The organism is Lewinella sp. IMCC34191 (assembly GCF_003390935.1).
Lineage (GTDB): Bacteria > Bacteroidota > Bacteroidia > Chitinophagales > Saprospiraceae > Neolewinella.
In genome coordinates this window covers 634,385-692,055 of sequence record NZ_QNQZ01000001.1, presented here as the reverse complement: position 1 = coordinate 692,055, position 57,671 = coordinate 634,385, and the positions used below count along the sequence as shown (strand labels likewise).

The 57,671-nt window shown below is 56.3% G+C and carries 55 protein-coding genes and 2 tRNA genes (2 of these 57 running past the window's edge); 25 read left to right on the top strand and 32 right to left on the bottom strand.

Going from position 1 to position 57,671, the window contains the following annotated elements; all coding sequences use genetic code 11:
• The 4 genes in view from DRW39_RS02760 to DRW39_RS02745 are tightly spaced (at most 27 nt apart) and all read left to right on the top strand, a layout consistent with a single transcriptional unit that may run on beyond the window.
• A protein-coding gene (locus tag DRW39_RS02760) for an AAA family ATPase (RefSeq protein WP_116105447.1) crosses the window boundary here: on the top strand, positions 1–647 show its 3' portion. The gene continues 550 nt to the left of window position 1, outside the view; 647 of the gene's 1,197 nt are visible here — the last part of the coding sequence; its start codon lies beyond the left edge, outside the window; the stop codon is at positions 645–647.
• Entirely contained in the window at positions 634–1,863 is a 1,230-nt protein-coding gene (locus DRW39_RS02755) for a VWA-like domain-containing protein (protein WP_198664766.1), read from the top strand. The genes DRW39_RS02760 and DRW39_RS02755 overlap by 14 nt, the downstream gene beginning before the upstream one ends.
• A 27-nt stretch (positions 1,864–1,890) precedes the next feature.
• The gene (locus DRW39_RS02750) at positions 1,891–3,411 is read left to right on the top strand and encodes a hypothetical protein (RefSeq protein ID WP_116105445.1); all 1,521 of its coding nucleotides are present in this window, start codon (positions 1,891–1,893) and stop codon (positions 3,409–3,411) included.
• Positions 3,412–3,417: 6 nt separating this feature from the next.
• Positions 3,418–4,980, top strand: coding sequence for a phytoene desaturase family protein (locus tag DRW39_RS02745; RefSeq protein WP_116105444.1), 1,563 nt, complete (start codon positions 3,418–3,420; stop codon positions 4,978–4,980).
• A 55-nt stretch (positions 4,981–5,035) separates the two neighbouring features.
• On the opposite strand, the gene smc is transcribed toward DRW39_RS02745, so the two are convergent.
• Together smc and DRW39_RS02735 are read right to left on the bottom strand one after the other, a co-directional pair.
• Positions 5,036–8,590 carry a chromosome segregation protein SMC gene (smc, locus tag DRW39_RS02740; protein ID WP_116105443.1) on the bottom strand — a complete coding sequence of 1,185 codons (3,555 nt, stop codon included), beginning with the start codon at positions 8,588–8,590 and terminating at the stop codon, positions 5,036–5,038.
• Positions 8,591–8,631: 41 nt separating this feature from the next.
• Complete coding sequence (locus DRW39_RS02735; protein WP_157975892.1) at positions 8,632–9,495, bottom strand: LysM peptidoglycan-binding domain-containing protein; 864 nt, start codon at positions 9,493–9,495, stop codon at positions 8,632–8,634.
• Positions 9,496–9,867: 372 nt separating this feature from the next.
• On the opposite strand from DRW39_RS02735, the gene DRW39_RS02730 reads away from it, so the two are divergent.
• The 4 genes from DRW39_RS02730 to DRW39_RS02715 all read left to right on the top strand — a co-directional run bounded on the left by DRW39_RS02730 (position 9,868) and on the right by DRW39_RS02715 (position 15,728).
• The gene (locus DRW39_RS02730) at positions 9,868–12,432 is read left to right on the top strand and encodes an ATP-dependent Clp protease ATP-binding subunit (protein ID WP_116105441.1); all 2,565 of its coding nucleotides are present in this window, start codon (positions 9,868–9,870) and stop codon (positions 12,430–12,432) included.
• Between the two features lie 144 nt (positions 12,433–12,576).
• Entirely contained in the window at positions 12,577–13,230 is a 654-nt protein-coding gene (infC, locus tag DRW39_RS02725; RefSeq protein WP_198664765.1) for a translation initiation factor IF-3, read from the top strand.
• 82 nt (positions 13,231–13,312) lie between these two features.
• Positions 13,313–13,936, top strand: coding sequence for a ribosome biogenesis GTP-binding protein YihA/YsxC (gene yihA / locus DRW39_RS02720; protein ID WP_198664764.1), 624 nt, complete (start codon positions 13,313–13,315; stop codon positions 13,934–13,936).
• Positions 13,937–13,970: 34 nt separating this feature from the next.
• Positions 13,971–15,728, top strand: coding sequence for a 1-acyl-sn-glycerol-3-phosphate acyltransferase (locus DRW39_RS02715; protein ID WP_116105439.1), 1,758 nt, complete (start codon positions 13,971–13,973; stop codon positions 15,726–15,728).
• On the opposite strand, the gene DRW39_RS02710 is transcribed toward DRW39_RS02715, so the two are convergent.
• Entirely contained in the window at positions 15,695–16,360 is a 666-nt protein-coding gene (locus DRW39_RS02710; RefSeq protein ID WP_116105438.1) for a deoxynucleoside kinase, read from the bottom strand. The two genes, DRW39_RS02715 and DRW39_RS02710, sit on opposite strands and share 34 nt — an antisense overlap.
• A 14-nt stretch (positions 16,361–16,374) precedes the next feature.
• Between DRW39_RS02710 and folK the strand changes: the two genes are divergently transcribed.
• Positions 16,375–16,830 carry a 2-amino-4-hydroxy-6-hydroxymethyldihydropteridine diphosphokinase gene (gene folK / locus DRW39_RS02705; protein ID WP_157975891.1) on the top strand — a complete coding sequence of 152 codons (456 nt, stop codon included), beginning with the start codon at positions 16,375–16,377 and terminating at the stop codon, positions 16,828–16,830.
• Here folK and DRW39_RS02700 read toward each other — a convergent pair.
• Positions 16,792–17,601 (bottom strand): DUF6503 family protein, encoded by an 810-nt coding sequence (locus DRW39_RS02700; protein WP_157975890.1) that lies wholly within the window; start codon positions 17,599–17,601, stop codon positions 16,792–16,794. The genes folK and DRW39_RS02700 overlap by 39 nt on opposite strands.
• On the opposite strand from DRW39_RS02700, the gene DRW39_RS02695 reads away from it, so the two are divergent.
• Positions 17,594–18,034 carry a nuclear transport factor 2 family protein gene (locus tag DRW39_RS02695; RefSeq protein ID WP_157975889.1) on the top strand — a complete coding sequence of 147 codons (441 nt, stop codon included), beginning with the start codon at positions 17,594–17,596 and terminating at the stop codon, positions 18,032–18,034. The genes DRW39_RS02700 and DRW39_RS02695 overlap by 8 nt on opposite strands.
• Positions 18,035–18,037: 3 nt before the next feature.
• Entirely contained in the window at positions 18,038–18,514 is a 477-nt protein-coding gene (locus DRW39_RS02690) for a GNAT family N-acetyltransferase (protein WP_116105434.1), read from the top strand.
• Here DRW39_RS02690 and DRW39_RS02685 read toward each other — a convergent pair.
• Complete coding sequence (locus DRW39_RS02685; protein ID WP_198664763.1) at positions 18,503–20,845, bottom strand: PKD domain-containing protein; 2,343 nt, start codon at positions 20,843–20,845, stop codon at positions 18,503–18,505. The two genes, DRW39_RS02690 and DRW39_RS02685, sit on opposite strands and share 12 nt — an antisense overlap.
• Positions 20,846–21,063: 218 nt before the next feature.
• On the opposite strand from DRW39_RS02685, the gene DRW39_RS02680 reads away from it, so the two are divergent.
• Genes DRW39_RS02680 through DRW39_RS02665 form a run of 4 tightly spaced genes read left to right on the top strand, consistent with a single transcriptional unit; the run spans position 21,064 to position 24,429 of the window.
• Positions 21,064–21,663: a Sua5/YciO/YrdC/YwlC family protein gene (locus DRW39_RS02680; protein ID WP_116105432.1), complete on the top strand. Its 600-nt coding sequence runs from the start codon at positions 21,064–21,066 to the stop codon at positions 21,661–21,663.
• 42 nt (positions 21,664–21,705) lie between these two features.
• Positions 21,706–22,770 (top strand): peptide chain release factor 1, encoded by a 1,065-nt coding sequence (gene prfA / locus DRW39_RS02675; RefSeq protein ID WP_116105431.1) that lies wholly within the window; start codon positions 21,706–21,708, stop codon positions 22,768–22,770.
• 1 nt (position 22,771) lies between these two features.
• A complete protein-coding gene (locus DRW39_RS02670) occupies positions 22,772–23,290 on the top strand; it encodes a SixA phosphatase family protein (protein WP_116105430.1) in 519 nt (172 codons plus the stop codon).
• Between the two features lie 32 nt (positions 23,291–23,322).
• The gene (locus DRW39_RS02665; RefSeq protein WP_157975886.1) at positions 23,323–24,429 is read left to right on the top strand and encodes a DUF819 family protein; all 1,107 of its coding nucleotides are present in this window, start codon (positions 23,323–23,325) and stop codon (positions 24,427–24,429) included.
• On the opposite strand, the gene DRW39_RS02660 is transcribed toward DRW39_RS02665, so the two are convergent.
• The 9 genes from DRW39_RS02660 to DRW39_RS02620 form a co-directional block, all read right to left on the bottom strand.
• Positions 24,355–25,563, bottom strand: a complete 1,209-nt coding sequence (locus DRW39_RS02660) for an AI-2E family transporter (RefSeq protein ID WP_232830062.1) — start codon at positions 25,561–25,563, stop codon at positions 24,355–24,357. The genes DRW39_RS02665 and DRW39_RS02660 overlap by 75 nt on opposite strands.
• Positions 25,564–25,607: 44 nt before the next feature.
• Positions 25,608–26,117, bottom strand: a complete 510-nt coding sequence (locus tag DRW39_RS02655; RefSeq protein ID WP_116105427.1) for a DUF4199 domain-containing protein — start codon at positions 26,115–26,117, stop codon at positions 25,608–25,610.
• Between the two features lie 35 nt (positions 26,118–26,152).
• Positions 26,153–26,887: a hypothetical protein gene (locus DRW39_RS02650; RefSeq protein WP_157975884.1), complete on the bottom strand. Its 735-nt coding sequence runs from the start codon at positions 26,885–26,887 to the stop codon at positions 26,153–26,155.
• Positions 26,871–27,374, bottom strand: a complete 504-nt coding sequence (locus tag DRW39_RS02645) for a hypothetical protein (protein ID WP_157975883.1) — start codon at positions 27,372–27,374, stop codon at positions 26,871–26,873. Before DRW39_RS02645 ends, DRW39_RS02650 begins: the two co-directional genes overlap by 17 nt.
• A 19-nt stretch (positions 27,375–27,393) precedes the next feature.
• Positions 27,394–27,606: a DUF2945 domain-containing protein gene (locus tag DRW39_RS02640; protein WP_116105424.1), complete on the bottom strand. Its 213-nt coding sequence runs from the start codon at positions 27,604–27,606 to the stop codon at positions 27,394–27,396.
• A gap of 92 nt (positions 27,607–27,698) precedes the next feature.
• Positions 27,699–28,163, bottom strand: coding sequence for a hypothetical protein (locus DRW39_RS02635; protein WP_157975882.1), 465 nt, complete (start codon positions 28,161–28,163; stop codon positions 27,699–27,701).
• Positions 28,164–28,247: 84 nt separating this feature from the next.
• Positions 28,248–29,252, bottom strand: a complete 1,005-nt coding sequence (locus DRW39_RS02630; protein ID WP_232830045.1) for a mechanosensitive ion channel family protein — start codon at positions 29,250–29,252, stop codon at positions 28,248–28,250.
• 11 nt (positions 29,253–29,263) lie between these two features.
• Positions 29,264–30,229: a bifunctional heptose 7-phosphate kinase/heptose 1-phosphate adenyltransferase gene (locus DRW39_RS02625; RefSeq protein ID WP_116105421.1), complete on the bottom strand. Its 966-nt coding sequence runs from the start codon at positions 30,227–30,229 to the stop codon at positions 29,264–29,266.
• Between the two features lie 7 nt (positions 30,230–30,236).
• Complete coding sequence (locus DRW39_RS02620; protein WP_116105420.1) at positions 30,237–30,659, bottom strand: nucleoside-diphosphate kinase; 423 nt, start codon at positions 30,657–30,659, stop codon at positions 30,237–30,239.
• 94 nt (positions 30,660–30,753) lie between these two features.
• Between DRW39_RS02620 and DRW39_RS02615 the strand changes: the two genes are divergently transcribed.
• A complete protein-coding gene (locus DRW39_RS02615; RefSeq protein WP_116105419.1) occupies positions 30,754–31,788 on the top strand; it encodes a DHH family phosphoesterase in 1,035 nt (344 codons plus the stop codon).
• 3 nt (positions 31,789–31,791) lie between these two features.
• Positions 31,792–32,706 carry an FKBP-type peptidyl-prolyl cis-trans isomerase gene (locus DRW39_RS02610; RefSeq protein ID WP_116105418.1) on the top strand — a complete coding sequence of 305 codons (915 nt, stop codon included), beginning with the start codon at positions 31,792–31,794 and terminating at the stop codon, positions 32,704–32,706.
• A gap of 82 nt (positions 32,707–32,788) precedes the next feature.
• Here the strand turns inward: DRW39_RS02610 and DRW39_RS02605 are convergent, their stop codons facing one another.
• The 5 genes from DRW39_RS02605 to DRW39_RS02585 form a co-directional block, all read right to left on the bottom strand.
• Positions 32,789–33,571, bottom strand: coding sequence for an enoyl-CoA hydratase/isomerase family protein (locus DRW39_RS02605; RefSeq protein WP_116105417.1), 783 nt, complete (start codon positions 33,569–33,571; stop codon positions 32,789–32,791).
• Positions 33,572–33,591: 20 nt separating this feature from the next.
• Positions 33,592–34,125: an acetolactate synthase small subunit gene (gene ilvN / locus DRW39_RS02600; RefSeq protein WP_116105416.1), complete on the bottom strand. Its 534-nt coding sequence runs from the start codon at positions 34,123–34,125 to the stop codon at positions 33,592–33,594.
• Positions 34,126–34,143: 18 nt separating this feature from the next.
• Complete coding sequence (gene ilvB / locus DRW39_RS02595) at positions 34,144–35,901, bottom strand: biosynthetic-type acetolactate synthase large subunit (protein WP_116105415.1); 1,758 nt, start codon at positions 35,899–35,901, stop codon at positions 34,144–34,146.
• 26 nt (positions 35,902–35,927) lie between these two features.
• The gene (gene ilvD / locus DRW39_RS02590; protein WP_116105414.1) at positions 35,928–37,610 is read right to left on the bottom strand and encodes a dihydroxy-acid dehydratase; all 1,683 of its coding nucleotides are present in this window, start codon (positions 37,608–37,610) and stop codon (positions 35,928–35,930) included.
• Positions 37,611–37,706: 96 nt separating this feature from the next.
• Complete coding sequence (locus DRW39_RS02585) at positions 37,707–38,351, bottom strand: hypothetical protein (RefSeq protein ID WP_116105413.1); 645 nt, start codon at positions 38,349–38,351, stop codon at positions 37,707–37,709.
• Between the two features lie 157 nt (positions 38,352–38,508).
• Here DRW39_RS02585 and DRW39_RS02580 point away from each other — a divergent pair, with 157 nt between their 5' ends.
• Entirely contained in the window at positions 38,509–39,585 is a 1,077-nt protein-coding gene (locus DRW39_RS02580) for a metallophosphoesterase (RefSeq protein WP_116105412.1), read from the top strand.
• A 1-nt stretch (position 39,586) separates the two neighbouring features.
• Positions 39,587–40,549 carry a hypothetical protein gene (locus DRW39_RS02575; protein ID WP_116105411.1) on the top strand — a complete coding sequence of 321 codons (963 nt, stop codon included), beginning with the start codon at positions 39,587–39,589 and terminating at the stop codon, positions 40,547–40,549.
• 9 nt (positions 40,550–40,558) lie between these two features.
• Here the strand turns inward: DRW39_RS02575 and DRW39_RS02570 are convergent, their stop codons facing one another.
• From DRW39_RS02570 to DRW39_RS02550, 5 genes are read right to left on the bottom strand one after another with little or no spacing between them, the layout of a single operon-like run.
• Positions 40,559–41,215 (bottom strand): DUF4159 domain-containing protein, encoded by a 657-nt coding sequence (locus DRW39_RS02570; protein WP_116105815.1) that lies wholly within the window; start codon positions 41,213–41,215, stop codon positions 40,559–40,561.
• 35 nt (positions 41,216–41,250) lie between these two features.
• A complete protein-coding gene (locus tag DRW39_RS02565; RefSeq protein ID WP_116105410.1) occupies positions 41,251–41,952 on the bottom strand; it encodes an RsmE family RNA methyltransferase in 702 nt (233 codons plus the stop codon).
• A gap of 6 nt (positions 41,953–41,958) precedes the next feature.
• Positions 41,959–42,207 (bottom strand): NifU family protein, encoded by a 249-nt coding sequence (locus DRW39_RS02560; protein ID WP_116105409.1) that lies wholly within the window; start codon positions 42,205–42,207, stop codon positions 41,959–41,961.
• Between the two features lie 37 nt (positions 42,208–42,244).
• A complete protein-coding gene (locus DRW39_RS02555; RefSeq protein WP_116105408.1) occupies positions 42,245–42,964 on the bottom strand; it encodes a response regulator transcription factor in 720 nt (239 codons plus the stop codon).
• Positions 42,961–44,313, bottom strand: a complete 1,353-nt coding sequence (locus tag DRW39_RS02550) for a sensor histidine kinase (RefSeq protein WP_116105407.1) — start codon at positions 44,311–44,313, stop codon at positions 42,961–42,963. The genes DRW39_RS02555 and DRW39_RS02550 overlap by 4 nt, the downstream gene beginning before the upstream one ends.
• Before the next feature lie 126 nt (positions 44,314–44,439).
• On the opposite strand from DRW39_RS02550, the gene DRW39_RS02545 reads away from it, so the two are divergent.
• From DRW39_RS02545 to DRW39_RS02525, 5 genes are all read left to right on the top strand, one after another.
• The gene (locus DRW39_RS02545; RefSeq protein ID WP_116105406.1) at positions 44,440–45,225 is read left to right on the top strand and encodes a GLPGLI family protein; all 786 of its coding nucleotides are present in this window, start codon (positions 44,440–44,442) and stop codon (positions 45,223–45,225) included.
• Between the two features lie 203 nt (positions 45,226–45,428).
• On the top strand, positions 45,429–46,175 hold the full coding sequence (locus DRW39_RS02540) for a GLPGLI family protein (RefSeq protein WP_116105405.1): 747 nt from the start codon (positions 45,429–45,431) through the stop codon (positions 46,173–46,175).
• Between the two features lie 32 nt (positions 46,176–46,207).
• Complete coding sequence (locus DRW39_RS02535; protein ID WP_198664762.1) at positions 46,208–48,907, top strand: outer membrane beta-barrel protein; 2,700 nt, start codon at positions 46,208–46,210, stop codon at positions 48,905–48,907.
• Between the two features lie 191 nt (positions 48,908–49,098).
• A tRNA-Gly gene (locus DRW39_RS02530) sits at positions 49,099–49,171 on the top strand.
• A gap of 63 nt (positions 49,172–49,234) precedes the next feature.
• Positions 49,235–50,635 carry a hypothetical protein gene (locus tag DRW39_RS02525; RefSeq protein ID WP_116105403.1) on the top strand — a complete coding sequence of 467 codons (1,401 nt, stop codon included), beginning with the start codon at positions 49,235–49,237 and terminating at the stop codon, positions 50,633–50,635.
• Here DRW39_RS02525 and DRW39_RS02520 read toward each other — a convergent pair.
• Positions 50,604–50,987, bottom strand: coding sequence for a hypothetical protein (locus DRW39_RS02520; protein WP_116105814.1), 384 nt, complete (start codon positions 50,985–50,987; stop codon positions 50,604–50,606). The genes DRW39_RS02525 and DRW39_RS02520 overlap by 32 nt on opposite strands.
• 140 nt (positions 50,988–51,127) lie before the next feature.
• Between DRW39_RS02520 and DRW39_RS02515 the strand changes: the two genes are divergently transcribed.
• Complete coding sequence (locus DRW39_RS02515; RefSeq protein ID WP_116105402.1) at positions 51,128–51,841, top strand: membrane or secreted protein; 714 nt, start codon at positions 51,128–51,130, stop codon at positions 51,839–51,841.
• Between the two features lie 93 nt (positions 51,842–51,934).
• Here DRW39_RS02515 and DRW39_RS02510 read toward each other — a convergent pair whose 3' ends face one another.
• From DRW39_RS02510 to DRW39_RS02480, 7 genes are all read right to left on the bottom strand, one after another.
• Complete coding sequence (locus DRW39_RS02510) at positions 51,935–52,948, bottom strand: T9SS type A sorting domain-containing protein (protein WP_116105401.1); 1,014 nt, start codon at positions 52,946–52,948, stop codon at positions 51,935–51,937.
• A 341-nt stretch (positions 52,949–53,289) separates the two neighbouring features.
• Positions 53,290–54,456, bottom strand: coding sequence for a T9SS type A sorting domain-containing protein (locus tag DRW39_RS02505; RefSeq protein ID WP_116105400.1), 1,167 nt, complete (start codon positions 54,454–54,456; stop codon positions 53,290–53,292).
• A gap of 128 nt (positions 54,457–54,584) precedes the next feature.
• Positions 54,585–55,616, bottom strand: coding sequence for a T9SS type A sorting domain-containing protein (locus DRW39_RS02500; RefSeq protein WP_116105399.1), 1,032 nt, complete (start codon positions 55,614–55,616; stop codon positions 54,585–54,587).
• A gap of 132 nt (positions 55,617–55,748) precedes the next feature.
• A tRNA-Arg gene (locus DRW39_RS02495) sits at positions 55,749–55,820 on the bottom strand.
• Between the two features lie 40 nt (positions 55,821–55,860).
• The gene (msrB, locus tag DRW39_RS02490) at positions 55,861–56,406 is read right to left on the bottom strand and encodes a peptide-methionine (R)-S-oxide reductase MsrB (RefSeq protein WP_116105398.1); all 546 of its coding nucleotides are present in this window, start codon (positions 56,404–56,406) and stop codon (positions 55,861–55,863) included.
• Between the two features lie 124 nt (positions 56,407–56,530).
• A complete protein-coding gene (locus tag DRW39_RS02485; RefSeq protein ID WP_157975880.1) occupies positions 56,531–57,643 on the bottom strand; it encodes a glycerate kinase in 1,113 nt (370 codons plus the stop codon).
• An 11-nt stretch (positions 57,644–57,654) separates the two neighbouring features.
• Positions 57,655–57,671 carry the 3' end of a DUF1080 domain-containing protein gene (locus DRW39_RS02480; protein ID WP_116105396.1) on the bottom strand. 718 nt of this gene lie beyond the right edge of the window, so the window shows 17 of its 735 coding nt (coding positions 719–735); the start codon falls outside the window, past its right edge — the gene reads right to left on this strand; it ends in the stop codon at positions 57,655–57,657.

Here is a 57,671-nt window from a genome sequence, read left to right as displayed (position 1 = left end):
CGGACATCGAACCCGCTGCCCACCGGCAGCGGCTTCCGGAATGGAAAGTGAAGATTGCCGGCTTTCTCCGCCTGAGCGGTTCGGCTCTTCACAGCGACCCGGAAGCAAATGCCTACGGATTCGCGAGCCCGCGCACCTGGGATTTCGCCGCCGCCCTACTGGCCGCCTGCGACGTTCTCGGTTACCGGCTGGGTTCGGATAACGGAACCGCGCAAACCGTACTCCTCGAATTGATCGCCGGTTGCCTGGGGGAGGCCACCGCCCTACCCTTCCTCGAATACCTGAACCGGCTGCGTATTCCGGATCCCGCGGATATTTTAGCGGGCCGACAAGCCGTTGACCTTGATGAGCTGGACGATAGCGAATTATACGTGCTGTTCTTTAGCCTGAATAACAAGCTCATCTCGCAGTTCGACCAACCTGAATTACAGGACTACTCACTGGTGTACCTGACGCTGGTGGACGAAGTTTTTGAGCAGGGCCGCCGGGATGTCATCTTCGTCTCGCTACGGGATCTGGCCCGTTCGGGATGGGTAAGTCGCCTGGCCGCCGCTGATGAGGAAGACGGACGCAACCAGGCCATGGAGCAGATTGCCCGGCTCTTCAGCGATAGTACCTTCAAGGAATTCGTGGATGTCCTCGCCTGATTACCCGGACGTGCTGGAAGACCTGCGGTTTGCCCGGGCTTACGCCGCGGATCGTCTGCCCTGGTTTGCCCCGGCCCTTTTTCGGTGTCGCATCATCGTGACGGAGCAGGTCAAAGTAGCCGCGGTCGACCGCCACTATAATATCTACTGGAACCCGGAGGCCGTACGCCGCATCGGTAATGGGCGGGCCCGCCTGGACGCGCTGGCGGAACTCGGATTCCTCTGGGTGCACGAGATCAGCCACCTGCTGCGGCAGCACGGCGACCGCGCCGAAGCGGCAGGCATCGCGGGCCCCGCTCCGGAACGCCGCTGGAACATCGCCTGCGACTTGGAGATTAACGACGCCGAATGGACTGGACTCCGGATGCCGGCGGCCTACCCCGGGCGCTTTCCGGCCGCTATGGATCTCGAAGCCGGACAACTGGCGGAATTCTACTACCGACGCCTCGATCCCGATCCCACCGCCGCGCAATTTCCGATCGATGAAGGCAGTGGCGTCCACGGACGTTTCCGGCCGTGGGAGGAAGGCGGCGAACAGCGCCTCGCTCCGCTGGACGAAGAATTGGTGCGCCGGGAAGTAGCGCGGCTGACCCGGGAAGCGGACCAGGCCGGCATTCCGGACACCTGGCGGGCCTGGGCACAAACCGTACTCGGAAGCCGGATCAACTGGCGGCGGCGCCTGCGCCACCGGATGAGTCTGGCCATCCGGAAAGGGCAGGGCGCCAAAACGGACTACACCTACGGACGCGCCCACCGGCGGCAGGCCGTCTACCACCCCATTCTGCCACCCGCGCTGGCCGGCAGTCGCAGCGCCCGCATCGCGGTGGTCGTCGATACGTCCGCCTCGATGCAGGACGCCGATCTACAGCGTGCTCTTTCGGAGGTAGCGGCCATCATCCGGCAGTTCGATGCGCCGGTGACGATCATTCCCTGCGACATCACGGATTACGAGCCCGTACGCCTGGTGGCGGAACGGGAAGCCTACCGAATCAATTATCTTCCCGGAGGCAGCGGCACCGATCTGCGCAAGGGCATCGAAGCGGCAGTCAACCTGAAACCCCGACCGGATACCGTGCTGGTGATTACCGACGGGCAAACGGACTACCCCACCCATGTACCGGGCGTACCTATCCTGTTTGCCGTACTCCAAGATGCGGAGCAATTCATGCTGCCGCCTACCCCACCCTTTACGCCGGACCAGATCGTACTAATCTAAATGGCCGCGGTGGGGTTTATTCCGTAGATGGACCAAACCAGTAGAATAACCCTCCCCACCCGCTACGGGGAAGCTACGTATACCTTCGGGCTTGACGATTCCGGGCGGTTAAGGGTAATCACGACACCATTGCAGGGGATGCCCGACACGGTGTTCCAAATGACGTACGGACACGACTGGCCCACGGTAAAGGCCTACTTCGAGGACTCGGGACAGTTGTTGCCCGATTGGGCGACGGCTTATCTGGACGCTCTCGATCCCCCCGGACAATTGCTGCCCATCTGCATCCATTACAAGAGAGAGCAATCGGTGGAAACCCGGCGAATAGCAAGCTTCTGGTCGGGCCACGAAGGCTACCGGGACGCCATGCATCCCGATATGGTACGACGCAACCGGATGCTGTCCAAGCTCACGGGCGGCGAGTCACGGTCGTTTTTGACTAAGGCGACTTCCATACTTGAACCCTACCTTTTCCGCCTGGCAGATGCCGCCACCCTGGGCAGCGTGGCCGAAGCCTATCGCCTGCTGGGTGCCCTCGGAACGGCGGCCGGCCGCGACCGGTTACTTCAGGAACTCGAACGCGGAGGACGGCACCCCTATGCCCGCCATTTACTCTTCGGACTGGAGTTTCACCGCGATGACGAGGTACTCGAACGCCTGACGAAAGTGTACCACGGCGGAAACATTGCCGACGATGACCTACCAGCCGTGCTTCGCCTGCTGAACGGATACCCGGGATCGAAAACGCAAGCCTTTGCGACCGAAATCCTCAACGACCACCCGTACTTGGCTTCCGGCATAGTCGATGTCATGCGCAGTATCGGACTGGAGGACAAAGAGATACGTCCTATTTTCTTAGCTTCATTCGAATCGGAAAAAGAGTATCACCACCTCGATGTGCTTGTCCGTGCGTTGAATGACTTATCCACGCCCTCCCTCTCGCTGGAAGCTGTCAACCTGCGCGCCGCCGCCCCGGAATTTCTCGATGTCCCGCCGGTTAACTGGCCGCAGCAGCTGGAGCCCGGGTGGACCGCACTGGTGAAAGACACGCCACTGGACCGAGTGTTCGACGTGGTCGGTAGCTACTTGAGCAGACCGGAGCCCCGCCTACAGCGCAATGCATTGCTGCAGTTAAAGGTCGCGGTACAACGGCCGGAAAACGGTGGCCGCCTGCCTCCGAAGATCGAGCAGCGGCTGCGCGAATTGCTGGCGTCCCGCTACGATAAGGTCTACGTCGAGGTGCTAAACCTCCTGGGTAATCGCCGGGTGGAATGCAACGCCCCCTTGCCCATGGTGCGGGCCATACTCCAGCTCAGTATCGGCACCCGCTACCGGATCGTCATCCTGAAAGCATTGCGGCGGGTAGGTGACTTTCCGCGGGCCCGGGAGGAAACGCGTCAGTTCATAACCGAAGCGGTGAACACGACGGATACGACCCAGCGCCTCGAACACTTGAGCGCGTTGCTTCCTTACCTGGAAAAATACCTTGGTGAAGTACCGGAGGTCCGGTCTCAACTGGAACGCCGGCGCGCCCGGGTGGCAGAATAAGCTGACATGAGCAAGCATACGATCGTCATTGGTAGCGGCATCAATAGCCTCTGCGCCGCCGTCATCCTGGCCAGGGCCGGTCAACGCGTCACCGTTTTCGAAAAGAACGAGTGGCTGGGGGGCAACATCCTGACGAAGGAGCTCTCCGTGCAGGGCTTTCGCCACGAAATCTTCTCCGGCTTCCACCCGCTTTTCACCACCGGCCCGTTCTACGCGGAAATGAAGGAAACGCTGGAGGAGTACGGCCTGAAGTACTTGAATACGGAGTATACCGCCGGTGTGCTCCTACCCGACGGGCGTTCATTGGCGTTGCGCGATAGCCGCGACAAGAACGTATCCGCCCTCAATGAGGCTTTTGCCGGTGACGGCGACGCCTACCGCGCGGCCATGGACGCATTCGACAAGCAAGCTAAACTGGCCTTCGGTCTGCTTTCCAAGGAGTTGTGGTCAATGGCCGGCGCCGGTCTGGCGGCGAAAAACCTATGGGATATGGGCCCCGAGGGGCTGATCGAGTTTTTCGGTGAAGCCCTGCCCAATGCCCGCAAGTGGCTCGACAATACCTTTAAGGATGACCTGATTAAAGCCTGGATCGCTCCCTGGACCTTACACACGGGCCTTGGCCCCGACGATGCGGGCGGCAGTCTCATGCTCCGCATCATCCTAGCCTCCTTCGAAAATACGGGCATGCCGGTGCCGGAGGGCGGGGGCAGCCGCCTGGTAGAGGTCCTGGTACGCATCATTGAAGACCACGGCGGCCAGTGCCGTACGGATAGCGTCGTCGAACGAATCATCGTGGAAGACGATGCAGTTACGGGCGTCGAAGTAGCCGGTGAGCGCTACCCGGCCGATACCGTATTGGCTAACGTCAGTCCAACCGCGCTGTATCAGCAGCTGCTGCCGGACGCCGCCGTCCCGCCCCAGACCCGGCAGGAAGCCGATAATTACCGCTACGGTCGGGGGAATATGCAAATTCAGCTTTCGCTCGACCGTCCACCACAGTGGCCCGACCCGATACTGAAAAAGACCGGCATGGTTCACGTTACCCCCGGCCTGAACGGCACGAGCCGCGCGGTCAACGAAGCACTTCGGGGCTTACTGCCCGCCGAACCCACCATCGTCATCGGCCAGCACACCGCCATCGATCCCAGCCGGGCGCCCGAGGGCAAGTGGACCATCTGGATCCAACTACAGGAGTTACCGGCCTTCCTCACCGGCGACAGCCTGGAGGAAATCGACTGTGGTGGTGAATGGACCGAAGCCATCGCCGAGGCCTACGCCGACCGGGTCATCGGCATCCTGGACCGCCAGCTTCCCGGATTCAAAAAGGCTATTCTGGAACGCCACATCTTAAGCCCCGCCGACCTGGCACGCATCAACCCCAACCTGGTAGGTGGCGACCCCTATTGCGGCACGGCCTCACTGGATCAGTTCCTCTTCTGGCGGCCACTACCGGGGCTGCGGGGCCACGAAACCCCCGTCAAAAACCTCTATCACATCGGTGCCGCTACCCACCCCGGCCCCGGGCTGAATGGGACCTCCGGCTACCTCGTCGCCAAACAATTAAGCTAAATCCGGCACCACCATTAGATAAGGTTCTGCGGCGGAGCGCAGGTAAAATGCCATTCTAGCGAGCCGAGAACGTCGTACTCCCTTCCAATTCCGTGAACTGCACCGGTACGACCCCGGAACCGCCCTGCTCGGTGGTGTAGACGCCGTAGATGCTGTCCACCGCTTCCATCGTCAGTTTGTTGTGGGTGACGATGATGAATTGACTGTCCTTGCTGAACTTCTTGATGATGCGATTGAACTTGGCAATGTTGGCATCGTCCAGCGGGGCGTCGACCTCGTCGAAAATACAGAAGGGGGCAGGCTTCAGCAGGTAGAGGGCAAACAGGAGGGCCGTTGCCGTAAGGGTCTTCTCCCCGCCGGAGAGCTGGCTGATCGTCTGCGGCCGTTTGCCCTTCGGCTTGGCTACGATCTCGATATTCGATTCCAGTGGATTCTCCGGGTCCAGCAGGATGAGGTCGCAATTGTCGTCCTGCGTAAACAGGCTCCGGAACACGTCGATGAAGTAAATCCGCACCTGCTCGAAGGCATCCAGAAACTGTACGGTGGCCGTATCCTCGATTTCCTTAATCGTCTTGATCAGCGTTTCCTTCGCGCTCACGATATCATCACGCTGCGCAGTGATGTTCTCGTGGCGTTCCCGCATCTCATCGTAGGCCTCTACCGCCATCGGGTTGATCTCGCCGTAGTTGCCGATTCGGCTGCGCAGGCGATCCACCTTCATCTCCAACTCGGCCACCGTGCCGGTCCACTCCTCGATCTCGACGGCCGCCAACTGCTCCAGCGATAGGTCGAACTCTATCTTCAATCGCTCCTCTACGCCGTTCAATTTAAAGCGGACATCCGTAAAGCGATCCTTTAGCTGGTTTACCCGCACCTGCGCATCCTGGCGCTGGCGGTTGTCCTTGCGCAATTCGTCCTCCAGCACGTTGATCTGGCTGCGGGCCTCGTAGTAGGCCTTTTCGGCGGAGTTCAGCGTGGCCTGGTATTCCTCCTTTTCGCCGCGCATCCGCTTGAGGTTCGTATCGAGAGTTTCTTCCTGCTGATCGAATTGCCGTGCTTCTTTCTCCAGGGACTTGAGCTGCTCGCGGTTGTTTACCTCCTGGGCCAGTAGTTCCTTCTTGCGGTTTTGCCGGAAGGTCAGTTCGTTCTCCAGCGATTGCACCCGGTTCTGCTGCTGGATGAAGGCGATATTTTCCTGGTTGTAGCTGGCGCTCGCCGCCGAAAGTTCCTCGCTGAGCTGCTGGTAGTTGGCGTCCGTACCACTGACTTTTTCACGCAGGCTGTCGATGCTCTCCCGCAGGGTCTGCAGTTGCCGATCAATGTCAACGTTCGACTGCTCCAATCCCAGGGCATCAGCAACCAGGCGTTCGTTTTTGGCCTCCGTGTCGCGGAAGTAGGTTTGGGCGCCTTCTACCCGGGCCTGCACCCCGGCGGATTGCTGTTGCAGTTGATTCAGCTCGCGACGGGCCGCCTGAATCTCCCGGTCCGTCCGGCGCCCCCGGAGATCGCTAAGCGTGGCGCGGCGTTCCTTCAGTTGCTTTTCGAGTCCCTCGGCTAGTCCCTCGGCCTCCTTGATGGCCTTATGGAGAACCTCGAGGTTTTTCTTACGCCCGATCTTCTTCCCTTCGAATAAGCCGAGGGAGCCCCCGGCTACGGAATACGGTCGGCGTACGAAGCGACCGTCGGGGGAGAGCACCGTCGTGCCGTCGTCGGTCGGCTCGGGAAGGTTGTCCGATTCCCCGATGGTGACCCCGTGCAGTAAATGGCTGACCAGTTTGCGGTAGGGCGCGTCGACCGTCAATACATCGATAGCCGAGCGACCGGATCCCACTCCGGTTTCGTTGGAAGGCACTTCGCCCTGATCGAGTGCGTCCAGTACAAAAAAGTTGGCCTTCCCCTTCTGTCGGTCGCTGAGCAGCCGAATCGCCGCCTGGGCTTCCTCGGCATTGGCCACGACGTAATAATTCAGACAGGGCTCGAGGTAATTCTCGATCGCGGCGCGGTACTCGGGCTGCACCAGGAGCAGGTCACCGAGTAGCTGAGGTTCCTTCGTCCAGCTGCGGTTTTTGCTCAGGAAGCGGATCGACTCGGGGAAGCCTTCCAGGCTGTCGATCATGCTCTTCGTCAGTTTGTACTCGTTACGCCGGGCGTCCAGGCCCCGGTTGATCCGGTTCAGCTCCGCCTGTAGGTGTTCGGTATCCGTTACCGCCTCATCGATGGCCTGCAGACGATCGGCTTCCTGCTTTTCAAGGCGTTCCGTTTCGCCTTCCTGCTTGCTTATCTTCTGCTTTAGTTCGGCCAGCAGCGTTTCGAGGTTTTCGCGTTCGCCGCGTCGTTCGGCCATTTCGGCCTGGTTGCGTTCGACCTGAAACCGGAAGTTTTCGATCTGGTTACCGTTAATGGCCCGTCGCTTTTCCAGGTCGAAGATCTTCTTTTCCTCCTCCTGCTGGACCTTTAGACTTTCGTCCAGCTTTGACTTCAGGCCGGCGTGGCCTTCCCGCACCCCCGCCAGGGACGCCTGCGCGGCGTCGCGCTTCCGTTGCTGCTCCTCCAGTACCTGCCGCGCTTCCGTGACTTGCTGCTCGGTGCCGGCGATCTGGCTTTGGTAGGCCGCGATCTCCGTTTCCGCCCGCGCTATGGCTTCGGTCAACTGGGCGGTTTGCCGCTCCACGAATCCCTTCCGCTGCTGCAATAGCTGCCGTTCGCTTTCCAGGCTGCGTAATTCGCCGGTGAGCGCGTTCAATTTGCGTTGCCGCTCCCCGACCCGCTGCTCCTTGTCCACGTGCTTTTTCCGCTCCTCGTCGAGGCAAGCTTCCAGCTTCGTGATGCGCTCGTCGGTCTGCCGGTAAACGGTTTCCGCCCTTTCGGTTTCTTCCCGCAGCTTTTCGTAGTCGATCCGGAGTTTCTCTACCCGGATCCCGGTCAGCAGCAAACTAAGATCGCGATACTGCCCCTTCAGCTCACGGTACTTGCGGGCGCGCTTGGCTTGTTTCTCGAGGCTCTTGAGGTTGTTGTTGATTTCGAACAGCAGGTCCTCTATCCGGGCCAGGTCGTCTTCCGTATTGTTCAGTTTCCGCAGGCTCTCCTTCTTGCGGTTCTTGTACTTGCTGATCCCCGCGGCCTGCTCGAACATCCGGCGACGACTATTGTCTTTGTCGGCCAATATGTCATCCACCATTCCCAGTGCAATGATGGCGTAACTGTTACTGCCGATGCCGGTATCCAGGAATAGGTTACGGATATCCTTAAGGCGGCACTGCACGCCGTTGAGCCGGTATTCCGAATCACCGCTGCGGTAGAGCATCCGGGTGATCGTGACCGTTTGGTACTCGGTAGGAAGCAATTCCTTATCGTTCTCGAAGGTCAGGCTGACGGACGCCAGGTTGCCGGGCTTCTTCTTTTTGGTCCCGTTAAAGATGATGGACGCCATTTTGTCCAGGCGCAACTCGGAGCCCTTCTGTTCGCCAAGAACCCAGCGGATAGCGTCTACGATGTTGCTCTTTCCCGAGCCGTTGGGCCCGACGATCCCAATGACGTCGGCATCAAAATTCACCACCGTTTGGTTGGCGAAGCTCTTGAATCCCTTGATGTCGAGTTGCTGGAGGCGCATACGGCGCGCGAAGGTAAGCCCTTGCCGGCACTCCCCGAAGTTTACAGGTGACGGGTACGGACGTAAAACTCCTTATCGCGGACTCCGAAGGCCTTTACCAGGCGTGGACTGACCACCAGCACCACGCGGCTGTCGTACACTTCCTCGGGTATGCGGGCCACCACCCTGGCGTAGATCGTTTTTCGGCTGCGGGGGTCTTCCACTTCGATAATGCTACCGATGGGGGCGGTCCGGTGCAGCACCATCCATTTATTCTGGTCACCGCGCGTGGTCCAGGCCGCCTTTCCGGTAGTAAACTTCAGTCGGCGCTGGCTCATGGTGGAATCCCACTGTACGCGCAAATCCCGATTCTGTAAGATGTAGCGGTCCTCGACTTTTACCTGGTGGTCGGGATTGATCCCATCGATGCGCAAATAGCCAATAGTCAATACCCTCCCGGGCTCGAGGTCCTGGGCGTTAAGTCCCGGATTAAGGGCACGGATAAGACTGTCGTTTGGCTGGCTGAGGGTACGCCGCGACAGGCCATAGAGTGTTTCTCCGGCCGATAAGCGGTAGCGAACGGGCACGAACCAGGCGAGGCTGTCGCGGGCGTATCCCGATCTGAGTTCGGATTTCGGAATGGTGACGGTAACACGGGTGCCGGGTTTATAACCTAGCTGCAGCCCCGGATTGAGGCGGTAAATATCGTCGAGGGAATGGCCGTAGAAGCGGGCGGCGCCGTAGAGCGTCTGTCGCGGGGCCAGCCGGTGATCGAAAAGCAGATGGCCGCTCAGTGCGTCAAAGCGAACCACGACGGTATCCGAGGGGAGTAGAAAATACAGACTATCCCCCGTCGCTCCGGCCTCCTGCGTGAAGAAGCCCGCCGCAAAAAACAGCAGTAGAAAGCATTTGGGGAAGAAACCCATGTGTTGGCAACAGTAAAGCGGAAAAAATCGTGGAAATGCCCCACGAAGGTAAGGAGCAGCGGGCAGAGCAGCGAATGCAGCCGGCATAGGAAATCGTTAAAATGTTAGCACAACTTTAAGCGTTTGAACCCGAGACTGCACAATTTGGCGTCCAACCATCTTAGAGGTGTAGTGTTTCTCTATAGTAAGAAGTCCACGCGCCAAATATTTATGGCGTGCCGGGGCGAATTGTCAGGATTTTTTGTCAGTTAATTCCTTCTGGCACAGTTCTTTCACTTTCGCCTTAACTTTAGGGCAAATGGTTTCCATAGCGCATGATGTTGCGCGTTTTTTAAAGCCCTCATTATTTATTACCCCCACAAAGTTTATTGAATGAACCCTCCACAGCGGGAATTTAACCCCGAAATAAAACAGGCAATGGCCCGCGGCAAGCAGGAGGCTGAGAAGATGGGCCACACGTATGTGGGTCCCGAACATCTGCTGCTTGGCGTCCTCAGCATGGGGAGCACCCTCGCCACGAAGGTGCTGAAGAACCTGGCCGTGGACATTGAAACCCTCGCCGACACCCTCCGCGAGAACGTCCAACGTAACGGCGGCCAGAGCAGCGGGCACAGCATTTCTAAAATGCCCCTCAACGACAAGGCGGACCGTGTACTTAAAGTGACCTTTCTCGAAGCAAAGGCCCTGAAGACCACCCAGGTCAGCCCCGAACACCTTATCCTTTCTATTCTGCGTAATAAAGAATTGCCGGCGACGAAGATCCTTCGGCAGTTTGAAGTGGAATATGAAATTTACAAAGCAGAATTAGACTACGTGAAAGACGAAAAAGACTTTACCGAAGACGAGACGCTGCCCATGAACCAAGCACCGGGCAGCGGCGAGGAAAGCTTCGAAGACGACGATTCCGGCCGTGGTGGCCAGGGTCGCGGCGGTCGTGGCCAGGGTAACTCCAAATCCCGCACCCCCGTCCTTGACAATTTCGGTCGCGACATCACCGCGCTGGCCGAGGAAGATCGTCTGGACCCCATCATCGGTCGCGAAACCGAAATTGAACGGGTATCCCAGATCCTCAGCCGTCGGAAAAAGAATAACCCCATCCTGATCGGCGAACCTGGTGTAGGTAAGACGGCTATCGTCGAAGGGCTCGCGCTCCGTATCCGTGACCGCAAGGTCAGCCGGACACTGTTCGACAAGCGCATCGTTATGCTTGACCTCGCCGCCCTGGTTGCGGGTACGAAGTATCGCGGTCAGTTCGAAGAGCGCATGAAGGCAATCATGACCGAGCTCGAAAAGAGCCGCGACGTGATTCTCTTTATCGACGAGATTCACACGATCGTCGGTGCCGGCGGAGCGACCGGCTCCCTTGACGCCAGCAACATCTTCAAGCCTGCCCTTGCCCGCGGTGAACTGCAGTGCATCGGTGCCTCCACCCTGGATGAGTACCGTCAGCACATTGAGAAGGACGGCGCACTCGACCGGCGCTTCCAGAAAGTGCTCGTCAATCCCCCCAGCGCAGAGGAAGCCGTTCACATTCTCAACAACATCAAGCCGAAGTACGAAGACTTCCACAACGTCAATTACTCCGACGATGCGATCGAAGCCTGCGTGAAGCTGAGCGACCGGTACATCACCGATCGCTTCCTGCCGGACAAAGCCATCGACGTGCTCGACGAGGTAGGTGCCCGCACCCACCTGAAGAACATCACCGTCCCCGAACACATCGAGGAGGTCGAGAAGAAAATCGAAGCCGTCAAGGAGCAGAAGAACGCCGCCGTCAAGAACCAGCAGTACGAACGTGCCGCCGACCTTCGCGACCAGGAAAGCAAACTGCAGCGGAACCTCGAAGACGCCAAGAAGCAATGGGAGGAAGAAGCGAAAACGAAGCGCTACCCCGTTGACGAGGAAGATATCGCCGAGGTCGTCAGCATGATGACCGGTATCCCCGTACGTCGTGTTGCCCAAAACGAGAGTAAGAAACTCGTCGGCATGGAGAAGGACCTCCAATCGGTTATTATCGGACAGGACAACGCCATCACCAAGGTCACGAAGGCTATCCAGCGTAACCGCGTCGGCCTGAAGGACCCGAAGAAACCCATCGGTACCTTCATCTTCCTCGGCCCCACCGGTGTCGGTAAAACCGAGCTGGCCAAGGCCCTGGCCAAGTACATCTTCGACAGCGAGGAGAGCTTGATTCGCATCGATATGTCGGAGTACATGGAGAAATTTAGCGTCAGCCGCCTCATCGGTGCGCCTCCGGGATACGTCGGCTACGAAGAAGGCGGTCAGCTGACTGAAAAGGTGCGTCGTAAGCCCTACAGCGTGATTCTGCTGGACGAGATCGAGAAGGCCCACCCGGATGTCTACAACATCCTGCTGCAGGTCCTTGACGACGGCCAGTTGACGGACGGTATGGGTCGCAAGGTGGACTTCAAGAACACCATGATCATCATGACCTCCAACATTGGTGTTCGCCAGTTGAAGGACTTCGGACAGGGCGTAGGTTTCGCTACCAAAGCCCGTACTGAGAACGCCGAGGAGAACAGCAAGTCGGTGATCAACAACGCATTGAAGCGTACCTTCTCGCCGGAGTTCCTTAACCGGATCGACGACGTGGTCATCTTCAATAGCCTTGGGCAGGAAGAGATCTTCCGCATCATCGATATCGCACTGTCCGATCTCTACAAGCGCCTTACAGGCCTCGAATTCTCCCTCGAGCTGGCCGAAGACGCCAAGAAGTTCGTAGCCGAGAAAGGCTTCGATCCGCAGTTCGGTGCCCGACCATTGCACCGCGCCATTCAGAAGTACATCGAAGATCCCCTCGCCGAGTACATCCTCAACAACAACCCCGACGGTGGAGCATCCCTCGTCGCTAAGTTGAACGAGGCGGGTGATGGTTTGATCATCGCACAACAGGAAGTGGTTACCTCCGAAGAGTAAGGCAGACCGTCTCTAAAGTTCCGGTCCGGCAACCATTGTCGGGCCGGAACTTTTCTTTTTGGCTAAATGGCCCGGGATCGTTGGCTTGTTTGAACTTTCCCCTATTCCATACTTTTACATTTTATAACATAATTCAACCATCTATTGGCAAAGAGAAGAGGCGGCGGCCGCAACCGCTACACACGCAGAGAAGACACCACCCCACAGTTCCGTATCAACGACATGATTCGGGTGCCCGAAATTCGCCTGGTTGGCGATAACCTCGACGAGATATCCGAGGAGATTGGCACCAAGCTTGAGAGCGGCACCGTATTCGACACCCGTCAGGTGAAAGGTTGGGGTCGTGATTTGGGCCTCGACCTGGTCGAGATCAGCCCCAATGCCAGTCCGCCGGTAGTGCGCCTTACGGACTACAAGAAGTTTCTCTACGAAAAGAAGCGGAAGGAAAAGGAAATTCGCAACAAGGCCGTAAAAACGGTTATCAAGGAAGTCCGTTTCGGCCCAAATACCGACGATCACGATTTCGACTTCAAAGTGCGCCACGCCCGGGGATTCCTCGAAGACGGGGCTAAAGTCAAAGCTTACGTGCACTTCCGGGGTCGCTCCATCGTCTTTAAGGACCGGGGCGAACTGCTCCTACTCCGCTTCATGAAGGACGTCGAAGATCTCGGTGCCGCCGAAGCGATGCCGAAGATGGAAGGCCGACGGATGAACGTCATCATCAGCCCAAAGAAAGTACAAAAGGGATCGTCAAAATCGAAGTCCAAGTCCAAAGCGGACGGCGACGGAGAGGAGTAAACAATCCGAACAACTAGGCAATACGCCCGCTCAATCTTTTGGGTGGGCGTATTTCGTTAAGTAGCCTTCCAAAATTTTCGCTTTGCCCCTTATTCATACATCTACCTTTGCCTCTTCTCACGCACGCGTCCACCAGGCCCCGAAAGACGGCAAGCCGGAGTTCGCATTCATCGGCCGCAGTAACGTGGGAAAAAGCAGCCTGATCAATATGCTGACCCAGCGTAAAGAACTGGCACACACCAGCGGTAAACCCGGAAAAACGCAACTGCTCAACTACTACCTGATCAACCAGAGCTGGTACCTGACGGACCTCCCGGGCTACGGCTACGCCAAGCAGAGCAAAAAAACGCGGGCCAAATGGGAAACCCGGACGGAGAATTACTTCCTCAAGCGGGATACCCTCGTGAGCACCTTCGTCCTTATCGACAGCAACATCCCCCCCCAGCAAATCGACCTGGATTTTGTAAACTGGCTGGGCGAACATGGCGTCCCTTTCGTCCTGGCCTTCACCAAAACCGACCGTAAAAAGGCCCGCGACGGGGAGCATATGGAAAGCTTCCAGAACGCCCTAAAGGAAAGCTGGGAAGAGCTTCCCCCGGTCTTTGCTACGAGCGCCCTAAAAGAAACGGGGCGGGAGGAAGTACTGGAATACATAGAAACCGCCCTGAATGCGGTACATTGGCCCTTCGAGGCAGGCGGTAGTTAGAGCACATTTCACCGCCTGAGAACCTTATAACCCTATGAGTGCGAATCCCGCAGACAACCGACTTCCACCCCCCGGCTTCAACCGGGAAAACCGTCCCTATCAGCATACGGTACCGGAAATCAACCAATGGGAAATTTATCGCCTGAGTGAGGACCGCCAAGCTTTTATCCGAAAGCTGGAGCAGGCCAGCAAGGAAAGGATCCTTCAAGAAAGCGGAGACAATCTGACCGACGTTCTGAGTAAGACCGTATTCAGCGAGCAGGAAAGGACCCGTTCCGAACCCTGGAAGGTCGACCCCCCGAACGAACGCCGGTACTGGAAGCGACAGGCTAAGCTATTGGCCACGCAATCACTTGACGAGGACGAACCCGCTACCGCCGAGGAAGCTGCCCAGGCGATCCTTGACCGGATCGTGCACCGCTACGCCGAGGAGATCGTCGGCACCTTCAAGATCCCTACCTTCCGTTTCGCCCGGCGTTTCCTGACGTTTTTCTTCGGTCGCCTGCTAAACGCGGCGGGGGGGCGCAGCTTTACGAGCCTGTTCAGCAAGAAAATTCTCCTGCAGGAGAAACTGCTCGTTCGCGGCTACGTCGACCAGGTGCGGGAACTAAGCAAGAAGGGAACCGTAATCATGGTACCGACCCACTTCAGTAATCTCGACAGCATCCTGATCGGCTACGCCCTCGACCAGGTCGCGGGACTGGAAGCCATGGCCTTCGGTGCCGGGCTGAACCTCTATAACACCGGATACACGGCCTACTTCATGAATCGTTTGGGTGCCTACCGCGTCGACCGGCGGAAGCGCAACCCGATTTACATGACCACGCTTAAGATAATGAGCAAGCTCATCATCCAGCGCGGCGTACCCTCCCTCTTTTTCCCCGGCGGCACCCGGTCTCGCTCCGGAGCGCTGGAAACCAAACTGAAACTGGGCCTGCTCGGCACCGCCGTCGAAGCACAGCGGGCTCGCTACCAGGCCGGACGGGATGACAAGGTGTACATCGTACCGGTCATTCTTAGTTATCCCTTCGTTCTCGAGGCGCAGTTCCTCATCGAGCAACACCTGCGGCGTGAGGGCCAGGACCGATACATCAAAGCAAAGGACAGCTTTCATTCCCTGCGCAGTATCCTCAAATTTATCTGGGGGGTCTTCAGTAAGGGGAATGAAATTACCATCAGCCTCGGCCAGCCCATGGACGTGGTTGGTAATCGGGTATCCGAGGACGGGAAAAGCTACGCCCTAAGCGGTCGCCACGTCTCGACCAGGGAATACTTCCGGGATCAGTACGGGAAGATCAACGAAGACCTGCAACGGGAAAACGAGTACACGCGACTGCTCGCCAGCCGCATCGTGGAGCGCTACCACTCCGACGGGATCGTGCTGCCCAGTCATCTCATTAGCTACGCCGCTTTCGCTATCCTGGAGCGGTCTTTTCCCAAGGATGACCTGTACGCGCTGCTTCGATTACCCGCCGAAGATTTCTACTTTCAGCCAAAGGCACTGGAATCCGTAGTGGAGCAACTCCGGGACATCCTCCTCAAGATGGAACTGGAGGACCGGGTCAAAGTCAGCGACGAAATCAGGAACACCGCAGCGAAAATCATCGACTTGGGCTTGGAAAGTATCGGCAATTACCACATCCACAAGCCGCTCCGCTGTGACTCGCGTGGACACGTAGTCAGCGATAATTTCTCCATGCTTCACTATTATCACAATCGCTTGTCCACCTACAAGCTGAAGAACAAGGTAAAATTCCCTCAGAACCTCATCGGTGACGAACGCAAGGAGTGAAGCTCCAGCGTTTGCAACCCCCGCTTTACCGTACCGGTCATTGCGGCAATGATGCGCTCGAAAAGCAATTCGTCCTCCGCAAAGTTTTCCTCCCCAAGTTCGAATAACAGCACCGGCGTCTCCTTGACCGTCCGGAGGTAATCGAGATAGACTTGCTGCACGGACTTCAGATAGGCATCGCCGATGTCTTGCTCGTACTCCCGGCCTCGGCGACGGATGTTAGCCTGTAGCGCCTCGACGGGGCGGTGCAGGTACACGATCAGGTCCGGCTTCGGGAACGCGACGTCCAGGGCACGGAATAGTCGCGTAAACAGCCGAAATTCCTGCTCGTTCAGGCTGTTGCGGGCGAACAGCATCGTCTTGATGAACAGGTAATCGGCCACCGTACCCTGGCTGAACAGTTCGGGGTTGCTCAGTTCGGCCTGGAGCTGCTTATGCCGCTCGGCCATGAAGAAAAGCTCCACGGGAAAGGCATAGCGCTCAGGCTCGCGGTAGAAAAGGGGAAGGAAGGGGTTATCGCTGAATTCCTCGAGAACGAGGCGGTGGTTGAACCGCTCCGCCAGCATCCGGGCCAGCGTGGTCTTGCCGGCACCGATGTTTCCCTCGATAACCACGTAGGAAGGTAAAGTCATCACTATTTTTGGGCGTGGCAAAACTAACGCTATCCCTCGGATCGAACGAAGGCAACCGCGACGAACACCTGCAAGTCGCCCGACAAGCGCTCACCGAGCGGCTGGGGCCGGTAGCGTACACGAGTCCGGTAATCACTACCCCACCCTGGGGGATGACCGCCCAGCCAGATTTTCGCAATCAGGTTATTGTGCTTTCCATTCCCGATCCCAATCGCGGACAGCCCCTTAAAAATTATTTGCACGCCCTCCTCGATCAAACGCAGGCCATTGAGTTGGAGCAGGGTCGGACCCGCGACACGCACTGGGGTCCCCGCACCCTCGATATCGATATGATCTTCGTGGACGACCTGATTTACGAAGACGATCGACTCAGCCTCCCCCACCCCTGGTGGGGGCACCGATCTTTCGTGCGCGATCTGCTTCCCCCGGGCTTACTGGACCCTTACGGCCGTATTCTCGATACGCGATAGCTCGGGCAACTCACCGGCTTCAAACCGCCTGGCGATGGAGGCAATGTCTCTATCATCCCCGTCGAGGCCGTAATTGATGTAATCCTGCACCAGGATGCCGTTGACCCGTCGCTTATTTATCGCCTCGCGGAAGCGAATACCGCCATCCTCCGCTTCGAAGGTATAGGCAAGATAATCCAGCTCCCCGGTGTCGTCGTTGAAAAAGTAGTGATAGACGTCCTCGAAGTCCTCCCCGCCGCCGGCCTCTTCGAACGTTACCCGAACCTGGTTGTAAGCCCTGCCGCGGATGTCCACCGTGTCCAGAAGCTCGGCGATCACCGCCGGGTCGCGCAGTCCGTAAGGGAGTAAAAAGAAGTACCGCACGCTATTGACCGAGCCGGCATAGGCCGCACTGTCTTTCGCCGTCAGGGGCTGCAGACTATCGTGGCGGTACCGCACAAGGCCCGCGTTACTTAGCTCATCCCGGACCGGTTGGCCGAGGCTATCGGTGAAGCTCCGTGTGTACAAATATTTTCCACCTTCCAGCTCGATGGTGTAATCCCGCTCCCTAAAAGTAAAGGCCAGCTGAATGCTATCTATCGCTTCCATGCCGTGCGCGCGAATGGCATGATCCAACACTTCGGTGACGGACGGTTCAGCCTTTTCGGGCGACGGAGCGCAGGTAGAAAACAGCACCAATGACAGGCCAGCGATCAGGGAATACAGTCTTATCAAGTTGTCGACTTTTTTGCGGTCCTTGCGTTCTCCGGGCATGAGATTGATGGTGTCCATTTTACTCCTGCCGCTATGGCTTTTAACCTGCGATCCCGCGCAAGATAAGTCCGTCGTACCGGATGCCGAGGCAGTCGAACGTTCGGAAACGCTCTTTAACCAGGCGTATCAGGACCTGGATGTCGCGATTATGGACCGCCTTCTCAGCGATAATTTCGAGGCGGCCTATCCCGAACGGGCAACAACCAGCAATAAGCAGCAGTGGTTGACCGAATTGCAGGGGCTTCGAACGTTGTTCCCCGCCCTGGAAATCTCGGTGGACAGTATGACGGTAGCCATCGACGAACAGCGTGCCCAGGTGGAGGCAGTACGCACCTTTAACTGGATGCAGGACGGTCAATCGGGCAGCTACCGGGAACGCTACACCAACCTATGGAGTCAGGAGTCCGGCAAATGGCAGCTCCATCAGTCCACCGTCACCTCCCAGCCCTAAGTGATGCTCCGCATTTTACAGCCCGACCGACAGGAGATCCCTAGTCTGCATCGTACGGATTATTTCCGTCAGTATGCGGTTGAACCGGGGGCGGTACCATCCCGGGTATTTATGGACCAAAGTCTTCGCGGCATGCAGAACTCTACCCGTGCATACCGGTGGAGCGTCCCCTTCCTGATTGTCTACGATGAGCGCTCCGTAGTCGGCACCATCGGGGGTAAAGGGCTGATGGATGCTGAATCCGAAGTAGAGTTAGGTTACAACGTCGCCTTGCCCTTCAGAGGGCGCGGTATCGCTTCCAGGGCGATCGCGGAGATGTGCCTCCTGGCCGCCAGCGATGGATTGGACTTACTGGCACACGTTGAACCCGAGAACGAGGCTTCACGGCGGGCCCTGTTGCGGAATGATTTTCGCATGGAGGCTCTCGTCCGGCTACCGGATAGCCTGGACCTGGAACGGTGGTCCTGGTCACCGGATTAGCACGACACCCCCTTTGAAACTCTCCGGTTCTCCTTCGGCATTGGTGAAACTCACATCCCAGAGGTATCCCCCCGCCGGGCTGGCGGTGCCATCGTGCGTGCCGTCCCAGGTTCCCTCGAAGTCATCCGTTTCGTAGATCTTTTCTCCCCACCGGTTCCAGATGCGCAGCAAGTAATCGGTAGCACCGGCGAAGATGCCCTTTGGTTGCCAGCTGTCATTGAGTCCGTCACCGTTTGGGGTGAAGGCATTCGGAGCGTTGAAGGTATTCTGGAGGTACATCCGTATGTCCTTCGTCAGCGTATCAAGGCAGCCGCTTGGATGAGTCACGACCTGTGTTACACTTAGCAAGCTGGTATCCCGTAGTCGGTAAGTAAAGTCCGGACCGGGCGAAGTGAATAGCGCTTCCCCGCCGTCGGTAATAAAGTACCGGTGGGAGGCGGCATTGACGCTGCGATCGATAATATCCACATCCGGAAAGATGTTGGACGGTTGCTCGGGCGTAAAGTAAAAATCGGCCGTCGGGCTGTCGCGTACATCAACCAGTTGCCGGAAGGTCGTATCCACGGAGCAGCCGAGTGGACTGGTAATAGACAGGTAAACATCGTACAGTCCAGAAGCTCCGTAGAGGTGTGTGGGGTCCCGCTCGGATGAACTTCCCCCATCGCCGAACTGCCACTCGAAGATGTAGTTGTCATCGATCGGCGTAGAGCGGTTGATAAACAGGTTGGTGTAGGGCACGCAGCCAAAGACGTCCTGCGGTTCCAGAATGATCGTTCGCGGAGCCGGAAAGTACTCGACGTTTTGCTCGACATCGTCCTGGCAGCCATTCTCATCCGTGATTTCCAGGCGGGCTCTAAAATCACCGGGTATCCGGTATTGGTGGGTCGGGTCGGGGCGGGCGGAGGGATCGGTATTGTCGCCAAAATCCCAGTCGTACGCCGTAATGCGTTGCCCACCGGCGGTACTCGAGCCGTTTACGAATTCGATGGGTTTAGGCTCACACACCACCTCACTGGCGGAGAAGTCGGCGGTGAGGTCCGGAAAAACGCCGAGCAGGAAGACGGCGGTGTCCTTGCAGTTATCCGCGAAGGATTCCCGGTTCAGCATCATTATGCCTTCGTAGACACCGATTTCGTTGATATTGGTCTGAAAGTCACGCGATGTCCCGGTCAGCAATTCACCCCCGGGGCCGATCATCTCCCAATCGTAGCTCGTGATTGAGGAGACGAGGGTGCTTTCGTTGAAGATGGTATTCGGGCCGGGCCCGCACTGGCGGATGAAAAAACGGCCCTGTTCGTCAATTTCCGTTTCCAGCAAATCAGCGTCCACGGTGTTTCCGCAACGGCTGACATTCAGCTGAAATTCGCGCTTGGTTTCACTCAGTAATATGGGGTTTGGCCCGCGGCTCCATTCTTCCACGCAAACCCCCAGGACGTGCGTGCCGGGAAAGGAGGGCACCCCGCTCAATTCCCCGGTAACCCGGTCGATATTGAGCGTGCTGCCGACGCCCAGTTGATTGGCAACATCGTAGCGCGGCCTGACCCAGGGCACGGAAGCGTAAGGGTACGGACTTTCCCGAATGGGGACGATATCATCGAAGGGAGTTTCGGTAGCGGGGCCGTTGCGGCCGCCGTTGTCCGTACCGCCGCCGAGCTTGGGGTCACAGAATTTGTACACCAGGCTGTCTCCGTCCGCGTCCGTGGCCCCCAGGTCGATGCGGAATTCTTCGTTGATGCAGATAGCAATGGGGGGATCGATGTTGAAGGCCGGGCTGGTATTGCAGCGCTGCTGTGCCTCGGGCGTTAGCTGAATGAAATAGGTCGCCCCGATCTGCCGGGGATTCAGCAGGTTGCGGATGGATTCATTGCGGCAGCAGCGCTGGTAGACGAAGGTGTACGTTTGTTCCGAGACGGGAAGCTCCTCTACGAAGGTATAGATACCGATCTCCTGACAAATGGGCTCGTTCACGACGAGGCAGGGATTGCCCAAATTGATGGGTACGGGGTCGAAGCGCGAGAGGTTAATGGAGCGGGTCGGATTGTAGTATTCGTTTCCGAGATAAATACTGATATGTCCGTCGGCGCTCCGTACGTCCGGCGTTTGCCGCGGATCGTTTCCGTCAAAGAGGGCGCCCTCGCCGATGCAGTCCCGGTACATATTGATGGTAATGCGGTAGCGCATAATACCGGTACTCGGATCATTATTCTTAAACCCAAGGCATTCGTAGTGGAATTCTCCCCCCACGATATGATCGGCCAAAAGACCGGCCGGAAGCAGGATCGCACACAGCAGTATGACGATTCCGGAACGTAGGGCGGATGAAAATTGCAAGTGGATTCTTTTAGGGTGATACAATCTGTGGGACAAAATACAGTTTCCTAAACGGAACATTTATCCGCTGCATCTTTGGTCCTTGTCGGATAGACGTCCCGAACCATCTTATGTTGTTTGCCTTGATACCAATGGCATGATTAGTCCCAAAAACACCTAACGCTTTTCGCTTTTAACCCCTTCGTTCTCTATTGAGGAAGAAGGCTCACTAATCATGAATGAATATTCGAACGAATTTTACCCCAACAGTTCACCATCAGTTACCTCTGCGCGGCACCGGCGCGCTATCCACGGTTAAATCCGGCGGTATGGTTCTCCTTCCAACGGCCAATTTATGGCAGATGGTAGTTGATGCAAAGAGACCCAGCGCGGTCAATCAGTTGTTGCAAATTTGCCCGGCGAACCGGCGTAACCAGCCGGAAATGATTTTCGCCGATCGAGAAACCCTCGTCAGCTGGTTCCCCCACATCCACCCCAAGCTCGACACCCTCTTTGTGTACCACGGTCGCGCACTCACCGTTCGTCTGCGGGCAAGCGCACAGGTTCCTATTTCGCTGATCGATAAAAACGACGAGGTCAACGTGCGGCTCGCCATGGACTCGTTCTGTTATCGCCTATGCGAGGATTTGGAAGGGCCCGTAGTTGCTTCCTTTGCCATGGGCGTCGGGCAGCAAAACCTGCCGACCCGCTTCGGCCAGATCAATTCCGACGTTCTTCGTCGCGCCGACTTTACGGTCATGCGCCGACAGAAAGAAACGCTGGCCAGTCGGCCGGCCGTGAGAGTCCGCATGGACGGGGACGAATTGCAGTTTCTCTAGCCCGCTGCCGTATCTTGGGCCGCCGCAGACAAAGGCGCGCCCATGATCGACCAGCTCGAAGCAATTTATCACCGTTTTAAAGACCTTGAGGTACAGCTATCCGACCCCGAGATAATCTCGGACCAGGAGAAGTTTACCCGCGTTAACAAAGAGTACGGCAAGCTCAAACCGGTAGCCGATACCTATCTCGTTTACAAAGATCTCACCGACAACCTGGAGACGACGGCCGCCATGCGTAAAGATCCCGATCCGGAGATGCGCGAGATGGCCCAGCTGGAGTACGAAGACCTACGGGACCGCAAAGAGGCCCTTGATGAAAAAGTCAAGGTGATGTTGATCCCCAAGGATCCGGAAGACGAAAGAGATATCATCATGGAGATCCGCAGCGGTACGGGTGGCGACGAAGCCGCCCTCTTCGCTGGGGATCTTTTTGATATGTACAAGCGCTACGCGGAAACCCAGGGATGGAAGATTGAAATCATCGACGAGAACGAAGGAACCGCCGGAGGCTACTCAAAAGTGGTGTTTGAGATCCACGGTGACGATGTTTACAGCAACATGAAGTTCGAGTCGGGGGTACACCGCGTGCAGCGCGTGCCCAAAACCGAAAGCCAAGGGCGCGTTCACACCTCCGCCGCTACGGTTGCCGTCCTCGCCAAAATGGAGGAGCAGGACATCAACATCAATAAGGCGGATCTGAAGATAGATACCTTCCGGGCTTCCGGTGCCGGGGGGCAGCACGTAAACAAGACCGAATCCGCCATTCGGATCACCCACTTACCTACCGGTATCGTATCGGAAAGCCAGGACGGCCGCAGCCAGCACAAGAACAAGGAAATTGCGATGGCCCAGCTCTACCGGCGGATCAAGGACGCCCAGGACACCGCCGCGGCGGACGAACTGGCAAGTACCCGAAAGTCGCTCGTAGGCAGTGGTGACCGCAGTGAAAAGATCCGCACCTACAATTACCCCCAGAACCGGGTTACCGACCACCGGATCAACCTTACCTTACACAACCTGGACAAAGTCATTACCGGGCACCTGGAACCTGTCGTAGAGGGACTGCAAATGGCGGAGAACAGCCAGAAAATGAAGGAAGGCATCTAAAATGAAAGCACTCTACCTACTGTCGTGCCTGCTGTTGTGCTCCATTGCCTGCAACACAAGCCGACCGGAAACCGCTACGGAAGTAGCGACCAAGCCGACCACGATATTGCTGGTGCGCCATGCCGAGAAGGACTACGGCGACGACCCCGATCTGATCCCCGCCGGACAGGAACGTGCGGCCCTCCTGGCGGAAATGCTGAGTAAAACCGAGCTCGCCGCCGTGTATAGTACCGACACCAAACGGACGCGGCAGACGGCCTCCCCTAGTGCCGAGAAGCACGGTTTAAAAGTGAATATTTACGATGCAGCTGATTTGAAAGTCATAGCCGATCGGCTCTCCCGCAAGCACCGCGGGCAAACGGTCTTGGTAGTCGGCCACAGTAACACCACGCCCGCTCTGGCGAATTACCTGACTAAATCGGAGGCCCACCCCCGTTTCAGTGAATTGGACTACGGCAACCTCCTGGTGGTCACGCTTCCCGAAAGCGGGCGGTCACAGGTTCTGCAATTACGCTACTGACCTTGCCGGTTGCCGATATTCTCAGCTTAGCTTTGGCGATTGGCTTTCCCCTGCTGGCCACCCTGGCGGCTAGACGACGCTGGGTACCGGAATGGAGCAGCAGCATCGTGCTCTGCTACGGGCTCGGCATCCTGGTTGCCAATTTGCACCTGTGGAATGTCAATGGTGACCTGATGGAAGCCCTGGCCGGCGGGAGTATGCTGATCGGTTTGCCGCTGTTACTTTTCAGCGTGCGTATACCCGACCTGGTCAGATACGGCCGGCCCATGCTCTTTTCCTTTTTTCTATGTTGCCTGGCCGGTGTATGCTGCACCGGGCTGACAGGCTTACTACTCCAAGACGAGGTGGGCAACGGGTGGCAGATAGCCGGTATGTTGACGGGTCTCTATACCGGGGGTACGCCAAACGTTCAGGCAATCGGTATCGCCCTGCAGGCCCCGCCTGAGTACGTTGTCCTCATACAGGCGGCCGACGTCCTCCTGGGCGGCAGCTACCTTCTTGGATTGGTGACTTTCCTGCCCACTCTCTACGCAAAATTCTTCCGGCCAACCCCCGGTCGAGAGGACGGATCGGATGACGTACAGGACACATTGCATGAGACAGCGAGCTGGAACATGCGGCTCAAGCAACTCGGACTGAGTCTCCTCGTAACGGGCGGTGCGTTTCTACTGTCATGGCTAATGACCGGACAGTGGTTCTCGCCTACGGCACTCATTCTATTCGTGACGACCCTCTCCCTGGTTTTGACGGCGACCCCCGTAGTCCACCGGATTGGAAATGCGTATCCCCTGGGAGAATACTTCGTGCTGATATTTTGCGTCGCACTTGGCCTCCTCGCGGACTTCCGACAACTTGCGAATGACGGCCTGGAATTGTTATACTTTTCCGCCGTCGCCCTGGTAGCCACGACGCTGTTACATTTAGTGCTAGCCAAATTATTCAGGGTAGATCGCGACACCGTCATCCTGAGTTCGGTAGCGGCTTTTTACGGGCCGGTTTTCGTGGTACAAGTAGCAACCGCTCTTCGCAATCATCGCCTATTGGCCTCCGGTATTGCCGTATCCCTACTTGGTTTCGCCGTCGGAAATTACCTGGGTATTGGACTTGCTTACACGCTTCGGTGGCTCACTATCGGCTGAACGCCGGCGACGAAAAATACTCAACGAGGATTTGCCGCTGAAAATATTTGACAGCCGGTATTTGGGGTCATTGTATTCGTCGAGAAATTGTCCGGACTGTTCGTAGAGGTCATCACTGAGAAGCAGGGCAATCGGGCGCAGCGGTTCGATATGGGTGAGGATGATCCGCACGATGGCCAGAAGGGGAATGGCAATAATAACACCGGGCAAACCCCAGAAAATACTTCCCAGAATAACGGCCATGATAGCGGCCAGCGCATTTAACTTCACGCTACTGCCCAGAACCTTGGGCGTGATGAAATTGCCCTCGATGAACTGGACGGTAGCGTACAGCAAGACGACCGCCAGTGGTTGCCACAACGACTCGGTGGTAGCGATCGCGAAGACGAAAGGGAGCAAGCCCCCGATAACCGTTCCGATGTACGGAACTACCGCCAGAATGGCAGCCAAAAAGCCCCAGACCAGGTAATAGTCGATGCCGATGAAAAAAAGGCCGATACTGTTCAGCACGCCGAGGATTAGCATGACCAGCCCCATTCCCCCCAGGTAGCTTTTTGCGACCTGCTGAATTTCATTGAGCGTCTCCAGGCCTTCCGACTGATCGGTATCCCGTAATTGACCGAGGACGAAATTCTTCATGGCCCGCCGGTAGAGCAGGAAAAAGAACGTGTAGATCATCACCAGGGAGAAATTGGCCAGCAATACGCCGCTGGTGGATAGGCCGGTTGAAAGAATACCTAGCGGGCGGTCGCTTACGCTGGTAATGGCTTCGTCGATGTATGCTTCTACATCTTCTCCCGAGATACCAAAACGGCCGCCGCCGTATTCGGCCCACTCGTAGAACGTCTCCTGCAGCCCGGAATAAATGTCGTCCGCCTCGGTTAGGATTTCCTGAATCTGGTTGAAGAAAAAGAACAGGACGGCCAGCACGATTATACCAGCTGTGAATAACGTGAGTACGACCGATGCGATGCGACTCGGGATGTGACATTCGAACCGGAAGCAAATCGGCTTCAGCATCAGGGAGAAGAAAAGACCAAATGCGATAGGTATAAAAAAAGAACTGCCTGCGTATAGTGTGTAAAGCACGATACACAGGCAGATAAGCACATATGCAAGCCGGTCGAACCGCATACTGGCGGATGAGTCGCGGTAACCCGATGCATTCGTCCTGGGCATTAATCTTCTGGCGAGCCGCCGCGCTTATAGTACTGCATGAAAACAAAGCCTATGATGACCACGAAAACCAGGGTTTCCATGGCAACGAAGAAGCTGTTCATCATAGCATCTCCAAAGCTGGTATTATCATTTAGGAACTGTTCGAATCCCAACTCGGGATTGAATGCACTGAGCGTAATGTTGAGCGTGGCAATAACGGCCGTGGTCCAGATACCGATGCGAAACAGCAGGCCAATTTCCGTCTTGAAGACCTCCTGACCGGAGTAGATAGACTCCGCATAGGCTTTGGTAGCGTACCAAACGATCGGAATGATCAGTAGGTGCTTAGCAAATCGGACGCCGATCGGTACATCACCGTATAGCTGGTTGACGATCAACAGATACACGCTGACCAGCAAACCCAGGATGATACCGTACTTCCGGGCCTCCTTCGGTACGTTGAAGGAAGAGCTGGAGGGGGTTTCCAGATGGGGTGGGTTCTCTCTTGCTGGGGATGTGGTTTCTGTCATTATACTGAGTTCTTATTTCGGGGTAAAGGTAGAAATTACCCAAGATAGTTTCGCCGCGAGCGCTGAATACGTTCCAGTTCGGCCTCCAGGTCGAGCACGCGCTGCTCGTTCTCTTCGGCATCTTCCAGCTCCTCTCCTACTTCCTCACGGGTTTCTTCGATTTTCTCCCGCAAGTCCTTAATCTTCTCTTCGTACTTCCGGATCTTCTTACGCGCTTTGTTTGCATCCGAGCTGGCATCCTCGCGATCATCGCGGGCGTCCTCCAGTTCGTCGCGCACTTCAGCCAGTTGCTCGTCAAAGTAACGGGTATAAAAGTATGTTTCGAACTCCCGTAATTTATCACCGGCAGACTTGAATGCCGCCGCGTCGTTCTGCCGGGTGATCACCTTGCTTTGATCCAGGGCTACACTTATACTGACGGTGGAACGTTCATCCGTACCGTCAACGTTCGAATAAAAATACACCGGCTGGGTACTTACCCCTGTCATCAGAATCTCTTCGGCGAGATAGGCGATAGACGACCCGTCCTTATCGCTGCGGTCTATATCGATGTCGTACCGCTCTTCCCAAAATTCCTCCCAGGGATCGTAGACCGCATCAACCGGCGCGTCTATCGAGATGGTCATCGACGACAACCGCTGCTTATCGTATTCCGTAGTGGTTTCCGTGATGTTCGCCTGCTGTTGAGCGAGCATTGGCGCGGCAGCGGCTAACGTAAATAGCAGCGTACCGATCAGACTATTGATATTGAAATTATTTCGCGTCATCATAGTGGTCGTTAAAATCTTGTGGGACGGTTTTGTAACGGTCCGCTTTATTCACCCAAGTGAGTACTTCTTCGTGTTGCTTCTCAAGTAGGTCCCGGGCAAACTCTATCAGCTTATCATTGCCGAGTGCGTGCTCGTAAGCATTACTGATGGCCCGCTCATTTTCGTGGGCAAGATCGGCCAGTTCGCTGGTGTTCTTACTTTGAAGTGCTTGGTTAAGCGCCTTCTCCTGTTTCTTCAAATAAGTCTCTGAACTACGTGAAGGCGTATGTACGCCGCCGGCCATGTCGGAGAGGATCTCATTTATTTTACCCACCATCTTTTCATGGTATTCCGCAAGTTCGGTAAAGAAGCCAGCAGCCGTGTTATCATCCGCGTTGATTGCGGATGCGATGTCCCGGTAATATCCCTGGGACTGCCGATGCAGCAGGGCCACCTCATTCAGGGTTGCATCCGTGCCCTCGGGCCGGACTTCGTAGGTGGGTTTCATATCAGAATCATTATCCATATTAATCGGCTTTTTCAACTTCGGACTCAAGCTTAAGTACCTTGCCTCCGTCATCCTGTTCTATAAGAAGTGCTTTATTTCCGGATTCACCCTTTCGGGTTACCTCATTCCCGTCGATGGTACGGGTAACCTCCTTGCTAAAGGTTTCCTCCACCTTTCCGGTTGCGGTACCATTACCCCAACTCCATTTTACCTTACTCCCTTCTCTGATCATTTCGTTTTGGATTAGTTGCTAAAACAAAGACCCGGTGGAGGGGACTGGTTACCTATCTCCACCGGGTCTATACGGTTAATTTTACTGGAATTTTAGTCCAGGTCGCCTTCGGGGTCGAGGCTACGCTCAACGTTGGTCAGCAGTTCGTCAGACTCACGCTTGAAGTCCATCCAACCTTGCTCGACGTCACCTTCGAAGTCATTCCAACCAGCTTCCCAGTTAGCGCCAACGCGGTCCATCCGACGATCAAGATCGTCGCGGTAACCCTCCAATTCGGCGTACTCTTCTTCCATTTCCATGCGGGCTTCCTCGCCGGCGCTTTCCATTTCTGCTTCGATCTCGGTCATCCGATTGTCGATGTTAGTACGGGCTTCGCGGAAATCACGCTCAAATTCGTTGCTTTCTTCCCGAACTTCGGCACCCATGTTCGACAGGGCGTTTTCGGTTTCGTACTCTATTTCGTCGGCGGCGTTATCAGCGGGCGAGTTTTCGGCGCAGCTGTAAAACAGTCCACCCATACTAAGTAAGAGGGCGAGGGATAAAGTGCGGATTTTCATAATGAATACTTTGTGTTAAAATGCCACGGAGTGCAATGGCGGGTGTGCATGTGTTTGGTGGTGCACTCTCGGTCATAAAACAGGCTACGTAGACTGATGTTCGTTATCGAAATTTTGGTCCCCGGAATTATCATTCTTTCCGGAACCCAGCATCTCACTGAGTTTTTCGCCACCCTTGATGCCAAAGTCCAGCGTGCGAATGGGAAACGGAATCATGATATCGTTGTCGTCATATACGCGCTTAATGGCCATTATCGCCTCACTTTGAGCGGATAGGAAATCCGCCTGCCCCGTTTTGTTTTCGGCGATCCAAAAACGAAGCGTATAGTTGATCGAGCTATTACCGAATTCGTTGAAGAATAGCTGAACGTCTTTGGACGTGTCATAGGCGACGGAATCCTTTATGGCTTTAATAGTTAACTCCCGTACCTTGGAGAGATCGTCTCCGTAGCTGACGCCGCAACCGATATCGACGCGGCGCATACCGTAGCGGTTGTAATTTTTAATCGGTTCTTGGGCTACGGTCTTATTGGGGATCAGGACTTCCTGCCCCTGCAGCGTCATTAAGATCGTATTGCGCAGGTTCACCTTCTGAACCTTGCCGAAATAGCCGCTTACCTCGATCAGGTCCCCTTCCTTGAAAAGGTTCCTGATGGACAGCATGATGCCGCTGAACAGGTTAAGGATAGGATCCTGAAAGGCAAGACCCAGTGCCAAGCCAACCACTCCCGCAGCGCCCAGTATGGTGGCAACTACTCCAGTGAGTTGTAGTACACTCAGGGTCAGGAAAAGGAAAGCCAGGACGACGAGTGCCGTCAGAATGGAAGCAATCAGGCCCGCGACGGTCGAATCGTGCACCATGCGGCGGCTGACCCGGTCAATGTATCGCTTCGCGAACTTGGTGACCATAAAACCGATCGCAATCACAATGATCGCGAGCAAAATGTTTGGCAGGTGCTTCAGCAGACCTGCCCACCAACTCCGTAATTCCTCGATGAGGGGTTGAAAATCAAGTTCCAGACCAAATATTTCAAATAGGTACATAAGGGGTATTCCGGATGAACGTAATTCCCGGTATAACTCCCTCATGCATTATGTGTTCATGTCTCCTTCCGCCAGGCCTTTTCCAGAGCCGCCCGATCCACCGCTGCCACCCCAGGTTGGGCGATAACCTGGGCGCCGGCAAGGTTCGCCAGTCGTGCGGAGGCCTGCAAATCCAGTCCCATGGCCATTGCACAAGCGGCTACGCTAATCACCGTGTCTCCCGCTCCGCTTACGTCGGCAATACGTTGCGCACGGGTCGGGTGTATATCGGAGCGTCGGCCATCGTGGGTATATATGCCGTGCTCCGACAGGGTGATCATGATCCGTTTGCAGCCTAGCCGATCAAAGAGTAATCCGGCCGCCCGATCCAGGCTGGCCGTATCCGGCGTCAGCGCAAAACCGCACTGCTGCTGTATCTCGCGCAGATTGGGTTTGAATAGGTCCACCTCTGTGTAGCGCCAGAAGTTCGCCGCTTTTGGGTCAACGGCGACGGGAATGCCTGCTTCCTGTGCCAGGTCGGTTACCTTATTGATGATCTCCGGGCTTAATACACCCTTATTATAGTCCTGCAGGATGATGAGATCGACCTCCCCTCCCTTGATACCCTCCCTTACGCTGGTCAACAGGTTGCGTTCCGCGTCCGGTCCGATATCATCGGTAGACTCCCGGTCGATGCGCAACAGTTGTTGATCCTGCGCGATAATCCGGGTCTTTACCGTAGTAGGGCGGTGGGCATCACGCACCAGCATGGCTCCGATCTCACGGGCCGATAGTGCGTCCCTTAACAGGGTACCGTTGTCGTCATCGCCGCATACGCCGGCTGCAGTCGCCTTCGCTCCTAAAGCTACCAGATTGATCGCGACGTTCCCCGCGCCGCCGAGCCTGTCCTCCTGTTGCAGGAAACGCAGCACGGGCACCGGGGCTTCGGGGCTGATGCGATCGACCCGTCCCTGAAGGTAGCGGTCGAGCATCAGGTCCCCGATTACCAGCACGCGCAGCTTGGAAAAATCCGGAAGCATCATGTGGGGTCTAAGCGAAAACCTCCGTCCCGGCAAAGTGAAAGCTGCCTTCAATCTCGGCATTCTCGTCACTGTCGCTGCCGTGAACCGCGTTTTCGCCGATACTGGTAGCGTACTTGGCACGGATCGTACCCGCGTCTGCCTCATCGGGGTTAGTAGCGCCGATCAGCTTGCGGAAGTCCGCTACGGCATTCCCCTTTTCGAGAATGGCCGCCACGATGGGACCGCTGCTCATGAAGTCGACAAGTTCATCGTAGAAGGGCCGGCCGCGGTGTACGGCGTAAAACTCACCCGCTTTTTCCTTGCTGAGCTGAGTATACTTCATAGCCACGATCTTAAATCCGGCGCCGTTAATCTGTTCTAGGATAGCCCCGATGTGGCCGTTACGTACGGCGTCGGGCTTGATCATGGTAAAAGTGCGGTTGGTGGCCATAAGTCGGTCTGATTTTGTTGCAGGGGGCAAAAGTAGGAAGTTTTGGCGGGCACGCCATTTTTTCGGTACTTTTGCGCCGCCGTAGCTCCCCCCAATGACGCAGGATCAAATTTCGGACGCCCGACGTCTGCTAGCACAGAAGCAGGAAATTGTCATCTTCAGCCACCGTAACCCGGACGGGGACGCGGTAGGCTCAAGCCTTGGCCTCATGCACTATCTACGCGATGAGGGCCACAACTGCACGGTCGTACTACCTTCCGACTATCCTTTCTTCTTACGTTTTCTACCGGCAGTGGAAAGTATGGTCATCTTTGACAACGACCCGCCGGCAGCTCAGGAGGTTATTGATCGCGCGACGCTTTTCTTTATCCTGGATTTCAACTCCTTCGATCGCATAGATAAGATGGCCGAGGGGATGAAGGACGATGACCGTCCGCGCATCATGATCGACCATCACCTGTTCCCGGAGCCGATCGCCGATCCCATCTTCAGCCGCCCGGAGGCCAGTTCGACCTGTGAATTGGTCTATGAGTTTATCCGTTACCTTGGTCATGCCGACCGTATTACTAAGAAAACGTCCGACTGCCTCTACACCGGCATCCTTACCGATACGGGTGGATTCAAGTACAGCACCTCCCCCACCCTGTTCCGTACCACCGCGGAGTTGTTACTTGCCGGCACGGATGCCTATAAGATCGCCGACCACGTCTGGAATAGTCAGACGGAGAAACAATTGCGCCTGCTAGGTCACTGCCTGGCCAACCGCATGGAGTTGCTTCCCGAGCATCGCACGGGGCTTATCTATCTCACCAAACAGGATTACGAGGCATTTGACATTCAGCGCGGGGATACCGAAGGAATAGTCAACTACGTCATGCGGATGCCGGAATACATGATAGCCGCATTCATCCACGAGCAACCGAAAATTGTAAAGATCAGTCTGCGCTCTAAGGGAAATATGGACGTGCAGCAGATTGCCAAAGCCCATTTTCGGGGCGGCGGCCACCGGAATGCTGCCGGTGGGGCGAGCTTTGCTCCGCTGGGATCAACCATCAACCGTTTCAAAAAACAGCTACCAAAGTACGCTGCAGAGATAGAGGCGGCTTACCTGGAATTTAACAATCAATAATTTATGTTACAACGATTATTCCTATTGCTTGCCGGCTTGAGCCTGGTTGCCTGCGGGGACGACAGCAAGTCGGGCCTCCAGACCACCGACCTCGGCAACCGCTACACCTACGTCAACACCAATGATGACGGCCAGCTAGCCAACTCCGGCGACTACATCTACTTCCACGCCCAGCTGAAGAACGAAGGCGACAGCGTGGTGTATGATACGCGGGATGCCGGCGGAGACACCCCGGTTATCCAGGCGCTGTCTGATACCATCGTCAACGAAAATACCGGACCGGTGGAAGATATCGTGCGCAAGCTGCGCGTAGGGGAACGGGCGGTTATTCGCACCAACATCAGCGAGTACCCCCCTCAGGCCAAGCCCCCCGGGATGCAGAATGACACCGTTCTTCTCTACGACGTGGAGGTAACGGAAATCGTCCCGCAGGAAGAATACAGTGCCCGCCAGGAAGCCCTGCGCGCCGAGCAGGAAGCCAAAGCCAACAAAATTCGTGGTCGCGAGGAAGAGGTTCTGGAATTCACCCAGCAGGTATACGACGATTATAAAGCCGGCAGCCTGGACGATGAGCTCCAATCAACCGATAACGGTGTTCGCTACATCATCCATGAGGAAGGTACCGGTCCCGAAGCCCAACCCGGTAGTAGCGTGGTTGTGCAATACGTCGGTCGGCTTTCCGAAAACGGAGAAATCTTTGATCAAAGTTTCGAACGCGGCATGGGAATTCCTTTCCCTCTCGGTGCCGGCCGGGTCATTCCGGGCTGGGACGAAGGTATCGATGCGCTACAGCAAGGTGACCGCGCAACCCTGATCATTCCTTCCGAACTCGGATACGGAGCTCAGGGTACGCCCAACGGAAGTATTCCCCCGAATAGCGAACTGATCTTTTACGTGGAGCTGGAAGAGGTGAAATAATATGCCTTAAGCCTTTATCCCATGAAAACGGGGTCGGTGCGTTCGCATCGACCCCGTTTTCATTTCGGTTTATGGCTAAGCTTTACTCGCCTCGAAAATCGGCTTGACGCTTCTCCACGAAGGCGGATGCCCCCTCCCGGAAATCGGCCGTCTTCGTAGCGCGACCGAACGCCTCCGCCTCCGCGGCGTATCCGCCGGGGTGATCGTAGAAAGAATTCACGGCACGTATGCTCTCCTGAATGGCTATTGGTCCCTTGGTAGCAATGGTCGATAACAACTCGACCGCTTTCTCCTCGGCCTGCCCGTGCGGCAGCGTATAATTAACCAGCCCCAGGCGCTCGGCTTCCCTGGCGTCGATCATATTTCCCGTAAGAATGAGTTCCATCGCCTTTCCCTTACCGATATACTGATTCAGGCGTTGGGTACCGCCGTACCCCGGAATGATCCCAAGATTGACTTCCGGCTGCCCGAAACGTGCATTCTCCGTTGCGATGCGCAGGTGGCAGGCCATGGCCAGTTCACAGCCACCACCAAGTGCGAACCCGTTGATAAGCGCAACGACGGGCCGGTGAAAGTTTTCAATCAGGAAGAATATTTCGTGGCCCCGCTCAGCCATCTGTTGACCGTCTCCCCGCTCGGCTACCGCTACGAATTCCTTAATGTCGGCACCGGCAACGAAGGCCCGATCTCCCGCTCCGGTCAGGATGACCCCGGAAAAGTCAGTACGGTCTGCATAATCGGTTCCGAAGAAATGCTCCAGTTCTCCCAGCGTCTGCTGGTTGAGGGCGTTCAGCGCCTTCGGGCGGTTGATAGTGATCCGAACGATGCCGTCCGTATGCTCAATTAAAAGGTTCTCGTAGCTCATGCGGGGAAGATAAGTTCCCCTTAGTTATTGACCTCCTCGTTCAATTCCTGCAGGTAATTATTTAACCGCTCCATGGGCTTCACGATGGCTACGCGACCCGAACGGACGAATTCGTAGAGTCCAACCAGACGAAGTTCGGTCAGGAGCGCCTCGGTCTCGTATTCATGTCCGGTCTTCTCGATGACCACGTATTCCGGTTCGATTAGCAAGACGCGGGCGTTGTGGCGACGGATCATCATCTCGACCTCGTTTCCATTGCTGAATACTTCGATGGGGACTTTGTAGAGGGCAATCTCCTGGTAAACAATGTCCTTGTCGTCGTAGTAGAACGCCTTCAGGACGTCTACCTGCTTGTCCAGCTGCGCGACCAGCTTAATCACCATTTCCTCCGTCACTTCCACCACGATGGTGAAGCGATGGATGGATTCATCGCTGCTGGCACTCGTCGTGAGGCTGCTGATATTGAGGTTGCGGCGATTAAAGATGCCCACTACCCGGGAGAGGAGTCCGGCGTGGTCCTCCGTGAATACGGTGATGGTAAAGGAGCGCTTCATAAGTTGGGGTGGTTGACGTTATTGCGGGAGCAGATCCTCGGGACCCAGGATAACCTCACTTACGGATTTGCCACTCGGCACCATGGGGAAGACGTTGTCTTCCTTTACCGTGTGGAGGTGTAGCAGGTACGGTCCTTCGTGGGCCAGCATTTCCGCGATCGCGTCAACCACTTCATCGGGGTTACGCACCGTACGGCCCGGCACGCCAAATCCTTTAGCAATGGTTACGAAATCCGGGTTCTGGAGCTCGACCGAGCTGTAGCGGCGTTTATGGAAAAGTTCCTGCCACTGGCGTACCATTCCAAGGTAGTTATTGTCGAGCAGCACGATCTTGACACCAACGTTCCACTGGGCGCACAGGCCAAGTTCCTGTATGGTCATCTGAAAGCCCCCGTCGCCGATGAAGGCAACAACCTGACGACCTGGATCGGCGTATTTGGCGCCAAAAGCAGCGGGGAGACCGTAGCCCATCGTACCGGCTCCGCCAGAACTCACCCACTGGTCGTGTCCCTTATATTCATAGTAGCGGGCGGCCATCATCTGGTGCTGCCCGACATCGGTAGCTACGATCGCCTGCCCGTCCGTCTGTCGGCTTACCTCCCGGATGACCTGGCCCATGCGAATCTGTCCGTCGGCGGTAGGCTTGATTGCTTCGCTAATGACGCGTCGCTCCTCGATCTCGCTGCATTCGTAAAAACGGGCTACCCACTCCGGATAACTCTTTTCTTCCACCATCGGAAGCAGGGCTTCCAACACTTCCCGCGCATCGCCCAGTACGGGTGCCTCCGCTTTGACGTTCTTATTTATTTCGGCGGGGTCGACTTCGATGTGTACCACCCGGGCGTCGGGGAGGTATTTCGACAGCAGTCCGGTAACCCGGTCGTCAAAACGCATGCCGATGGCCACGACTACATCGGCGTCGTTTTGCAGGTAGTTCGGACCATAGTTTCCGTGCATGCCGAGCATACCGGTAAACAGGGGATGATCGTTGGGAATGGTTCCCAGACCATGACAGGTTGCCCCTACGGGGATGCCGGTTTTCTCGACGAACTCCCGAAAAACCGGCTGGGCTTTAGCGATGTGGATACCGTGGCCGGCTAAGATCATGGGTTGACGGGCACCGTTGATCAGGTCTGCGGCGGCCTTGAGTTGCCGGGACTTGGGTTTGTTGTGGGGGACGTAGCTCCGGATGCTCAGCTCGGTAGGATAATAAAAGTCCACCATCGCCAGTTGAGCGTCTTTAGTGATGTCAACGACTACAGGTCCCGGGCGGCCGCTATTGGCAATGAAGAAAGCCTTGCGTAAAACCCAACCAATCTCTTCCGGCTTGGTGATCTGGTAATTCCACTTCGTGACCGGAATGGTGCTGTTCACCACGTCTACCTCCTGAAAGGCATCGCTTCCCAACAGGAAAGACGGTACCTGACCCGTGATGGCGACAATGGGCAGACTATCCAGCTGGGCGTCACATAAACCGGTAATCAGGTTGGTGGCACCCGGACCGCTGGTTGCCATGCAAACACCGGTCGTCCGCTTGATCCGGGCGTAACCCTCCGCGGCGTGAATGGCGCCCTGCTCGTGACGGGGAAGGATGTGGGTGATGCGGTCCTCAAAGTCGATCAGGGCATCGTAAACGGGCATGATCGCCCCTCCGGGGTAGCCAAAGATGGTATCCACCCCCTCGTTCACCAGACACTGGAGCAGGGCGTGGGCACCGCTCATTCGTTCGGTGGTGTGCGTACCGTTAGTGGCCGGAGCTTTCTTGGTGATGGGCATCTTGGACATAGTATTCAACTTTGGGATTACAAATCGGTCACGCAGCCACGGGAGGCGCTGCTGACCGCGCGGGCATACTTTTTCAGTACGCCGTGCCGGGCTTTGAGGTCCGGTGCCTGCCAGGCGGCGCGGCGTTCCGCCAGGGTTTTTTCATCGACCTCTAAATTGAGGACGTTATTATCGGCATCAATGTTGATGATGTCCCCATCTTCTACGAGCGCCAGCAGTCCGCCGACCTGTGCCTCGGGGCTGATATGGCCGACCACGAAGCCGTGCGTCCCCCCACTGAAGCGGCCGTCGGTGATCAGGGCTACCTTTTTACCCAGGCCCTGCCCCATGATTTCACTGGTCGGCTTGAGCATTTCCGGCATCCCCGGTCCGCCCTTTGGACCACAGTAGCGGATGACGACCACTTCCCCCTCCCGGATTTCCCGTTTGCCGATGGCGCTGTTTGCCTCCGCTTCGGAATTAAACACCCGGGCCGGACCCATAAAGCGGGTTCCCTCCTTGCCCGTAATCTTCGCGACACTACCCTCCGCGGCAAGATTACCGTAGAGGATTTGCAGGTGGCCGGTAGTCTTCAGGGGCTTATCAAACCCGTAAATGATCTGCTGATCTTCACGCAGGCTTTCCGCCTCGATAAGATTTTCCGCGAGTGTCTTCCCGGTAACGGTCATACAGTCACCGTGTAGCATACCGCGTTTGAGGAGTTCCTTCATCACGGCGGGTACACCGCCCACGTAATACAGGTCTTCCATTACGTACTTACCGCTGGGCTTGAGATCGGCAAGGAAGGGGGTGCGATCGCTGATGCGCTGGAAGTCGTCGATGGTGATGTCGACACCGGCGCTGTGTGCGATGGCCAGGAGATGGAGTACCGCATTCGTACTCCCTCCGAGTACGGTGATGGTAACGATCGCGTTCTCGAAGGCCTCCCGGGTCAGGATGTCCAGCGGCTTGATGTCATTCTTCAGCAAGTGGAGCATGTATTCCCCGACGCGGGCGGTATCGGCGCGCTTATCGGCGTGGTTGGCCGGAATGCTGCTGTTGTAAGGCAAGGCCATGCCCATCGCCTCTATCGCGGAGGCCATCGTATTGGCGGTGTACATACCGCCACAGGCGCCCGATCCCGGGCAGGCATGGCGGATGACGTTGCTGTACTGTTCCTGGTCCACTTCCCCGGTCCGGTACTTACCCAGTACTTCGAAAGCGGACACCACGTCCAGCTTCTGATCCTGGTAGCATCCCGGACTGATGGTACCGCCGTAGACCACGATTCCGGGGCGGTTGAGCCGGCACAGGGCCATCATGGCACCCGGCATATTCTTGTCGCAGCCAACCACCGTTACCACGCCGTCGTACCACTGCGCTCCGGCAACGGTTTCGATACTGTCGGCAATGACGTCCCGGCTGGGCAGGCTGAAGCGCATCCCATCCGTTCCCATACTCATACCGTCACTGACGCCGATGGTGTGGTAGATGAGTCCCAGCAGTTCGCTTTCTTCGTTCACGCCGGCCTTCACCTCCGCGGCCAGGCCGTTGAGGTGCATATTACAGGGGTTGCCTTCCCAGCCCGTGCTGACGATACCGACCTGGGCTTTATCCATGTCGGCGTCGGAGAGGCCGATGCCATAAAGCATGGCCCGGGCGGCGGGTTGCTCGGGGTTATTGGTGACGTTGCGGCTGTACTTGTTAAGTGGCTGGATCATACGGTCGTTTAGGGATCAAAATCTGGCCACAAGATAAGGACTACGCTACGCCTTACCCGAACCGGCTTTTACCCGAACTACGACGTCCGCGGCAGCTCAGTATCGCTTCTTATCGAAGCGGAAGGTGGCCTGTAGGCCGAGTTGGAAGGTAGTCAGTTGCCCGCGAACGTCCAATTCTTCTCCCGAGGCGTTCACAGCTTCCATCCCCGTATAGTCCGTGACGGTGTGCCGCAAGGAAGCTATCGGCGTAAGTGTCAGTAAATTGCTGATCCCAAAGTCGATACCAACGCCGGCTCCCAACGTCAGCGCGGTGTTCCCCATATTTACCCCATTCAGGTTTGCCCAGTGACGGGCTACCCCGGGGGAAAGCTGCAGAAAAAACCCCTTTTCCAATTGCGGGCCCTGTTTACCGAAGGTCGGACAATCGCAATCGGTGCCTAGGTCGAACACATAAATATTCGTCTTGAATTGAAATCCGGCTTCCCGCCAGGGGGAGTTGTCTCCAGACTGAGCGAAGTAGACGGTGGGCTGGAATTCAATACGGTTTTTAGGCAAGCGGAACCAGTAGTTAACTGCCAGTTCGGGCCCGTTGGCGTAGGGTGACAAGTTATCCTCGTTGGGATTGACGGCGTCTCCTACCAGTTTGGCGCGGTTAAAATTGTAGAAGCCCGATACCCCCACCTGCGCGCTGGATGCGGTCGAGATGAGCAGGCAGCATAACAGAAAAAGATAGTGGCGCATGGAAGCAGGATTGTGCGGGTGTAACGATGGGTCGGGGTAACTAGTACTCGGCGGCTTGCCGAAGTACGTCTTACCTGCGCCCCGCCGCCCTTAACTCTTCCAAAACAACCGGCGAAGGTTAATTTTGGTTAACTTTGGCGTAACCTAACCACACCATTTGCTTTCCCTGCTGTTTTTCGGCCTGCTCTCCCTGGGGCACGATACCGTACCACCCGATGGTCCCTATCTCTTCTACGAAGACGATAAGGTGGTCGCCAGATGGGTCGATACGGAATCCCGTACGGCGCACGAGGCGGAGTTTACGGGTGAGGGCGAAGACGAATTACCCAACTTCCCGTCCTTTCGCCCCGAGTTGATTGACATCAACCGAAAGTTCGAGCAGATTACCGATGTGCACTACGAAGGCGTAAGCCGCGTTGCCGCGCTGAGCGACATTCACGGGCAGTTCGACACGGGGCGTAAACTCCTGGAGGCTAACGGCATCATCGACGACAGTTTACACTGGTCCTTCGGAGACGGCCACCTCGTGATCGTCGGGGATATTTTCGACCGCGGCGATCAGGTAACCGAGTTACTCTGGCTATTGCACAACCTGGAAATCGAAGCCGAGCGGGCGGGCGGAAAAGTCCATTTCCTGCTGGGCAACCACGAAACACTCACGCTGGAAGGCGATGACCGCTACCTGAACCCGAAATACCGCACCACCGCCAGCCTCACCGGCAAATTTTACGGGGAACTCTACGGCCCGACCTCTTACCTCGGGCGGTGGCTGCGCAGTTTACCCCTCGTGGTCGAGATCAATAATACCGTCTACATACACGGTGGGCTGAGCAAACAGATGGTGCGTGAAGTCAAAAGCATCGACCGCATCAATGAGCTGTACCACGAATACCTCATCGACGCGGACGACCTCACCGATGTGACCCACGACAGCCGCCGCCTGGAGTTGATGCACGGCGAAAACGGACCGCTGTGGTACCGGGGCTACTTCAGCCGCAACGGCTTTGACGCCCACGATATGTCTTACGTTCTGCGCAAAATCGGCGCGGAACGGATCGTCGTCGGGCACACCAGTTTCACGGCCATTCACGCCTACTTCGACAACCGGCTCATCGCCGTCGACTCCAGTATCAAGTTTGGAAACGTGGGGGAAATCCTCATTGTCGACAACGGAGACTATTTTAGGGGAACGATCAACGGGGAACGTATCCCGTTGGCGGTTTCCACTAAGTAGCATGCGCCTTACTGTATTTCTATTCTTTATCCCCCTGCTTCTACCGGGTCAAACGTCGCTGTTTGACGCACTATTTACGACCGGCGACACGGCCGTGATCGAATTGCACACCGAATGGAAAAAGCTGCTGCGCCAAAAACACCAGAAAGCGTACCGCGACGCGGAGTTCACGATCGACGGCACCCCATTCCCCGGCCGTATCCGCACTCGGGGTCACGCCCGACTTCAAGCCTGTCGTTTTCCCTCGCTCAAAATTAAGCTGAAAAAGCAGCCGCTCGTACGGGCCGGTTACAGCGAGCTGAACGACTTGAAGTTCGTCCTCCAGTGCAGTTCTAATCGGGAGGGGATTGCCTACTTGCGGCGCGAGCGTTTGCTGTATGACCTTTACACTCTCCTGAGTCCCTACCACCACCGCACCTTGCCCGTCAGACTCGTGCTGCCGCGGGGGGACACGCTGGAGGGCTTCCTCATAGAGGCGGAAGAGCAACTGGAGCAGCGGTTTGACGGCGACATTCACGAAGACAAACAGGTGAGCACCCGCGCCGTGGATCGCTCCGCCTACCTTACCCTTTGCCTGTTCAATTACATGATCCTCAACACGGACTGGAACATCTTCAACCTGCACAACGTGGAATGCCTCCACAGCAGGCAGGATGATCGCCTGATTCCGATACCGTATGACTTTGACCATAGCGGTCTCGTAGACGCCCACTATGCGGTTCCGCGTGAAGATCTCGGCATGGAATCGATTTACGAGGCGCGGTTCCTGGGAAGACACGTGACGTGGGAAGAGATTCAGGAAGTGGCAAATCACTTTCTGACACTACAGGACGAAATCACGCATCGCGTAGAAAACGAGGCGGGCCACAGCAAAGCGTACCGCCGGCAGGTGATGGATCGCCTGGAGGAGTTCTTCGCGGAATTGAAGGATAAAGAACGGCTCACCAAGCTCGTATCCAACTAAAGTATACCGCTACTGTCGGAAAGCGTATTCGATCACGTTTGACCCCATTTTGAGCGCGGCCGCACGAATCTCCGGCGGGTCGTTATGCACGGATTCATCTTCCCATCCGTCCCCCAGGTCACTAGAGTAGGTGTAGAAACAGACGAGTCGGTCCTCCCAGAACAGGCCATAGCCCTGCGGCGCCTTCCCGTCGTGCTCGTGGATTTTCGGCAGCCCACCGGGAAAGTCGTACGTCTGGTGGTAAATAGGATGATCAAAGGGGAGCTCCACGAACTTAGCTTCCGGAAACACCTGCTCCATGGCCACGCGGATGAAAGGATCCATGCCGTAGTTGTCGTCGATGTGCAAAAAGCCACCGCCGATCAGGTAATTGCGCAAATTTTCCGCCTCGGAGGAGCTGAAGACGACGTTGCCGTGACCGGTCATGTGTACCCAGGGGTAGTTGAATAATTCGGCGCTTCCGACGTCCACGGTGCCGTAGTCGGGGTCGAGGTCGGTGCGCAGGGTCTGGTTACAGAAATTGGCCAGATTCGGCAGAGCCGTGGGGTTGGCGTACCAGTCGCCGCCTCCATTATACTTCAACAGCCCGAGCCGCAGGCGGGCGACGTCCGGAGCGGAAGATCCGAGGAGAAGGGGAAGGAGGAGCAGCAGAAAGAGGTAACGCATACCGCAGTAACGCGCGGCGGTACCGATCGGATGCTTCACCAGGCCAGCATTTCTAGCGTATGGACGGCAGTTATGGCCGCCGTCTCGGTACGCAGTCGGTGAGGGCCGAGACTCACCCAGGTGAAGTCGCATTTCCGGGCCATCTCCGCTTCGGCGGGGCTGAAACCGCCCTCCGGTCCGATGGCCACGACAACGGAACCGTCCGGCCGTGGCTGCCGGGCAAGCAACGGCGTATCGGCACCACCGAGATAGGCCAGATACCGCTGGTCGGCGGAGGCCGTCGGAAGCAGCTCTTCCAGGGAGGCGGGTTCCGCAAGACGCGGCATCCAGGCCTTCAGGCTTTGCTTGGCGGCCGATTCAATAACCCGTTCCAAACGGTCGGTACGCAGCCGGGTGCGTTCGCTATGCTCGGTAAAAACGGGTTGGATCAGGTCGACACCGATCTCCGTTGCCTTTTCCAGCACGAATTCAAAGCGGTCGATGTTCTTGGTGGGCGCAACCCATAAGGTCAATTCGTGCGGAGCGCGCCGGTCTTCCTGGCGTAGCTTGTCTACGTCCAGCACACACGACCGTTTGGAAATATCCGTGATTTTTGCGCTGTACCACCCTCCCCTTCCATCTACGATGTCCAGTTCATCCCCCGTACGCTTCCGTAATACGCGGGCCGCGTGCTGGGCTTCGGAGGCGCGTAATTCATGGTAGCCCGAGACGATGTCGGGGTCATAAAAAAGCTGCAAATCAAATTAATTGACGGCCACGACGCCGGCGATCTGGGGAAGACGGGTCTTGATGGCCTGCTCTACGCCGGCCTTCATGGTCATGGCGGTCATGGAGCAACCGTGGCAGGCACCCAGCCACTTGATCTCTACGATCTGCTTGTCGCTGACGTTCACGACCTCGATGTTACCGCCGTCGATGGCCAGGTGGGGGCGTACCTCGTCGAGGGCGGCATCCACGCGGGTAATCAAACTGCTTCTTTCCTCCGGGGTCATGTAATGTGATTTAGGAACAAATGTAAACAACACTTCCCTAGGTGTCGGTTGCATCGCCCGGCAGGATAAGCCGGTAGCCGACGCCCCGCAGTGTAATTATCCGGAGATCATCCTCCACCTGCAGGTAGGTCCTCAGTTTTCGGATGTATACGTCCAGATTTCGGGAGTGGAAAAAACCGTCATCTCCCCACAACGCCAGCAGGATGTCGCGTCGCTCGATCTGCGGCTTATGCCGGTGCAGAAGGAGATAGCGCAGCAACTGGGCCTCCCGATGGCTGAGGGAAACGGACGTATCCGGTCCGGTCAGCGTCATCTCCAGGTAGTCGAATTGCAAATCCCCCAGTGCCCACTGCTCATTTTCCGGGCGGCGGGGCGCAGGTAAAGCGCTTTCGCCGGACCGCATATTAACCAGGTTCCGCATCCTGATCAGGAGCTCCTCCATGCTGAACGGTTTGCGGATGTAATCATTACCCCCCGCTTCAAATCCGGCAACCGCGTCTTTTGCCTGTATGCGAGCCGTGAGATAAAGGATAGGTAAGCGGGGCCACTTCGCACGCAGCTCCTTCCCGATTGCCAGGCCGCTGCGACCGGGAAGCTGGACGTCCAGTACCGCGATGTGGTAGTCGTTGGCCGCCTGCAGGGCCGCGGCTCCGGAACTTTCGGAAGTGAACCAGTCCACGGAACAGTCCCGGCTTTCCAGGCTCTCCTTCACGATGCGCCCCAGCACCGGCTCGTCTTCGAGGTACAAGATTCTCACGACAGGGGAATTTGCAGGCTGAAGGTGGCCCCACCCATATCGTTTCGCCGGACGCCAACCGTCCCCCCGTGGAGGTCAGCTACCTGCCGGACCAGACTGAGTCCCAGGCCGTGCCCCTTTACGGCGTGGCCGGTTCGCTCGTCCGTGATCCGGTAGAAACGCTCGAAGATGCGGTCGGACTCGGATGCGGGTATGCCCGGCCCCTCGTCCGCTACGCTGCAGGTAAAAACATCAGGACCATAAACCAGTAGCAGACGTATGACCGGCGGGGACCCCCCATACTTGATCGCATTCTCCAGCAAGTTAGAAAGGGCCAACCGGAATTCCCGCGCGTAGAATTTTACCGGGACGCTATCCCCCCTCGTAACGATTGTTGGTTGCGTTGCTCCAAGCTCGTACTGCAAAGAGAGCCCCGCCCAAATTTCCCGGGCCATTTTGGGTACGTCAACCGGTACCCGGTCCGTCTGACCATCGCCACTTTTCAGCTTCAGCGCACCGATAGCGTAATCGGCTAGTCTATCCAGGCGACTTAATTCCTGACGACTCAGCTCGATATATTCCCGTCGGCGCTCCGGTTGAGTGTCCGCCCCGAAGCGATCCAGCGCTTCGAGTGCTACGCTCACCGCGGCGATGGGCGTTTTCAGTTCGTGGGATAGATTGGCCAGTAAGGCCTCCCGGTCAGCCAGTTGTCGACGGTGTAGGCGCAGGCTACGAAAAGCGCTATACGCGGCAAACCCGAGCGCAATCAATAGTAAACAGGAGGACAGTATTTCAAAACCCAGGCTTCTCAGGACGGCCATATGGTAATCCACCATACCGATCACCGGGCCATTGCCTCCAGCCCCGGACGATAACAGACTAACCTGCTGACGCACGATCAGCGCGTGCTCCGCTGTTGCCTCCGTACGGGAAGGGAACTGCCGAAGCACCACTTGGTAGACTTCCCCCAGGCTATCCAGGTGCGGTGACAACTTTTGGCTATTTACCGTGAGGTGACGGGTGATCTTCGAAAAGGGGTTATCGGCGCGGTCTGATAATACAGCGGGCTGATCGGTCGTATCGAAGAAGCGAACGGTGACGTCCATGTCATCCTGACCGGAGGGGACATCGCCACTCACCGATAACGATCTGAATTCGATCAGGGTATCGAGCTGTACCGAGTCTGGCTGACTGGACTTGAAGAACCGTAATTGCCGGAGCAGATTATCCGTGCTCAATTGATTGAGTTCGGCATCGATGCGCTCGACCAGCAAATCGCGGGCGTCCACGTACGATTCCCGCAGGTAAGCGGAAAGCAATCCGATAACCAACAAGGTGGCAAGGATGAAGGAGGCTGCCAGGCGAGTCATAGGGGCAAGGTAAAGGCTTCCCCCTGCCCTGCGCTACCCCATTAACCTTAATTAACCCTATTACGCGTGGGTTAACCGGTTTCGCCGGTGGGCCGGTAGACCTTTGGGCCAATCAAAAGAGATACTATGCGTTTTCCCCTCCGTTATTCATCGTTCGTGTTGTTGTGTACCGCAGCGCTTTTGCCGGCCCTTGCCTGGTCGCAGGTCCGGTACGGAACCGTTACCTACACCGCTTCCCCCACTTTCAAGATGACGCCCCCGGAGGATGCGGCGCCCGAGACGGACGAGGTCGCCAAGATGCTACGCGACCTCAGTGCCGGCGGTGGTTTTGATAAGCAATACACCCTCACCTTCCGTCCGGACGCATATGTTTTCCGGCAGATAGAGAAACCGGACCAAACACTTGAGAATGGCGAAATGACCGTGACCATCCTTAGTGCCCAGACCGACGCCGAGGTGTTCTATACCGACACCCAGCGGGATACCTACCTTAATCAGGAAGCGATTGCCGACCAGTTATTTCTACATGACGGATCGGTACCGGAGATTAATTGGATGCTGCAGGAATCCACCATTCCGGCTTCCGATGCTACGCTGGGATTCCAGCTGAAGACGGCTACGGCCACTACGGCGCGGGGCGATAGCCTGACGGCGGCGTACGCCCCTGCCCTGCCCCTAGCATTCGGCCCGAGAAATTACTACGGACTGCCGGGAGCCATCCTCCAGCTGGATGTCTGCCGGAATGAATCCTGTACCCGATATCGGGCTACCAACCTGACGCTCAGTACCGAAAACCCGGACCTTTCACCACCGACGGAAGGAAAGCGGGTTTCCGGGGACCGGTTCTACACCTTGCAAGACAAGTTTCAGGCCCGGAAGCCTTCCTCGACCAGGCAGTTTATTCGGCAATGATCGCATTCTCGAGGGCAGAATGCAACCCGGCAGGGACAGGCACCGTCCCTTGGATAGCGGGCCGGCGGGAGTTCAGATTTCCAGTTTTTCACCGCCGGTGGTGGCCAACCATCCAGCAATTAGGCCCAATCGTCGATTAGACACGCCACTGACCGAAGGTTCCGCATCCTAAGTCCTAAATTGTAACAAACTGAATTTGTTATATGCCCCTCAGAATCATATTCTTTACTATTTCGCTGGCACTCAGTTCCGCTTGGGTACACGGTCAGATCACGCACGGCACCATTGACTACCTCGAGCACCGGGATGTCCAACTGTGGGATGGGATGTCCCTCGATCAGAAAAAGCGGATGGAAAAGCTTAAGGAAGAAGGCGCTTTTGACCGAACGGGCCGCCTGACCTTTAATGATGAAGCTTTCAGCTATCAGCAAGTCCAGCAAAAAGTAGATCCTAACGACCGGCGCGGCTGGATGGGCCGGCAGACCGAAAATCCGGACGTTTACTATACGAGCATCACCGATAGTATGGTGACCGATCAGCGGCAAATCATGGATCGCACCTTCATTATGGAGGATAAATGGCTCCGCCCCGAGTGGGAAGTACCCGACAATCAGCGCGCCAACATGGCCTACACCCTGCCTAGCAAGGTTGCCTACGCGGTATCGGAGCAGGGCGACACCCTGACTGCCTACTTCACGGAAACCATCCCCCTGGGCGTGGGCCCGCAGGGTTACGGCGGACTGCCCGGGGCTATCGTTTATCTGAAAGTCCAGAATGAGGGCAGCTTCACTGAGTATACGATGCAAACCATGCAGCCAAACCCGGCTGAACTCAAGTTGGACAAACCCAGCGAAGGAGATAAAATCAGCCGGGAGAAATTCAAAAAAATCGCCGCCAAGCGCCAGGAAGTAATGGAACGGCGCCAACGCGGATGGGAACGACAATGGTAAGTTACCTGAATCCCCTTAAACCACCCAGTATAATGAGACACTATTTATTCTTTCTGCTGCTTATTGGCAGCGGCCTGATCCATGCGCAATCCGATATCAGTGCTACCGTTGTCGACACCACGGGTACGACGCTCCCCGGTGCCAACGCGATCCTGCTGCGGACGTCCGATACCCTATTGACGTCTTTCGGAACGACCGACAACAAGGGGGTATTCCTGATGGAAAAAGTACCCGCGGGAGAATACCTCCTACGGGTAACCTTTCTGGGCTACGAGCGGCCCGACCAGGAAGTCACGGTTTCCGAAAGCGACCAGTACCTCGGCCTCGGAGAGATCGTACTCTACCCTTCCGGTTATGAACTGAGCGGCGTCCAGGTGACCGCCGACCGGATCCCCATCCGCATGAAAGGGGATACCATGTTGTACGACGCGGCGGCCTTCGCCGTCGGTGAGAATGCCAAAGTGGAGGATCTCCTGCGCCGCCTGCCCGGTATGAGCATTGATGCCAGCGGGCAGCTTACCTGGCGGGGCAAGCCCGTTCAGGAGGTAATGATCAACGGCAAACCCTTCTTCGCCGGCAACGCCAGCCTCGTCACGCAAAATCTCGACGCGAAGGCCCTGAAGAACGTCGAGGTTTTTGACCAGAAATCCGACAGCGAAGAGATATCCGGAATCGACGACGGCCAGGAGAACACCACCGTCAACCTGGAAATGAACGAGGAATTTAAGGCTAAACTTTTCGGGGAACTTTACGGGGGAAGCGGCGTGGCGGCTGGCGACGACGACCTGCGCTATGATGCGGGTGGTAAGCTATTCCGAATCAGCGACGCCACCCAGCTCGGTATTCTCGGCACGATCAATAACGTCAACCGCGTAGGCTTTTCCGGCGACGAGCTGATGAGCTTTAACCAGAATTCCGGGCGCGGCAGCTGGTTCAGCACCGGCGGCGGGGGACTTCCGTTTTACGACGGTGGCCAGACGCCGGGCCAAAACCGAAGCATTGCGGCGGGCATCAACTACGGAAAGACGGTGGGCGAAAACGGTCAGCTCACAATGAATTATACCCTCTTCGACCGCCAGCAAACCCAAATGGTAACCGAGCGGCAAGCTTTTACGCGCACCGATAATGAGCGGACCATCCTCTCCGATCAAACCGATGCCCTCGGCCGCTACAGCCATTCCCTGGGTTTTGAATACGAACACGATCTGGACACCATCAGTCGACTCAGTATTGAAGGCTCCGGCACCCTCTCCGGCAACGATAATATAAGCAGCGCGGTGACCAAGGTCACGAATGCGACCGGCGCATCCCAGACCTATACCGTCAATGATATTAACGACGGTCAAGTACCCAGCGGCGACCTTGACTTCCGCTACAACCGCCGCCTTCCGGGCAAAAAGGGCCGCACCTTTGGCGCAAACGCGGAAGCCTCCTACCGCGAAGATCAGTCCGACCTACGCGTAATCGTGGACGGGCTGGATGAATCTGATGAGGACATCTTTATTCCCGGTTCCCTTCAGAACGGTACCCAGATTCAAAACCGTCGCACGAACAGCCTCGCGGTAGACGCGGAAATTGACTACACCGAACCGCTATCGAAAAAACTGCGCTGGGAAACCGAAATCGGAGGAGGTTACGACCGCGACGAAGGCGACTACCGCTTCCGTCTCGATGAGGGCAATCAAACAACCAACCTCCTTACCCGCGGCTGGAGTAATTATCGGGCGGGAACCAACCTCGTGCTCAGTTACGGGGAGCGCAACAACGTACAAGTCGGCGTCGACGTCGAACAAGACCAACTGGATATTTCCGGCGATACGGCTTACATGCGCGACTATACCTATCTACTCCCCAGTGCACGGTGGCGCGTACAGGCCGGTAAGGCCAACCTTTACCTTAACTATAGCGCCGACGCGCAGGCCCCGTCAGTTAACCAGCTTCAAACCATCGCGCGACCTTCCGTGACCGGACGGGTCTCCGTTGGAAACCCCGACCTCGATCCCGCGGTACAGCATAGTCTGTGGAGCGGTATGTGGTTTAACGATCAGTTCCGCGCTATCTCCCTGAATGCTAACGTCGGCGGTTCCTACACCGACAACGCCTTCGGCAACAGTCTGACCTTTACCCCTAATCAGCAAATCTACCAGACCGTCAACGTCAGCCACGCCTGGTCCAACAACGTCTATTTGGGCTCCGTTATCGGGATGGCCTTTATGAACGGAGAACTACGGGCCAACGCGCAAACCAACGGTAGCGTCGGGCAGGGTTTCGTGGACGGCGTAGCCCGCACCAATACCTCCCGCAATACCAGCGGTAGTGTCGACCTTACCACGGAACTGAATACCAAGTCGTTCATCAAGGCGGGATACACCTATGCGCATAGCGTAAACAAATTCGACGACGACGAGAGTGTAGACATCGTCACCGTCACGCACGACATCGTCACCCAGGTGGAACTGGAGTTTTCACCCGTCTGGCGCCTGGAGACGCAGTTCCTGTACCGCATCTTCGAAGCCGCGAGCTTTGCCAATGCGACCAATATTCCCGACCTGCAGGCTGCCCTGGAAATACGTCCCTTTAAGAAAGCCCAGCACTACTTTAGGATCACGGGTCGCGATCTGCTCAACAATAACCTGGTCATTAACCGGCAAGCCCAGGCATTCGTCACGACCGAAACGCAGAGTAACGGCTTAGGACGTTACTTCCTCGCTACCTTTCACTACCAGCTGTAATTACCAGCGCCGACATTTCCTGGCGGAAGGTGGTTTCCATAAGTCACTGGGGATCAGCCTACCGCCCGAGGTCAGGTCAAGAAGGATGCTTTGGCGCACAAATTTCTTTCGGATACACTTGGCTAAATGCCTTGCATCGCCCTATATTTGCACCGCTTTAGAAATAAAGCATGGCTGAGCAGCCAGCAGACGCGGATGTAGCTCAGTTGGTAGAGCGCAACCTTGCCAAGGTTGAGGTCGCCGGTTCGAACCTGGTCATCCGCTCGAACGAGACGAAGCCGCTTCTCCCCGGAGAAGCGGCTTTTGTCGTTTTTATACCTTCGCTCCGTGCTTCGACCAGCCCTCCCCTACTACCGTCCGGCGCTGCTGGCCTTACTGGCCTGCGGCTTAGTATTGTGGGGTATCACCTACGGGTACAACCGACCGATCTTCCTGGATGAGGCCAATCTGGCCCGTAACCTATACGATCGGTCCGTCGGGGAACTCTTCCTACCTCTCGACCACGAGCAGTACGCGCCCCCCCTCTATCTCATACTGACAAAAGCACTTGCCGGGGTATTTGGCTACCACGAGTACGTGCTCCGCTTACCCGCTCTGCTGGGTGGATTAATTAGCGTGGCCGCCCTTTACGCCGCGTGCAGATCCCTGCATCTCGGCGTATGGACGCTGCTACCGCTCGGGCTTCTCTTTACCAATCCTACGGTCCTCCGCTACGTAACCGAATTCAAGCCCTACGGCATTGATCTCGCCGTAGCCGCCTGCCTGCTCGCGTGGGAGATTCGAAGGACCAACGGGCAGTGGTTAGCCTGGACGGTCGCCGGCGTTGTACTTCCCTGGCTCTCGCTCCCCTCGGTGTTCGTGCTGGCCGTAATCGGGCTGCGCCGGTTACGCCAAGATTGGCGGTGGTCACTGATTATACTGACGTGGCTCGGATCGTTCGGAATCCTGTATACGCTCGTTTTGAGTCCGTCGGTGGGCTCCTCGTACCTGAATGATTTTCACGCGGAGTACTTCATGCCCCTGCCCCACGACGCTGCATCCTTTCGCCACGCTTTCCGCTTGAGTTATTACCTCCTGCGTTTATTCTTCGGATTTACCGTTGTAGCTCTGGTGTGGGGAACCGTCACCGCCCTTACCGGCATCTTCGTAGGCGAGCTGCGCAGGTACACCTGGCTGCTGGCGCCACTGGGGATCGTGACCCTCGCATCATCTTTGCAGCTCTACACGCTCATCGATCGGCTCATGCTGTTTGCCCTGCCAGGCGTCTGGCTGTTCACGGCTCTTTGTGCTGCATATATCTTCCGCCGTCTTTCCGGTTGGCAACGCATCGCTTACGTCCTCATGACGGTCGTGGCGCTAGGCGGTACCAATATCTACCGCGCCGTAATTCGGCCCTATCGCTTCAGCGACAGTCGGGAATTGGCTGCGTGGGCCGGGCGCTATCCTTACGTGGCCGACAAAAGTGCCGTACCGGTACTCGACTATTATCTCCGGGTTAAGCCCGAAACTGGCAGCGAAATCAACGTGAACCGCCCCCCCGTGGGAGCGGATTTTCCTACCAGCGATGTAAGCGTATTATTCGACGGCACCAATAACGCCATAACGAGAACGGCCGTCGATAACTACAGGAAAAGGGCGGCGGAGCGCAGGTGTAATACAGATTGGCAACCGCTATTCCGTACCGGGATTCTGACGATTAGATGTCCCGAACCGAATTACGATCGGTAACGACTTCCACGAGTTCGCGTAGGAACTGCACTTGTCCGGGACTAAGCCGGTTTTTCAGGGCATCCTTGATGGTAAGGAAGGTGCCGGATTCCAGTTCTTTCAGCCGCTCTTTAATTTCGCCGGCGTCCTCGTACAGCATTTGCTTTAGACTGGGGATTTCGTGCCAATCGCCCTCAACGGCAATCGCTTCCTCCCGGTCTTCGGCGGGTTCCAGGCTGATCAGGTCCGGATTATCAACTTTGAGATCCCCGCCGGGAAGCCCCCACTCCTCCGATTGCTGCGTCAGAAATACCTCCAGTCCGCGTTCGCGGAAGCGGTAGATGATCAGACGTGCTTTTTTTCGTAGTCCCATATATATGGAATGTGGTGCGGGGAATTCGGTTGCGAGGATACGTTCGTTATCTATAGATAGCATCCACGATAACAAATGTTTGTACACAAAGATACAACGATGCGCGTACCCCCGGCGTTTCGCGGTAACAAACTACCGTAATGAAATTACTTGTCTTTCTACTATCCCTGGCCCCGGTCGTAGGCTTCGCCCAAACATCGGATGCCGATATTGACGGAGCGTGGTCGACCACCTTCGAAACGGGCGACGGGGCAACCAATCAACTTAGCATGATCATCCAGGATGGCTACTTCGTGATGACCGCCTACAATGAAGACAACCAGCAATTCATCAGCACCTTAGGTGGCTCGTATGAAACTACCTCAGACAGCTTTCTCATCCATTACGAATGGGATAGTTCTACCCCGGCGAACGTCGGGCAGGATCAGGGAATGGGGTACATCGTCAACGACCACCTCCTCGTATTCAACGGCAACCGGGTATGGCAACGCGTCGATGATGGGGAAGGCCCCCTGGCCGGAGCGTGGCAGATCACCGGCCGCAAACAGGACGGAGAGATGCGTCGCCGTACTCCTACTGGACCGCGCCGCACCATGAAAATACTATCCGGTTCCCGCTTCCAGTGGATTGCCTACAATACCGAGACAAAGGAGATGCTTGGCACCGGTGGCGGTACGTACACCTCCACGGCCCCGCAATACATTGAAAAGATCGAGTTCTTCAGCCGGGATCCGGAGCGTGTGGGCGATCAACTCAGCTTCGATTACAAGATCCGCAATAACGAATGGCATCATATGGGCTTCAGCAGCAAGGGCGACCCCTTATATGAAACATGGGGGCACCGATCCGAGTAGCTTTGTGCAACTAATGGATATCGATATTACACTAACAAGGGCCCACGTCACCGACGCGGGCCCTTGTTGATTGGTTCCGGAGGTTTTGAATTGCTAATGGTGAACCACCAGCCGCTGCGTCTTGGCATTGCCAACCTCCCCAACGAGCCGCACCAGGTACACCCCGGCCGCTACCGCGGTGACATCCATACCCTCCCGATTGACCTCGGCCGCCGCGTAAGAACGGACCACCCGTCCAGATACGGAGATCAGGTCGATACTCCGGATGCCATCTGGCACGGACATCCGCACGTAGTCAGTCGCCGGATTCGGGAACATATGGAACTCCTGTACGGATTCGTCACTTCCTTTTACAAAGACCGTGTTGCTGTAATCGAAGGTACCGGCGTAGTCCAGTTGCTTGATGCGGTAATAGGTACCCCGTACAGGCCAGGCAGTAGATACGGAATAGTTGACGTTATGCGCCCCGTTCTCCCGGTAGGCAATGTCACTTACCTTTTGGAAGGCGCCCCCCGGCACCATCTTCTCTAGTTCGTAGCCTGCAACGTCGACTTGATCGGCTACGGACCATTGGAGCGTCAGTTGCTCACCTTTGGGGTTGAAGGTAAGCGGATCAATCCATGAAACGGGCGCGGCAGCGAGAATGTTGACGGTAGTAAAATCGCCTGTACTACTGGCTTTATAAGCGCGATATTCGAATGAGGTGCCTGCAGCTCCGTAAGTCACTTCTATTCCGTAAGCAGAATTGACACCAAATAGATAATTCAGCTCGGGTGAATTTTGCTGAAAAAGATAGGTTTCGTCAAGCTTCAGGTTCGATACCGTATTACCCTTATAAATCTTTACAGTTAATATAGTTCCTTCACCCGCAAATTGCTTAATATTTAAGGTAACTCTATTCCCGCCCCCCCCTCCAGTCGGCGGATTACTGCAACCGGAAAATCCCCCGCCTAATTCCGCGCTCCCGGGACTACCGGCAGGGAATTGCTTTAGCACTTCTTCCATATTAGAAGACGAAGTGCCACCGATGATCGCACAAGTTTCCTGTGCTGTAAGCATGTTGCCCAGCATCCATACCAGGATACTGCTGAGTAAAAGTCGTTTCATAGTAGTAGTTAGCAAGCCATAAAATTCACTGATCTCTATACCACGAGATCTGCTGTGATGGCGCAATATTATTGCTTGCTTGACTCCTACATTTCTAAAGTTTTATAATTGTGGCCCTTCTTTATGCTAGTCCCAAAACTACGTACACCAGAAGGAGAAATTGGGTTGCTAATAATTGAGCTGTCTTCTGCAACCTAAAGTCAAGCCGCGAAAATGTAGCCGATGTAGCGCGTTCGAGTGCATGTGTAGATCTCGACTATATAAAAGCGACAGCCCATGCAAGCAAGTTGCATGGGCTGTCGAAAGGCTATTCTCCGCGGAGATTATTCGCTACCGGGAATTTAGTGATTCACGACCAAGCGCTGCGGTTTTGCAGCGCCGGAGTCGCCGACCGGGCGTACAAAGTACATACCGGCGGAGACCTGGCTGACGTCCAGTCCTTCGCGACTCGCTTCGGCGGCGGAATAGGAGCGAACGACCTGGCCGGAGGCCGAGATCAGGTCGACCGAACGAATGTCTTCCGGCAAGGATACCCGGACGAAGTCGGTGGCGGGGTTGGGGAACATTTTGAACTGCTGCCGGGCTCCGTCATTGCCCGGAACGAAGACCACGTTGCTGTAGTCGAAGGTACCGGCGTAGTCAAGTTGCTTGATGCGGTAGTAGGCACCTTGGTCTATCCAAGGGGTAGCAATTGAATAGTCTACTTCAAGACTGCCGTTTTCCTGATAAGAAATTTCAGCAATCTTGGTAAATGGTTTATTTTCGACTGAGCGCTCCAATTCGTACCCGGATACATCAATCTGGTCAACTACTGACCAGTTTAGCTCAATAGACTCCCCGAGAGGTCGGTAAGTTAAGTCTTTCGTCCAGCTTACCGGTGCGGCGGTACTGCTGATTTTAAATGTAACTCCTCGACGTTGGAACCCGTCGGGATTACCGTCCCCATCGTATTTCTGTAAATCACTTCTCCAGGTGAAAATTCCCGGCTCATTAAATACGAAAGCGTAACCGACGTCCACATTAGCCGGGACAATGTAAGCAGTAGGCGCGGGTCCTCCAGCTTCCTGAATATTTATAACACGCGTACCCAGACCTGGTTGGTAAATATATTGACTTCCTATGGCACCTTCACCTTGCTCCTCCACACGAATAAATGATAAGGTTCGTCTGTTAGTCGTATTGTTCTTGGTCAGGCATCTGCCGTAGGGTTCTCCAATATTCAGACGGATGGTATCGAATCTATTATCGTTAAAGTAATCGTTGATCTTGGATGCATTTGTGTTATCACAAGGATTACCAGGCACACTCTGAGCGCTTACGGCAGAAACGGATAGCATGAAGTAAATACAGAGAAATACTAGTGTAGTTTGTCTAATCATAGTGTCTTGGTTGATGGCATGCAAAGCAAAGTTTGGATTTGCCAATTTGTGTCGCCACAATATAACCTTGACCGTATTCGACTTTTGGCCGTTCTGGCAGCGGAATGCGCTTCGAATGTGCAAATTCATCAGAACTAGGGAGCATTCAGTGGTGCCGCGCCAATGCTTCAATATTCGTCAACGATCCCTACCAAATGCAAAGAGCCCACGTACCAATGGCAAGTGGGCTCTCCGGAAATGTGAAAAGATCTTGGGTACTAGTGATTTACCACCAAACGCTGGGTCTTCGTAGGTCCTTCCGCCGAAACAGAGCGAACAAGGTAGACCCCGGCCGAAACCTGGCTGACGTCCATGCCTTCCCGGCTAACCTCGGCAGCGGTGTAGGAACGTACCAGTCGACCGGAAGCGGAGATGAGGTCCACGCTACGGATGTCTTTCGGTACTGACATGCGTACGGTATTTGATGCAGGATTGGGGAACATCGAGAATTGCTGTACGGCGTTGTCGTTGCCTTTCACGAAAACGACGTTGCTGTAATCATAGGTACCGGCATAGTCCAACTGCTTGACGCGGTAGTAAGCACTGCTGGCGGGCCAGGACACTACGGAAGAGTAGTCTACTTCCAGGCTTCCGTTTTCCCGGTAGGCTACGTCGGCGACTTTTTCGAAGATCCCGCCTTCTAGCATACGCTCCAGTTCGTACCCGGAAACATCAACTTGCTCGGAAACGGACCAAGTCAGTTTAACGTTTTCACCAAATGGCTCGTAGGCCAGATCCTTGGTCCAGTTGACCGGCAAATTGGCTGCGACAACGGCAAACTGCACGGAGACGTTCGGCAGCTCCTTTTGCCTGGGAGTAAAGGGATTGCGGAAACCGCCGGTGCTGAGCTCGAAGGTACCCTGGGCGGTCGCGGTGATGCTGATACCGTTCAAACCCTGTTCGAGTATAACCGAGCGTGCCCCGGTACCATTGTCTTCTTCTATATCGAACTCGTCTTCCAGAACGCGCGTATCGTAGTACTGAAAACGACCGACGGCACCCTGTCCGGCCTCTTCGACATTATTAATTGTCGCAAAGCGAAGCGAGTTGGGGTTAAGCTTGTTAAGGCAGATGTTGTAGGTTTCACCCACTTCAATAACAACCGTGTTGTTACGATTGCTGCGGAAGTAAGCCAGGGCGTTTTGACGACTGGCGACATCACAGGGAGTCGTCGAATCTTGAGCGAGCGCAACGGAGGGTATGGCAAAAAGCATGGCCAGCGTGCAGCCGAGGAGTAAAAGTCTTTTCATAGGTAGTTAGTTAGCTTTGTTTAGGATGCCTGATGATAATAACAATGTTAATTATCGGGCAAGGCACAATATAAATCTAAAAGCTAACTCCCTACCCTAGTGTTCACCCCCATCGGGGTCTTAACACAAAAGTAGCCCCAGCAAGACTCGAACTTGCATTTTCGGTTTAGGAAACCAACGTTCTATCCCTTGAACTATGGGGCTATGCCTGGCCAGAACGGCGGGCGGGCGGCAAATATACGACTTACAGATCAGCCTCGGGAACGAAGTTCAGCGCTACCCCGTTGATGCAGTACCGCAGGCCGGTAGGCTGGGGGCCGTCGGGGAAAACGTGCCCCTGGTGTCCGCCACAGCGGGCGCAGCTAACTTCCGTGCGTTCCATGCCGTAGCGACGGTCGACCTCTTCTTCTACGTACTTGGCATCGATGGGCTCGTAAAAACTGGGCCAGCCGGTCCCGGATTCAAACTTCGTGCTGCTGCTGAAAAGCGGCAGGCCACATGCACGGCAGGCATAAACGCCGGCTTTTTTATTATCGTTAAGCGGGCTGCTGAAACTGGGCTCCGTTCCGTCCTGGCGCAGAACGTTGAATTCCTGATTGGTCAGGATCTCCCGCCAGTAATCGGTAGTGGTATCGAGTTCCTCGACGGTACCGTCGGTTGGCGGATCGTAGCGATAAGCGGGCATATTAGGTTCCACGCTGGAGGCCGTATCGGAACTGCTGACCGTGGTTTGGGACGTCGAATTACAGGCGAGCAGTACGAGCAAGCCGAGAGAAAGGAGGAATCGCATAGAAGATGTATTTACCACCTAACAAGTGCGTGGCGGCAGACGGTTCACCGGGATAAAGGTCCGTCAGCTGCCTGCCCTCCGGTGGACGTTTCATTACCTGCGCTCCGACGCCCTAATCTTCCTGCTACTTGAATGCCGGCCCGTGGTCCCGGCAGTAGCGAAATACTTGCTCCTCGATCAACTCCGCCGCCCGGGTAAATTTTTCGGTGAGCGGCAACTCTGGGTATATATCCAGCGAGATCACGGCCTTTGCACCGATGTCCTTAGCCGAAACCGCGGCGTGGCCGCACACGACTACCGTCGGCCGACCGGATGCAATAACCTCCGAAACCACTTTCCCCCGGGCCGTTTGCCGATCCAGCGAACCTTCACCGGTAAATACCAGATCGGCCCGCCGAGCGGCCTTTTGAAAGTCCAACGCTTCCAGGATGGTAGCGGCGCCCATTCGTAAATCGGCGCCTAAAAACGCCACGGCTCCCGCACCCAAGCCCCCGGCGGCGCCGCCCCCCGGAACATCGGTAACGGAACGGCCGAGATCTCGCGCCATAATTTCACTAAAGGTCCGCATACTCGCTTCCAGCTCAGGCAGGCGTGGGACAGCCGCCCCCTTCTGTGGAGCGTAGGTATAGGTTGCTCCTTCGGTACCTAACAGCGGATTGTCGACATCGCAAAGCGCGGTGATCGTAGCGCCAGCCAATCCCGGATGACGATCCCGCACGTCGATCCGCGCGATTCGTCCAAGTGTTCCGGCCATAGGTACGATCTCGTAGCCTTCAGCGGTAAAGAATCGGAAGCCCAGGGCGGCGGCCATGCCCGCTCCGGCATCATTGGTCGCACTCCCCCCGAGCAGCAAGGTAATCTCCGTGGCGCCGCGGGCGAGCGCGTCGTCGAGCAGGGTACCTACGCCGACGGTAGTGGTGTTTTCCGGGTTACGCCTCGGCGCAGGTACATGTTGCATGCCACAGGCCGATGCCGTTTCAATGACGGCTCTACCTGCTCCAAGATAGTATGCCGCTTCTACCGGCCTGCGCAGGGGACCGGCAACCGTAAGTTTCCGTTTGCGTAAGCCGTAGGCCTTACCGAGTAATTCCATGCTGCCCTCCCCGCCGTCGGCGAGGGGCAGAAGTTCCACATCCGCCCTGGGCAAGGCGCGATGTACCCCCCGTTCAATAGCTCGGGCAGCCTGGCGGGCGGTGAGGCTTCCCTTGAACTTGTCGGGACAAATCAGGACGCGCAAGCCGGTTCCTCCTAGAGTTCCCGTACCC

Coding starts and splice junctions, on each gene's coding strand:
- DRW39_RS02585 (WP_116105413.1), bottom strand. CDS start 38,351: ATGCGCCACTATCTTTTTCTGTTATGCTGCCTGCTCATCTCGACCGCA.
- DRW39_RS02540 (WP_116105405.1), top strand. CDS start 45,429: ATGCCCCTCAGAATCATATTCTTTACTATTTCGCTGGCACTCAGTTCC.
- DRW39_RS02545 (WP_116105406.1), top strand. CDS start 44,440: ATGCGTTTTCCCCTCCGTTATTCATCGTTCGTGTTGTTGTGTACCGCA.
- DRW39_RS02520 (WP_116105814.1), bottom strand. CDS start 50,987: ATGGGACTACGAAAAAAAGCACGTCTGATCATCTACCGCTTCCGCGAA.
- DRW39_RS02660 (WP_232830062.1), bottom strand. CDS start 25,563: ATGCGGTTCGACCGGCTTGCATATGTGCTTATCTGCCTGTGTATCGTG.
- DRW39_RS02615 (WP_116105419.1), top strand. CDS start 30,754: ATGACGCAGGATCAAATTTCGGACGCCCGACGTCTGCTAGCACAGAAG.
- DRW39_RS02620 (WP_116105420.1), bottom strand. CDS start 30,659: ATGGCCACCAACCGCACTTTTACCATGATCAAGCCCGACGCCGTACGT.
- DRW39_RS02625 (WP_116105421.1), bottom strand. CDS start 30,229: ATGATGCTTCCGGATTTTTCCAAGCTGCGCGTGCTGGTAATCGGGGAC.
- DRW39_RS02680 (WP_116105432.1), top strand. CDS start 21,064: ATGAATATTCGAACGAATTTTACCCCAACAGTTCACCATCAGTTACCT.
- DRW39_RS02630 (WP_232830045.1), bottom strand. CDS start 29,252: ATGAGGGAGTTATACCGGGAATTACGTTCATCCGGAATACCCCTTATG.
- ilvB (WP_116105415.1), bottom strand. CDS start 35,901: ATGCCCATCACCAAGAAAGCTCCGGCCACTAACGGTACGCACACCACC.
- DRW39_RS02670 (WP_116105430.1), top strand. CDS start 22,772: ATGAAAGCACTCTACCTACTGTCGTGCCTGCTGTTGTGCTCCATTGCC.
- DRW39_RS02640 (WP_116105424.1), bottom strand. CDS start 27,606: ATGATCAGAGAAGGGAGTAAGGTAAAATGGAGTTGGGGTAATGGTACC.
- DRW39_RS02700 (WP_157975890.1), bottom strand. CDS start 17,601: ATGGACACCATCAATCTCATGCCCGGAGAACGCAAGGACCGCAAAAAA.
- msrB (WP_116105398.1), bottom strand. CDS start 56,406: ATGCGATTCCTCCTTTCTCTCGGCTTGCTCGTACTGCTCGCCTGTAAT.
- DRW39_RS02605 (WP_116105417.1), bottom strand. CDS start 33,571: ATGAGCTACGAGAACCTTTTAATTGAGCATACGGACGGCATCGTTCGG.
- DRW39_RS02510 (WP_116105401.1), bottom strand. CDS start 52,948: ATGAAACGACTTTTACTCAGCAGTATCCTGGTATGGATGCTGGGCAAC.
- DRW39_RS02730 (WP_116105441.1), top strand. CDS start 9,868: ATGAACCCTCCACAGCGGGAATTTAACCCCGAAATAAAACAGGCAATG.
- DRW39_RS02505 (WP_116105400.1), bottom strand. CDS start 54,456: ATGAATTTGCACATTCGAAGCGCATTCCGCTGCCAGAACGGCCAAAAG.
- prfA (WP_116105431.1), top strand. CDS start 21,706: ATGATCGACCAGCTCGAAGCAATTTATCACCGTTTTAAAGACCTTGAG.
- DRW39_RS02710 (WP_116105438.1), bottom strand. CDS start 16,360: ATGACTTTACCTTCCTACGTGGTTATCGAGGGAAACATCGGTGCCGGC.
- DRW39_RS02570 (WP_116105815.1), bottom strand. CDS start 41,215: ATGCGTTACCTCTTTCTGCTGCTCCTCCTTCCCCTTCTCCTCGGATCT.
- ilvN (WP_116105416.1), bottom strand. CDS start 34,125: ATGAAGCGCTCCTTTACCATCACCGTATTCACGGAGGACCACGCCGGA.
- DRW39_RS02575 (WP_116105411.1), top strand. CDS start 39,587: ATGCGCCTTACTGTATTTCTATTCTTTATCCCCCTGCTTCTACCGGGT.
- DRW39_RS02610 (WP_116105418.1), top strand. CDS start 31,792: ATGTTACAACGATTATTCCTATTGCTTGCCGGCTTGAGCCTGGTTGCC.
- DRW39_RS02515 (WP_116105402.1), top strand. CDS start 51,128: ATGAAATTACTTGTCTTTCTACTATCCCTGGCCCCGGTCGTAGGCTTC.
- DRW39_RS02735 (WP_157975892.1), bottom strand. CDS start 9,495: ATGGGTTTCTTCCCCAAATGCTTTCTACTGCTGTTTTTTGCGGCGGGC.
- DRW39_RS02715 (WP_116105439.1), top strand. CDS start 13,971: ATGAGTGCGAATCCCGCAGACAACCGACTTCCACCCCCCGGCTTCAAC.
- smc (WP_116105443.1), bottom strand. CDS start 8,590: ATGCGCCTCCAGCAACTCGACATCAAGGGATTCAAGAGCTTCGCCAAC.
- DRW39_RS02535 (WP_198664762.1), top strand. CDS start 46,208: ATGAGACACTATTTATTCTTTCTGCTGCTTATTGGCAGCGGCCTGATC.
- DRW39_RS02745 (WP_116105444.1), top strand. CDS start 3,418: ATGAGCAAGCATACGATCGTCATTGGTAGCGGCATCAATAGCCTCTGC.
- DRW39_RS02690 (WP_116105434.1), top strand. CDS start 18,038: ATGCTCCGCATTTTACAGCCCGACCGACAGGAGATCCCTAGTCTGCAT.
- DRW39_RS02550 (WP_116105407.1), bottom strand. CDS start 44,313: ATGACTCGCCTGGCAGCCTCCTTCATCCTTGCCACCTTGTTGGTTATC.
- DRW39_RS02635 (WP_157975882.1), bottom strand. CDS start 28,163: ATGAAAATCCGCACTTTATCCCTCGCCCTCTTACTTAGTATGGGTGGA.
- DRW39_RS02655 (WP_116105427.1), bottom strand. CDS start 26,117: ATGACAGAAACCACATCCCCAGCAAGAGAGAACCCACCCCATCTGGAA.
- DRW39_RS02750 (WP_116105445.1), top strand. CDS start 1,891: ATGGACCAAACCAGTAGAATAACCCTCCCCACCCGCTACGGGGAAGCT.
- DRW39_RS02560 (WP_116105409.1), bottom strand. CDS start 42,207: ATGACCCCGGAGGAAAGAAGCAGTTTGATTACCCGCGTGGATGCCGCC.
- DRW39_RS02755 (WP_198664766.1), top strand. CDS start 634: ATGTCCTCGCCTGATTACCCGGACGTGCTGGAAGACCTGCGGTTTGCC.
- DRW39_RS02645 (WP_157975883.1), bottom strand. CDS start 27,374: ATGAAACCCACCTACGAAGTCCGGCCCGAGGGCACGGATGCAACCCTG.
- DRW39_RS02650 (WP_157975884.1), bottom strand. CDS start 26,887: ATGATGACGCGAAATAATTTCAATATCAATAGTCTGATCGGTACGCTG.
- DRW39_RS02500 (WP_116105399.1), bottom strand. CDS start 55,616: ATGAAAAGACTTTTACTCCTCGGCTGCACGCTGGCCATGCTTTTTGCC.
- ilvD (WP_116105414.1), bottom strand. CDS start 37,610: ATGATCCAGCCACTTAACAAGTACAGCCGCAACGTCACCAATAACCCC.